Here is a 56339-nt window from a genome sequence, read left to right as displayed (position 1 = left end):
ACGCCTTCACCGAGCCCAGCGAGATGCCGAGCGTCTCCGCGACCTGGGCCTCCGTCATGTCGGCGAAGTAGCGCAGCACCAGCACCTCGCGCTGGCGGCGCTGGAGGTTCTTCATCGCCTTGATGAGGGAGTCGCGCTCCAGCTGGTCGTAGGCGCCCTCCTCCGCGCTCGCCATGTCCGGCATGGGCTTGGAGAGCAGCTTCAGGCCGAGGATGCGGCGGCGCAGCGCGGAACGCGACAGGTTGACCACCGTCTGGCGCAGGTAGGCCAGGGTCTTCTCCGGGTCCCGGACGCGTTTGCGGGCCGAGTGGACGCGGATGAACGCCTCCTGGACGACGTCCTCGCAGGAGGCGGTGTCGTCGAGCAGCAGCGCGGCCAGGCCCAGCAGCGAGCGGTAGTGGGCGCGGTAGGTCTCGGTGAGGTGGTCGACGGTGGTGCCGGCCGCGACGGCGTCGTCGGCGCCGTCACGCTGACCGGGTATGCGGGCGGGCCGCGCTGCGGGCATGCGGGCGATCACCGGCATGCCGCCGCCGGACGCGCCGGGCATGCGGGGTCGGAGAGCCTGGCGGGGCGGCCGGAGGGCCGTGCCGCGCGGCGCTGTGAAGTCGAGTACCTCAGCCACGTCAGTTGGACACGCTTCCCCCCGCAAGGGTTGTACGTGCCGGGCGTCACTTCCGCGGCGGCCGCCGCCGACGGCGGCCCGTCCGCGCCAGGCAGCACCACCGACAGCGCTTTCCGTGCCCTCATGCGACCCGCTCTTCCCCTGTGTCCCATATGAACGGACGTCCCCACGTCCGGTTCCAGACGTCCCCACGTCTGAAAGGCAGCGTCCCCAGGCCCCTGGAAGGGCGACCGCAAAGACGCTCCCCGCCCTCCGCTCGGTTGCGGAGGACGGGGAGGTGAATCCTTGTGCCATCCTCGGCCGCCGTATCTGCGGTGACAAGTGGTCCAGACCGAGAACCCGGCTGCCGCGGCTTACACAGATCCTACAAACGAATCCTCCGTGATCCAGAACTTTTACCGCTCGGCGACGACGAGCTCCGCGATCTGCGCGGTGTTGAGCGCCGCGCCCTTGCGCAGGTTGTCCCCGCACACGAACAGCTCCAGTGCCGTGGGATCGTCCAGGGCCCGTCGTACCCGCCCGACCCAGGTCGGGTCGGTGCCGACGACGTCGGCGGGGGTGGGGAACTCCCCCGCGGCCGGGTTGTCGAACAGGACGACGCCGGGGGCGGTGGCGATGATCTCGCGCGCCCGGTCGACGGTGACCTCGCCCTCGAAACGGGCGTGCACGGTGAGGGAGTGCGTGGTGACGACGGGGACGCGGACACAGGTGACCGCCACGGGGAGCGCGGGCAGGCCCAGGATCTTGCGGGTCTCGTCCCGGACCTTCATCTCCTCGGAGGACCAGCCGTCCTCGCGCAGCGATCCGGCCCACGGCACGACGTTCAGCGCGACCGGCTCCGGGAAGGGGCCGGTCCTGTCCCCCACGGCCCGCCGCAGGTCGCCGGGGTGGGTCCCCAGTTCCGTACCGGCCACCAGGGACATCTGTTCGCGCAGCGTCCGCACGCCGGCGAGGCCGGCACCGCTGACCGCCTGGTAGGAGGAGGCGACCAGTTCGCGCAGGCCGAACTCGGCGTGCAGCGCGCCCAGCGCGACGATCATCGACAGGGTGGTGCAGTTCGGGTTGGCGACGATCCCGCGCGGGCGCCTGCGCACGGCGTGCGGGTTGACCTCGGGCACGACGAGCGGCACGTCCGGGTCCATGCGGAAGGCGCCGGAGTTGTCGACGACCACCGCGCCCCGCGCGGCGGCGACGGGCGCCCACTGCTCGGCGACCTCGTCGGGGACGTCGAACATCGCGACGTCGACCCCGTCGAAGGCCTCCTCGGTGAGCGCCACCACCTCGACCTCTTCGCCGCGCACGGTCAGCTTGCGGCCGGCCGAGCGCGCGGAGGCGACGAGCCGGATCTCGCCCCAGACGTCCGCCCGCTGGGACAGGATCTGGAGCATGACCGTGCCGACGGCCCCGGTCGCTCCCACGACCGCGAGCGTCGGCCGCCCGGAACGTCCGGGTCCCTCGGGTCCGGCCATCAGCGGCCGGTGCCTCCGTAGACCACGGCCTCGTCGCTGTCGGAGTCCAGTCCGAAGGCGGAGTGCACGGCGCGGACGGCCTCGGGCACGTCGTCCTTGCGGGTGACGACCGAGATGCGGATCTCGGAGGTCGAGATCAGCTCGATGTTGACGCCCGCGTCGCTGAGCGCGGTGAAGAAGTCGGCGGTGACGCCCGGGTTGGTCTTCATGCCCGCGCCGACCAGGGAGATCTTGCCGATCTGGTCGTCGTAGCGCAGGGAGTCGAAGCCGATGGCGGCCTTGTTCTTCTCCAGGGCGTCGATGGCCTTGCGGCCCTCGGTCTTCGGCAGGGTGAAGGAGATGTCCGTCAGGCCGGTGGAGGCGGCGGACACGTTCTGCACGACCATGTCGATGTTGATCTCGGCGTCGGCGATCGTGCGGAAGATCGAAGCCGCCTCGCCGGGCTTGTCCGGCACGCCGACGACCGTGACCTTGGCCTCGGAGGTGTCGTGCGCGACACCGGAGATGAGAGCCTGCTCCACCTGCTTGTCCCCTTGCTTCTTCGGCTCGCTGCTGACCCACGTGCCCTGGAGTCCGCTGAAGGACGAGCGGACGTGGATCGGGATGTTGTACCGGCGGGCGTACTCCACACAGCGGTGGAGCAGCACCTTGGAACCGGAGGCCGCCAGTTCGAGCATGTCCTCGAACGAGATCCAGTCGATCTTCCTGGCCCTGGTCACCACGCGCGGGTCGGCGGTGAACACGCCGTCGACGTCCGTGTAGATCTCGCAGACCTCGGCGTCGAGCGCGGCGGCGAGGGCGACGGCGGTGGTGTCGGAACCGCCGCGGCCGAGCGTGGTGATGTCCTTGGTGTCCTGGCTGACGCCCTGGAAGCCGGCGACGATGGCGATGTTGCCCTCGTCCACCGAGGCCTTGATCCGGCCCGGCGTGACATCGATGATGCGGGCTTTGTTGTGGACCGAGTCGGTGATGACACCTGCCTGGCTGCCGGTGAAGCTCTGGGCGTTGTGGCCCAGGTTCTTGATCGCCATGGCCAGCAGGGCCATCGAGATCCGCTCTCCGGCGGTCAGCAGCATGTCGAGCTCGCGCCCGGCAGGAATCGGGGAAACCTGCTCGGCGAGATCGATCAGCTCGTCCGTCGTGTCGCCCATCGCGGAAACCACGGCGACCACCTGGTGGCCGTTCCTCTTGGCTTCCACGATCCGCTTGGCGACGCGCTTGATGCCTTCGGCATCGGCTACGGAGGAGCCTCCGTACTTCTGCACGACAAGGCCCACGTGCGCTCCTCGCTCAGTCCGTCGTTTTCCGCGGTCCGCACACACAGGTGTGCGCCGCGGTCGGTTCAGTCTATCGAGCGTCCGAAAAACCCCTCCGCGATATCGCATCGTGAGACATCCGGCCGCCCGCGCAGGGGGCTCATGCCCATCCCGCCCCGACCCACTCGGAAAAGCGACCCGCGTCACACCGGGGCGTGCGGAGTGGCTCTCAGGTGACCGGGCGCATGCCCAGGGGGGCGGCGATCTCCTGGGCCATGACGCGGCCCGCCTCGAATTCCAGGGTGTCGTCGCCCATGCCCTGGTCGGTGTCGAGGCCGTCGAGTTCGGCGAGGGGCTGGTTCAGGCGGACGTGGGCGACCACCGACTGCAGGGCGCGCAGGGTGGCGGACGCCGTGGAGCCCCAGTTGGAGAAGTAGGAGAACTGCCACCACCACAGGGCCTCCGTGGTGCGGCCGGCCTTGTAGTGGGCCATGCCGTGGCGGAGGTCGGTGATGACGTCGGTGAGGTCGTCGGAGATACGGGCCGGGACGGGCGCCTTGCGGGGCTCGTAGGGGTCGAAGACCTCGGAGTAGACGTCGACCGGGTCGAGCAGGCGGGCCAGGTTCTCGCGGAGCAGGTCCACGTCGGCCTCCGGGCCCAGGTCGGGCTCGTAGCGCTCGTCGGGGACGATGTCCTCGTGGGCGCCCAGGCGGCCGCCCGCCAGCAGCAGCTGGGAGACCTCCAGGAGGAGGAAGGGGACCGCCGAGTCGGGCTCGTCGCCCTTCGCGACCTCCGTGACGGCGACCAGGAAGCTCTCGATCTGGTCCGCGACCTGGACCGCGAAGTCGTCCGGATTCCGGTCGGTCGCGTGCAGCGTGGCGTCAGACATCTAGGAGTCGTCTCCCCTCGAAGGCGCGGCCGAGGGTGACCTCGTCCGCGTATTCCAGGTCGCCGCCCACCGGGAGGCCGCTGGCCAGGCGGGTGACCTTCAGGCCCATGGGCTTGATCATGCGGGCGAGGTACGTCGCCGTGGCCTCGCCCTCGAGGTTCGGGTCCGTGGCCAGGATGAGCTCCGTGACCGTGCCGTCGGCGAGACGGGCCAGGAGTTCCCGGATCCGCAGATCGTCCGGGCCCACCCCGTCGATCGGGCTGATCGCCCCGCCCAGCACGTGGTAGCGGCCCCGGAACTCACGGGTGCGCTCGATGGCCACCACGTCCTTGGGCTCCTCCACCACGCAGATGACCGCCGGGTCGCGGCGGGCGTCGCGGCAGATGCCGCACTGCTCCTCCTGCGCGACGTTCCCGCAGGTCGCGCAGAAGCGGACCTTCGCCTTGACCTCCATCAGCGCGTGCGCGAGGCGCCGTACGTCCGTCGGCTCCGCCTGCAGGATGTGGAAGGCGATCCGCTGCGCGCTCTTGGGACCGACGCCGGGCAGCCGCCCCAGCTCGTCGATGAGGTCCTGGACCACGCCTTCGTACAACGGACTGCCGTCCTTCCTAGGTGGTGCTTCAGTACGTACGGTAGAGGCCCGCGGGCCTTCTTAGTAAGGGCGGGAAGGTCAGAAGGGGAGACCGGGGATCCCTCCGCCGCCCAGTCCCTGGGCGAGCGGGCCGAGCTTCTGCTGCTGGAGGGCCTGGGCGTTCTCGTTGGCCGCCTGGACCGCCGCGACGACCAGGTCCGCGAGGGTCTCGGTGTCCTCCGGGTCCACCGCCTTCGGGTCGATCGTCAGCGCGCGCAGTTCGCCGGAGCCGGTGACGGTGGCCTTCACCAGTCCGCCGCCCGCCTGTCCCTCGACCTCCGTACGCGCGAGTTCCTCCTGCGCCTGGGCAAGGTCCTGCTGCATCTTCTGGGCCTGCTGGAGCAGCTGCTGCATGTTGGGCTGGCCACCACCGGGGATCACGATTCAGCTCCTTGGTCGGTCCGTCGGTCCGTGTATCACGGTTTTGCCGTTCGGCACGAGCCTACGTGGTCGGACCAGCCGTCGCCCCGGCACTCTTTCGAGTGAGTCCCGGACGGGGCCCTATACCGGACGACGGCCTACTTCCGGGGGAAAGGGCGCCCGAACCCCCGGCGCCGCCACCCATTGGGAGGTAGGAAGGGTCGGACGCGCGCGCACTTGGCGTCACAATCCATGCACACAACGTACGCGTCGCCGGGCGGGGGCCGGCAGGGATCAGCAGGGGTCGGCAGGGTCGGTGCAGTAGGGAGATACCGGGTGGGTCAGCCGGAGATGCAGCCCGAGGGTCGGTCTCAGGACCGGCGGGGCGAGGGGACGGCCGGGGAGCGGCCGGGCGATCCGGCCGGACGCGCGTTCCCGCTCGGGGACTGGGGCGACCCGGCGTCCCGGCTGGACGAGCTGTACCGGTGGGTGGAGCGCGGGGCGCTGGACACCGCCGCCTGGTACCTGGAGGACCGCGCCTGGAAGCGGCGGTGCGCGTGGGCGCTGCGGGCGGGTACCGCGGCGGGCGCGCTGGCCGGGGCGGCGCTGCCGCTGCTCGACCTGACCGGCGCGGCCGACGGCTCCGCGTCCTGGGGGTACCTGGCGCTGCTGCTGGCGGTGGCATGTGTAGCCGGGGACCGGTTCTTCGGGATGACGTCCGGCTGGATGCGGGACGTGGCGACGGCACAGGCCCTCCAACGGCGGCTGCAGAGCTTCCAGTTCGACTGGGCCTCGGAGTGCGTCCGCGAGGTGCTGGGTCCCACCGAGGGCACGGCGAGCGAGGCGGCCGAGCGGTGCCTCACGGTGCTCAGGCGGTTCTCGGAGGACGTCACGGAGCTGGTGCGGGTGGAGACGGCCGACTGGATGGTGGAGTTCCGCAGCGGGGGCGCGCCGCTGGGCGTGCAGACGGCGCTGGCGGGCGGCGGACGGCCGGAGGGCCCCCTCCCGCACGGCCGTTTCTCCTCCCCGCCGGGGCCGGCCCGCCCCAACATGCCGCGCCAGCGCCCGCCGGAGCCGCGCTGAGACCGGCCGTCCCACCAGGCCGCGCCGAGACCGGCCGTCCCGTCAGGACCGCGCCGCTTTCGGCGCTCCCGCCGTGGTCGCCACGCGACCGGCCGTCCCGCCGGAGCCGGCCGTCAGCCGGCGCGCCGCGCACACGAGGATCGCCGTCCCCACGGCCACCAGGTTCTCCGCGCTCAGCCACTCCATCGTGCCGCCCCCGCAACCGCCCCGCACGTCCGCCAGGGTGGCCACCGTACGGCCGTGCGGAGGCGGGGCCGGTCCGCGTCCGCGGAAGTTCACCGGCGTTCGCCGAACGTTCAACCAGTGCGGGGGACGCGGGACTTGGTCAGTCGCGGGTGTAGGTGAGCTGTTCGCCGCTGCCGGTGGTGACGCGCTGGAGGGAGCCGTCGGGGAGCAGGGTGATCCGGCTGGCGGCCCCCGGGGAGCAGGCGCCGCCCGGGCCGACCGTCACGGTGGACGGGCCGAGGTCCAGCCGGTCGCCGGAGCCGCCGGTGAGCGGGGCCTCGAAGACGCAGTGGTAGGTGCCGTTCCCGGTGGGCCCGTCGGCGACCAGGGACATCACCGTGTCGCCGGGCTCACCCTGCTGGACGGTGAGCCGGCGGCTGTGCTGCCCACTGGCGTTGTCGATGGTGGCGGACCAGGTGCCGAGGAAGTCCGCCGGGACCGAGCCGTCCGCCGGCGCGGAGGTGGTGGGCCGCCCGGTGCCGGCCGTCCGCCGGTCGTCCGGCGTGTCCGCCTCCTCGGTCCGCGGCGCGCTGCTCGGCGTGGAGGGGGCCGACGGGTCGCCGCCGGCGCGGTCGCCGCCCGTGCCGCCGCTCATCAGCGCGTACACGGTGCCGCCCGCGGCGAGCGCGACGACCAGGGCGATCACCACGAGCAGCGCGGTGGAGCGGTTGTCCCTGCGCGGCTCGGGCGGCGGCGCGTAGGCCGGGATCATCCCGGCCGGGGGCGGGCCGTAGGGCGGGGTGGGGCCGGCGCCGTAGCCGTTGTGCGGGTGGCCGTACGCGGGGGGCTGCGGGTGCGGGTGGGCCTGGCCGTACGCGCCGGCCGGGGCGGGGCCGGGCGGCGGGGTGGTGCCGTTCTGCCCGTCGGGGCCCGCGACGAGGGTGGGGAGGTGGTTCCCGTCCTGCTGTCCCGGCGGCGTGGCCGGGTCGCCGGGAGGTGCCGCGGAGTCGTCGGCGGCGCGGGCGTGTTCGGGGGCGTCACCCGTCCCGGCGGCACCGGGGGGCTCCGCGGACGGGCCCGGGGCCGTCGGCACGGGCTGCCGGGGCGCTTCCGGGTCCTCCGTGTCCAGCAGCCGCACGGCGTGCCGGCCGAGCTGGGCGACGAGGGCGCTGGGCAGCCAGGGGTCGCGGGAGCGGCCGCCGACGACGGTGTCCTCCGCGCCGGTGCGTTCCAGCACCTGGTCGAGGGTGGGCCGTGCGGCCGGGTCCTTGTGCAGGCAGTCGCGGACGAGCACGGCGAGTCCCTCGGGGACCCGTTGCAGGTCGGGTTCCTCCTGGGCGATGCGGAACATCAGGGCGTGCACCCCGCTGTTGGCGGTGCCGAAGGGGAGTTCGCCGGTCGCCGCGTAGGCCAGCACCGAGCCGAGGCAGAACACGTCGCAGGCGGGCGTGATGCGGTCGCCGCGCACCTGCTCGGGCGCCATGAACCCGGGCGAGCCGACGAGCGCGCCGGTGCGGGTCAGCCCGCCGTCGGTGACCGTCTCCAGCGCCCGCGCGATGCCGAAGTCGATGACCCGCGGGCCGTCGATGGTGACGAGCACGTTGGACGGCTTGAGGTCGCGGTGGACCATCCCGGCGGCGTGGATGTCCTTCAGCGCGTGCGCGAGACCGGCGGCGAGGATGCGCACCGACCGCTCGGGCAGCGCGCCGTGGTCGTGCCCGACCACCTGCTGGAGGCTCGGTCCGGCGACGTATCCGGTGGCGACCCAGGGGACGGGTGCCTCGGTGTCCGCGTCCAGCACGGGGGCGGTCCAGTCGCCCCCGACCCGCCGCGCGGCCTGCACCTCCTGGCGGAAGCGCGCCCGGAACTCCTCCTCGCGGGCCAGCTCCGTGCGGACCAGCTTCACGGCGACGGTGCGTCCCCGGTCGGAGCGGGCGAGGTAGACCTGCCCCATTCCGCCGGCGCCGAGCCGGGCCAGCAGCCGGTACGCCCCGATGGTCCGCGGATCCCCGGCCCCGAGCTTGTCCATCGCCGCGCCGCCTTCCCCCGTGCAGTGAGCAACGGATCGAGGATAGTGCGGGGCCGGTGCGCGGTGAGCGGGGCGCTGTCTACGGTTCCGTAACAGGCGGTCCGATCCGGTCGAGCACCTCGGACAGCCGCTCCAGCGCCCGCACCGCCCGGGCGAGGTCCTCCTCGCCGTACTCCTCCTCGTACGCCCGCGCCAGCCGCTCGGCGAAGGCCGCGTGGCCGGGGTCGATGCGGCGGACCGCGGCGCGGCCCTCGTCGGTGGGGGCGAGGAGCTTGGCGCGGCGGTGGGCGGGGTTGGGCCGGTACTCGGCCAGTCCGGCGTCCACCAGCAGGTCCGCGACGCGCTGCACGCTCTGCCGGGTGATGCCCATGGCCCTGGCGATCCCGGAGACGGGAAGCGGCTCGCCGAGGACGGCGCCGAGCACCTGCCAGCGGGCGGCGCTGATCCCGGCGGGCCGGGCCAGTTCCTCCGCGACCGCGAGGAACTGGCCGTTCAGCCGGAAGGTGCCGAGCGCGCCCCGGCTGAGCAGGTCCTGCTGCTGACGGCTCACCGGCTCAGCGCCTCCTCGTACTCGGCGTAGGCGGCCGGGTCGGAGTCGTGGAACAGCCGGTACCAGGCGTCGGTGGTCTTCGCGTCGTAGGCGCCGAGCAGCCGGAAGACCTCGCGGGCGAAGGCGACGGGCTCGGTCGGTCCGGCGGTGACGAGACCCCCGTCGGTGACCGCGTCCGCCTCCGCGTACCGTCCGGCGCCGGCGTAGCCGGTCATGGCGAGGTAGGGGGCGGCGCCGCTGGTGTGCGCGCGGTCGTCGAGCAGCCCCTCGCGGGCCAGCCCGGCGGTGGCCCCGCAGATCGCGGCGACGGGCACCCCGGCGTCGAGGAAGGCGCGGGCGGTGCGGGCGAAGGGGGCGAGGTCGTCACTCTCGTCCCAGCGGGCGGCACCGGGGAGGATCAGCAGCGAGCTGTCCCCGGGGCGCAGCGCGTCGAGCGCGAGGTCGGGCAGCACGCGCAGTCCGCCCATGCTGGTGACCGGTTCCCCGGCCGGGGCGACGGTGCGCACCTCGTAGCCGGCGAGCGCGAGGTGCGCGGTGGTGTGACCGGTCTCCCAGTCGGCGTAGGTGTCGTAGACGGCGAGGTGCACGGGCTTGCGGGTCATGACCGCTCCCTGGGGTGTGGTGTCCGGATCCGCCTTCTGATGACAGTAGCCTGTCATGACGACAGCAGGCTGTCAATTGGATGCGTCGACAACCTGTCGCGGAAAGGCCCCGAGCGCAGACAGGCCGCCGATGTCGCGGCCGCGCCCGCCCCGCTTACCCTCGGCGGCATGACTCCTCAGCCGAACCCCGAGGTCGGGACCGCCGTGAAGGCCGCCGACCGTGCGCATGTGTTCCACTCCTGGTCCGCACAGGAGCTCATCGACCCGCTCGCCGTCGCCGGGGCGCAGGGGTCGTACTTCTGGGACTACGACGGCCGGCGCTACCTCGACTTCGCCAGCGGGCTCGTCTACACCAACATCGGCTACCAGCACCCCGCGGTGGTCGCCGCGATCCAGGAGCAGGCGGCGCGGATGACGACGTTCGCGCCCGCGTTCGCCGTCGAGGCCCGCTCCGAGGCGGCCCGGCTGATCGCCGAGCGGACCCCCGGCGACCTGGACAGGATCTTCTTCACCAACGGCGGCGCCGACGCCGTCGAGCACGCGCTGCGCATGGCGCGGCTGCACACCGGGCGGCCCAAGGTGCTCTCCGCCTACCGCTCGTACCACGGTGGCACCCAGCAGGCCGTGAACGTCACCGGCGACCCGCGCCGCTGGGCCTCCGACACCGGCACCGCCGGGGTGGTGCACTTCTGGGCGCCGTTCCTGTACCGCTCGCGCTTCTACGCCGAGACCGAGGAGCAGGAGTGCGCGCGGGCCCTGGAGCACCTGGAGACGACGATCGCCTTCGAGGGGCCGTCGACCATCGCCGCGATCATCCTGGAGACGATCCCGGGCACGGCCGGGATCATGCCGCCGCCCGCCGGTTACCTCGCCGGCGTCCGCGAACTGTGCGACAGGCACGGCATCCTCCTCGTCCTCGACGAGGTCATGGCCGGCTTCGGGCGCACCGGCACCTGGTTCGCGGCCGGCCTGTACGACGTCGTCCCGGACCTGCTGACCTTCGCCAAGGGCGTGAACTCCGGCTATGTGCCGCTCGGCGGCGTCGCCATCTCCGGGGCGGTGGCGGAGACCTTCGCCAGGCGTCCCTACCCGGGCGGACTGACCTACTCGGGGCACCCGCTGGCCTGTGCCGCCGCCGTCGCGACGATCAACGTGATGGAGGAGGAGGGGATCGTCGGGAACGCGGCGGCCCTCGGCGCGTCCGTCGTCGGACCCGGACTGCGCGCGCTGGCGGAGCGGCACCCCTGCGTGGGCGAGGTCCGTGGCGTGGGCATGTTCTGGGCGCTGGAGCTGGTGCGCGACCGGGAGACCCGGGAGCCGCTGGTCCCGTACAACGCGACCGGCGAGGCGAACGCCCCGATGGCGGCCTTCGCCGCCGCCGCGAAGGAGGCCGGCATCTGGCCCTTCGTGAACATGAACCGCACGCACGTGGTGCCGCCGTGCAACGTGAGCGAGGCGGAGCTGAAGGAGGGGCTGGCGGCGCTGGACGCGGCCCTGACCGTCGCGGACGGCCACGTGGCGTAACGGGGAGGACGGGCCGGACACCCCGGCGCGGGGCGGTCGGGGTCCCGCGCGCGTTCGAACATGCGCGCCCATCCGACAGCGTAAGGTGGCGTGCCCGTGCCCCCTTGGCACGCACGCCACCCGAACGCGACGAGGGAGACGCCCCGACCATGCCCGGCATCACCGGCACCGGCGCCGTGACCCGCAGCACCCTGCGGCAGCAGATCGCCGACGCGCTCCGTGACGAGGTGCTGGCCGGGCGGCTCCAGCCGGGGCAGGCGTTCACCGTCAAGGAGATCGCCGAACAGTACGGGGTGTCCGCGACGCCCGTCCGCGAGGCGCTCGTCGACCTGACGGCGCAGGGCCTGCTCGACGCCGACCAGCACCGCGGTTTCCAGGTGCGTGCGTACTCCGCCGACGACTTCCGCGGCATGGTCGAGGCCCGGGGCCTCGTCGTCGACGGCATGTTCCGGGCGCTGTCCGCCGGCCACCTGGCCCACCTCCGGCCGGACGAGCCCCGGGTGGCCGCCGCCCTCGCCGGGGTGCGCCGGCGCGGCGAGGAGGCCGAGCGGGCCGCCCTCGCCGGTGAGATCACCGTCCTCATCGGCTACGACCTGCGCTTCTGGCGCGAGCTCACCGCCGTGTTCGGCAACCCGTACCTCACCGACTTCCTGCACCGGCTCCGCGCCCAGGGCTGGGTGTACGCGGTGCAGCGTCTGCGAGGGCTGCCCGATCTCCGGGGGCGCCTGTGGTCCCGGCACACCGAGCTGGTCGACGCGCTGGCGCGCCGGGACACCGACGCCGCCCGGGCGATCGTCGGGGCGTACGACGCGCACTCGCTGTCCCTCGTGGAGGGGCTGACGGACGCCGGGGACGGGTAAGGGACCTGCAGCACGGCCTCCCGCACGGGGGGAGCCTCCCGCCCCGGGCCCGGATACCCTTCCCTGACCGGGACGACCACCCGACCATCCCGACGACCGCGCGATGCGAGGAGCCCTCTTTTGGCCTGTGACCTGTGGCTGGTACCGCTCGTCGACGTGTTGTGCCACACGCCCGACAATCCGTTCGCCGAGGAACTCGCGCAGTACAACGCGGTGCTGGCCGAGGCGGGGCTCCCCCCGGTCCCGGTGTACCAGTACATGCCGGGACTGACCGGCGAGGTCGCCCCGGTCGCGGGCTTCGACTACGACGCGCTGCACTTCCTGCGGCGCGTCTACCTGCTCCAGGTGTGCGGTTTCCCGGTCACTCCGGTGGACGAACTCGGCGGTGACTACGAGCAGTTGCTGGAGATGTTCGAGGCGACGGCCCAGCAGTCGCACCTGGTCTGGCACTACGACCACGCAGGCGCCTACGTCCCCGTCGACTTCCCCGGTCCCCTCTCCAGCGACGAACTCCTCGCCGGGGGCGGTCCGCTGGGCTCCTCCCACGCGCTGCTGCGCGAGCTGGAGCTGGTCGCCCCGTCGATCGGCATCGACCCGGCGAACCCCCCGGCGGCTCCCGAACCGCCGCGCGGTCCGACCGAGTTGGAGGAGCCGGCCGTCCCCGCCCCGTACGACCCGAGTCCCTTCGCCCGCGAGCGCCACGTCTGGCTGGGCCTGCACGCGGCGGCCACCCGGAGCCTGGCGCAGGGCTCGATGATCGTGTTCAGCTGAGTCCGGTGAGGCTCACCGCATGGCGGAGAGCCCCTTCTGCAGGTCCTCCGCGTTCATGACGGGGCACATCTCCACCTCGGCGTTCATGTGAGTGAAGAACGGTTCGCCCACCGGGGGGATCTCCGAGCTGTCCTGCATGTGGAGGACCAGCACCATCGTCCGCCGCCCGCCGACCGGGCCGAAGTAGGCCGCCTCGGGCTGGAGCCGGTCGAGGATCCCCTTGATCTCCTCGGGCATCTTCCCGCTGCGGAGCAGTTCGTTCGACTTCTCGGTGTCCAGTGTCGCCTTGAGCATCACGCGCATCGCACTCACCTTCTTCCGGTCGATGCACGTGGCGGTTCCCTCCCAGGCTATGACCGCCCACCGGCGCCCGCACGGGCGCCGGTGGGCGGTGTCCCGGCTACAGGAACGAGTTGATCTCGATCGTCTCGTCGCGGCCCGGGCCCACGCCGATCGCGGAGATCGGGGCGCCGGACATCTCCTCCAGGGCCTTGACGTACGCCTGGGCGTTCTTCGGCAGGTCGGAGAAGGACTTCGCCTTGCTGATGTCCTCGCTCCAGCCGGGGAGCATCTCGTAGACCGGCTTCGCGTGGTGGAAGTCGGTCTGCGAGTACGGCAGCTCCTCGACGCGCCTGCCGTCGATCTCGTAGGCCACGCAGACCGGGATCTGCTCCCAGCCGGTGAGGACGTCGAGCTTGGTGAGGAAGAAGTCGGTGAGGCCGTTGACGCGGGTGGCGTAGCGGGCGATCACCGCGTCGAACCAGCCGCAGCGGCGGTCACGGCCGGTGGTGACACCGCGCTCGCCGCCGATGCGGCGCAGGGCCTCGCCGTCCTCGTCGAACAGCTCGGTGGGGAAGGGTCCCGCACCGACGCGGGTGGTGTACGCCTTCAGGATGCCGATGACCCGGCTGATCTTCGTCGGGCCGACGCCCGCACCCGTGCAGGCGCCGCCCGCGGTCGGGTTGGACGAGGTGACGAAGGGGTACGTGCCGTGGTCGATGTCGAGGAGCGTGCCCTGGCCGCCCTCGAAGAGGACCACCTTGTCCTGCTCCAGCGCCTCGTTCAGCACCAGCACGGTGTCGGCGACGTACGGGGCGAGCTTGTCGGCGTAGCCCAGCAGTTCCCCGACCACCTGCTCCACGGCGATCGCGCGCCGGTTGTAGAGCTTGGTGAGCATCTGGTTCTTGGCGTCGAGGGCCGCTTCGACCTTCTGGGTGAGGATCGACTCGTCGTAGAGGTCCTGGACGCGGATGCCGACACGGTTGATCTTGTCGGCGTAGGTGGGGCCGATGCCCCGGCCGGTGGTGCCGATCTTGCGCTTGCCGAGGAAGCGCTCGGTCACCTTGTCCACCGTCACGTTGTACGGCGTGATGATGTGAGCGTTTCCGCTGATCAGGAGCTTCGACGTGTCGACGCCTCGCTCGTTCAGACCGCTCAGCTCGGAGAGCAGGACCGACGGGTCGACGACGACGCCGTTGCCGATGACCGGCGTGCAGCCGGGGGACAGGATTCCGGAAGGGAGCAGGTGGAGGGCGTACTTCTGGTCGCCCACGACTACCGTGTGGCCGGCGTTGTTGCCGCCTTGGTAGCGCACCACATAGTCGACGGAGCCACCGAGCAGGTCCGTCGCCTTTCCCTTGCCTTCGTCACCCCACTGAGCACCGAGCAGCACAAGTGCGGGCACGCGCGTACACCCCTTCCGGGCGGGGCATGTCCAAGGTCAAGGGCGCGCACGGAGGATCACCGCCGTGTGCACCGCGCGACCACCGTTGGCCGCCGACCGTCGGACCGGATGCCCCGGAATAGACGAAGCCCCAGGCGCAACAGCGCAAGGGGCTCTTGCACAAAGATGCTACCCGAGGAAGCGAGGCATGGCCGAGGTGGCGACTTCCAGGACCTTTTCCGCGACGTCCGATCAGCTCCTGGTAGTCGTCGATCCGGTCGCCCGGCGGGCGGACGGCGAGTCCGTCCGGATCGCGAAGGACGTGATCGGCGCGGGTGCGGCGGGCACGAAGGTGTGCCTGCCGGACGGCCCGGAGGAGTTCGCGCGGGCGCTGGCCCGGCGCGGGTCGCGCCGGCCGGTGGTGGTCGGTGACGACCGGGCCCTGGTGCGGGCGGTGGAGCTGCTGCACCGGCAGCGGGAGCTGGCCGCGTGCGCGCTGTCGCTGGTGCCGGTGGGGGGTGCCGTCGCCCTCGCCCGGTCGCTGGGGGTGCCCACGGGGGCGGTGGCGGCGGCGCGGGCCGTGCTGGAGGGGGCGGAGCGGCGGATGGACCTGCTGGTGGACGACAGCGACGGGGTGGTGCTCGGCACGCTGCGGATCCCTCCGCTGGGGGGCGCGACGTCGGTGCGGGAGGCGGGGGCCGGGATGAGCGGCCCGTGGCGGCGCACCTGCCGGTCGCTGGTGCGGACGCTGGTTCCGGCGGCGCGGCCGCCCGGCACCGTCTCCGCGCTCGAGGCGGGACCGGCGCGGCTGCGGGTGGAGGTCGACGGGGAGACGCTGGTCGACCTGGGGCAGCCGGTGGAGGGCGTCACGGTCGTGCCGGGCGCCTCGGGGAGGGCCCGGGTCGAGGTGCGTCCGGCGTCGGTGGGCGCGGAGGCGTCCCCGCTGTCGGTCGAGGGCGGCACCGTGACGGTGTCGGGCGCGCACTTCCGCTACCGCGCGGACGCGGTGGTCTCGGGACCGGTGCGGACACGGACGTGGGTGGTCCGGGAGGGGGCCTGGGGGCTCGTCCTGCCGGCGAGATAGGGGCCCGGCGCGGTATCAGGGGGCCTGGAAGCCGGATGTGTCCAGTGTGCAGTCGAACGGGGCGGGGATCGACAGCTTCTCGCCGAACGGCCTCGTTTCCCGAGCCTCGTAACCCTTGGCGGAGGGCGTCGAGAGGACGGTGGCCTGTTCTTCCTGCATGTCCAGGAGCAAGTAGACGGGGACCCCGGCCCTTCCGTACGTTCGGACCTTGTCGGTCAGGTCGTCGTCACGGGTGGAGGTCGAAGTCAGTTCGGCGACGAAGGACAAGGCCTCGCCGTTCAGATGGTTACTGATGGTCTCGAAAGCATGTTCATGTGCGGCATGGATGTCCGGTCCGTAGGCGCGTTCGTCCCCTGGGAAGACGTACAGGAAGGGACCGCAACCAATGGTGTGTCCGGCAGGAAGATGCGGTTCGATCTGCTCGCACACCAAGCGCATAACTCGGTGGTAGTACCCCTTCGACCACGGCGACACGACGATGTTCCCCCTGATGATCTCGGCCTTGTAGCCGTCGGGCACGTCCAGCCCGTCGAGGGTCCTCAGCAGACTCTCGAAGCTGTCGGGCTCGGTGCCGTTGATCGTCGGTCGCTCAGCCATGACTGTCATGATGCGCCCTCCCCGTAATGCGGACCAGCCACCACTCAGAGTATCCGATCAGTTACAGCTTCACCCTCGCTTCCCGCACCCCTCACCTCCGCCCGAACCGCTCCTCCCGCTCCGCCCGCCAGCGGGCCATCAGGGCCCGGAACTCCTTCTCCATGAACTCGAAGAAGGCCAGTGTCTCCGCCAACCGGCGCCCCGCCGGGCTGTCCGCGCCCAGACTGGTGACGCCTTCCCGGAGGGCGTCCTCCCAGCGCCGGATGACTGCCTCGCGGTTGGTGAGGGCCTCGTACCACTGGTCGCCGTGGACCCGGTACCGCTCCCTGCGGGAGCCGGGCTCGCGCTCACGGGAGACCATGTGCTGCTGCGCCAGATAGCGCACCGCGCCGGAGACCGCGGCCGGGGAGATCCGGAGCCGTTCGCCCAGTTCGGCCGAGGTCAGCACGCCCGTGTCGGAGGCGAGCAGGGCGCCGAAGACGCGGGCCGGCATCCGCGGCAGCCCGGCCTCCACCAGCTGCGCCGCGAAGTGCTCCACGAACCGCGAGACCGCCTCCGGGTCCCGGGCCGTCCCGCTCGGTTCCGCCATGATCCGACCATCTCCCCTGCTCAGGCGCCACGGATCAGTCTAATCGGCGTTTATACGGTTCCTTAACTTCACAAATTTGTGAACCAAGCGTACGTTCCGAGGCATGACGAAGGCCATCACCGTGTCCGGACTGCACAAGTCGTTCGGCCGGACCCGCGCACTGGACGGTCTCGACCTGCACGTCGAGTCCGGCGAGGTCCACGGCTTCCTCGGGCCGAACGGCTCCGGCAAGTCCACCACCATCCGCGTCCTGCTCGGCCTGCTGCGCGCGGACTCGGGCGCCGTCCAGGTGCTCGGCCGCGACCCGTGGGCGGACGCCGTGGAACTGCACCGCCGCCTCGCCTACGTCCCCGGCGACGTCGAGCTGTGGCCCGGCCTGACCGGCGGCGAGGCCATCGACCTGCTGGCGCGGCTGCGCGGCGGCCTGGACGGGAGGCGGCGCGCCGAGCTCATCGAGCGCTTCGACCTCGATCCGACCAAGAAGGGCCGCGCCTACTCCAAGGGCAACCGGCAGAAGGTCGCCATCGTCGCCGCCCTCGCCTCCGACGCCGAACTGCTGGTCCTCGACGAGCCGACCGCGGGCCTCGACCCGCTCATGGAGGTCGTGTTCCAGGACGTCATCGGCGAGGCCAAGGCCGCCGGCAAGACGGTTCTGCTCTCCAGTCACATCCTGGCCCAGGTGGAGAAGCTCGCCGACCGGGTGAGCATCATCCGGCTGGGGCGCTGCGTCCAGTCCGGCAGCCTCGGCGAACTGCGCCACCTGACCCGCACCACCATCGAGGTGGAGACCGAACGGCCCGTGACGGGTCTCGCCGTCCTGCCGGGTGTCCACGACCTGCGGACCGTCGACGAGGCCACCGGCCGGGTCCGCTTCGCCGTGGACGGCGGCCGGGTCGACGGCGCGGTCCGCAAGCTCACCGAGTTCGGCATCCGCAGCCTGATCAGCCATCCGCCGACGCTGGAGGAACTGATGCTGCGCCACTACGGCGACGAGCTGGCCGCCAACGGGCACGGCACCGCACCGGACACGGAAGGGGAGCCGGGATGACCTCCGCGACCACCGCCCCCGGCACCCGGGCGCCCGCCGCATCCGTCGCGGGCGGCAACGCGCTGGCCGGGACCCGGACGCTGATCCGCTTCGCCCTGCGCCGCGACCGGGTCCGGCTCCCGGTGTGGATCGGGGCGCTGCTCCTCTCCACGCTCGCCACGGCGAACAGCTTCCGGACGCTCTACAGCGACCCGCAGGACCGGGCGAACGCCGTCGCGGGCGCGGACAGCCCGGCCGGCCTGGCCCTGTCCGGCCCCCGCCACTACCTGACCGACGACGGCTTCGGCTCCATCCTGAGCCACCAGATGATCGGCTTCACGGCCGTCCTCGTCGGCCTGATGAGTGTGCTGGCCGTCACCCGGCACACCCGCGCGGAGGAGGAGACGGGCCGCGCCGAGCTGGTGCGCTCGACCGTCGTCGGCCGCCACGCGCACCTCGCGGCCGCCCTGTCCGTCGCCGTCCTGGCCGATCTCGTCCTCGCCCTGCTGCTGGCGTTCGGCCTGGCCGGCCTGGGCCTGGAGGGCATGGACCTGGCCGGCTCGCTGGTCTACGGCTTCGCCCACGCCGCCGCCGGCCTCGTCTTCGCGGCCGTCGCCGCGGTCACCGTCCAGTTCACCGCGCACACGCGCGGGGCGTCCGGCACGGCGCTGGCGGTCATCGGCGCCGCCTACGTACTGCGCGCCGCCGGTGACAGCGGCGAGAACGGCGCCCTGTCCTGGCTGTCGCCCATCGGCTGGGTCCAGCGCAGCTACCCCTACGTCGACAACCGCTGGTGGCCGCTGCTGCTGTGCCTGGTCGTCGCGGTGGCGTGCGCGGCGGCGGGGTTCGTGCTGTCCACCCGGCGGGACGTGGGCGCGGGCCTGCGCCCGCAGAAGCCGGGCAGCCCCACCGCCTCCGCCGCGCTCACCACACCGGTCGGCTTCGCCCTGCGCCTGCACCGCGGCATGCTGACCGGCTTCGGCACCGGTCTGTTCCTGATGGGCGCGATGTACGGGTCGATCCTCGGGGACGCCGAGGACATGCTGGCCGGCATCGACGAGATCGAGGAGGCACTGGAGCGCATCGGCGGGTCCGGCGTCGTCGAGTCCTTCGCCTCGATGGTCATGGTCGTCCTGACGGTCGTGGCGGCGGTGTACGTCGTCATGGCGGCCCTGCGGCCCCGCGCCGAGGAGACGGCGGGCCGCGCCGAGCCGCTCCTCGCCACCGGTCTCTCGCGCTCCCGCTGGGCCGGCGGCCACCTGGCCGTGGCGCTGGGCGGCGGCACGGTCGTGCTGCTGCTGGCCGGGCTCGGCTTCGGGATCGCCGGGGCGGCCTCCACCGGTGACGCCGGGCTGCTGCCGGACCTCGTGGGCGCGGCCCTCGCGTACGCGCCCGCGCTGTGGGTCACCGTCGGAGTGGCCGTGGTCCTCTTCGGCTGGTTCCCGCGGGCGGTCCAGGCGGCCTGGGCCGTGCCGGTGTACGCCTTCGTGGTCGGCTACCTCGGCCAGATCCTCCGGTTCCCCGGCTGGATGAACAACCTCTCCCCGTTCGGCCACGTCCCCCGGCTGCCCGCCGCGGACCTGGACTGGACCCCGCTGCTCCTGCTGACCCTCGTCGCGGCCGGCCTGGTGGGGCTGGGCCTCGCGGGCTTCCGCCGGCGAGACCTGGACCTGAAGTGACCGCGCCCGGGCGGTCCCGCAGGGGCTCGCCCGGTCACCGGCTCAGACCTCGACCGCCAGCCCCTCCAGCCCCCTGATCACGAAGTTCGGCTTCCGCGTCGGCTCCGCCGCGAGCCGCAGCGTCGGGGCCTTCTCCAGCAGGGCCCGCATGGAGGCGGCGAGTTCGATCCGGGCCAGGGGTGCGCCGATGCAGTAGTGGATGCCGGCGCTGAAGGAGATGTGGGGGTTGTCGGTGCGGGTCAGGTCGAGGCGGGCGGGGTCGGCGAAGACCGCCGGGTCGTGGTTGGCGGAGCCGAAGAGCATGGCGATCTCCGCGCCCCGCGGGATCACCTGCCCGTCGATCTCGATCTCGTCCAGGACCCAGCGTTCGAAGAGCTGGAGCGGGGTGTCGTAGCGCATCAGCTCCTCCACGGCGGAGGGGACGAGGGAGTGGTCCGCGCGCAGGGCGGCCAGCTGGCCGGGGTGGCGGAACAGCGCCCACCAGCCGTTGACCGTGGAGTTCACCGTCGCCTCGTGGCCCGCGTTGAGCAGCAGCACGCAGGTGGAGATCATCTCCTGCTCGGTGAGCCGGTCGTCCTCGTCGTGGGCGGCGATCAGCCCCGAGATCAGGTCGTCGCCCGGGTTCTTGCGGCGCTCGGCGATCAGCTCGCGGAGGTAGTCCGAGAACTCCACCGACGCCCGGACGGCCCGGCGGGCCGTCTCCTGCGACGGGTTCAGCTCGTACATCCCGCAGATCTCCGCCGACCAGGGGCGCAGCGGGGCCCGGTCGGACTCCGGGATGCCCAGCATCTCGGCGATCACGGCGACCGGCAGGGGTTCGGCGACGTCCGTGAGCAGGTCGCCGCCGCCCGCGTCGACCAGCCGGGAGACCAGGTCCCCGGCGAGGCCGGTGACGTAGGGCTTCAGCCGCTCCACCGTGCGCGGGGTGAAGGCCTTCGACACCAGGCGCCGGATCCGGGTGTGGTCCGGCGGTTCCAGGTCGAGCATGCCGTGGTCGTTGAGGGTGTGGAACGGCTCCTGCTCGGGCGGCGGGGCCGTCCGGCCGAACTCCTCGTGGGTGAAGCGGTGCTGGTACGTCCGTCCCAGGCGCCGGTCGCGCAGCAGGGCCGAGACGTCCGCGTGGTGCGCGACCAGCCACTGGTTCGTCGGCTCGAAGTACCGCACCCGGCCCAGCCCTCGCAGCTCGGCGTAGGCGGGGTACGGGTCGGCGACGAACGCCGGGTCCCACGGGTCGAAGGCGAGGTCGTCAAGGGCTGCCATGACCGGACGGTAGCCCGGCACCCGGCCCGCTGACCAGGGTCATCCCGGGGTGACCAGCCGCGCCTCGTAGGCGAACACCGCCGCCTGCGTGCGGTCCCGCAGGCCCAGCTTCACCAGGACGCGGCTCACGTGCGTCTTGATCGTCGACTCGGCGACCACCAGCCGCTCGGCGATCTCCGCGTTGGACAGACCCTGCGCGATCAGCACCAGGACCTCCGTCTCCCGCTCGGTCAGCTCGCCGTAGGCGGCCTGCGCGGACGGCATCAGCCTCGGCGCCTCGGACAGCTTGGAGAACTCGGTGATCAGCCGTCTGGTCACCGTGGGGGCGAGCAGCGCCTCGCCGGACGCGACGACGCGCACCCCGTCGGCGAGCTGACGGGCGGAGGCGTCCTTGAGGAGGAAGCCGGAGGCGCCGGCGCGCAGGGCCTGGTAGACGTACTCGTCGAGGTCGAAGGTGGTCAGCACGAGCACCTTCGCCGCGCCGTCGGCGGCGACGATCTCCCGGGTCGCCTCGATGCCGTTCAGCTCGGGCATGCGGATGTCCATCAGGACGACGTCGGGGGCGAGTTCGCGGACCCGCTCGACGGCCTGCCGGCCGTTGACCGCCTCGCCGACGACCTCGATGTCCGGCATCGCGTTGAGCAGGACCGAGAAGCCCTCGCGCACCATCATCTGGTCGTCGGCGATCAGCACCCGGATGGTCATGCGTCCCCCTCGGTCACCGTGGCGACCGGCAGGAACACGGCGACCTCGTAGCCGCCGTCGTCCGCCGGTCCGGCCGTCATCTCGCCGTTCAGCATGGCGACCCGCTCGCGCATGCCGGTGATGCCGTGCCCGGCCCCGGGCGAGGGTTTGACCAGGCTCGGCTCGGGCGCCGGACCGTTGACGACGCGGACGCCGAGGCCGCCGAGGACGTACCCGATCTCGACGCGGGCGCTCGCGCCGGGCGCGTGGCGCAGGCTGTTGCTCAGCGCCTCCTGCACGATCCGGTACGCCGACAGCTCCACGCCCTGCGGCAGCTCCCGCACCGCGCCGGTCACCACCTTCTCCACCTCCAGTCCGGCACCCCGCACATTGACGAGCAGGGCGTCCAGGTCGGCGAGGGTGGGCTGCGGGGCGTCGGGGGCCTCGTAGTCCTCGGCGCGCACCACGCCGAGGATGCGGCGCAGTTCGGTGAGGGCGGCGACCGCGTTCTCCCGGATCGTGGCGAAGGCGCGCTCCAGCTCCGGCGGCGGGTTCTCCACCCGGTACGGCGCGGCCTCGGCCTGGATGGCGACCACCGACATGTGGTGGGCCACCACGTCGTGCAGCTCGCGGGCGATGGTGGTGCGCTCCTCCAGCCGGGTCCGCCGGGAGCGTTCGTGCGCGGTGACCGTCTGCTGGGCGGTCACCTCCTGCTGGGCGATGTGCCGGACGTGCCAGAGGGATACCACGAGCAGGGCGAACGCGGACGTCACCATCATCGGCCCGCTGTTGGTGTAGTAGTACGAGCCGCCCAGGACGACGTCCGAGACGAAGGCGTACGCGGTCGTCAGCAGCCACATGCCGGCGGCGGTGCGGGGCCGGGTGCGCAGGGCCACGACGACCAGCACGCCCAGGTGGCAGACGAAGGCGCCGGGCATCCACGGCCAGTCACCGGCGCCGTTGTTGATCAGCGCGACGACCGGTGTGACCGCGAGGGACAGCCAGAACGCGCCGACCGGCCGGACCAGTGTGCAGAGCACCGGGAGCGCGCACAACAGGCCGATCAGGAGGGCCGACACGTCCCCGCCGGGCAGTCCGCTGGACAGCGTGCCGGCTGCGAGGGCGAGCAGCGCGAGCACCCCGACCAGCGCGTGCGGGAGGTACGCGGCGGCCGACCGCGGCCTGCCGGGCAGCCGGCGGACGAACGGACCGTCCGTGCGGCGGGGCGGCAGCGGGCGGTAGGCGAAGGGGTCGCGGAACAGGTCCTGGCGCAGACCCCGCAGGGATTTCCGGGCCAGCTGGTACTCCGGGCTGCGGGTCCCGGCCCCCTCCCGGTCGCCGCGCGGGGCGTCCCAGGGCTGCTGCTGGTGCGTCGTCTCGGTCACGCTCACACGGTAGGCCGACCGGGTGGTGGCGGTCGTCCCCGCTGAGACGGGTATCGGGGCGTCCGTCTCAGGTACTACGCAGGCCACGCGGGGGATACCCCGGGTAGGCGCGGGAGCGTGCCGGGCCTCGTCAGGCCGGGGCGAGACGTCCGTGCGCGGGAGCGCCGGGGAGTGCCCGGGGAGCGCCCGGGGAGTGCCCGGGGGGCGTGGTCTCAGTAGCCGGAGGGGCGGACCAGTCCCGACTCGTACGCGAACACCGCCGCCTGCGTGCGGTCCCGCAGGCCGAGTTTCACCAGCATGCGGCCGACGTGCGTCTTCACCGTCTGCTCGGCCACCACCAGCCGTACGGCGATCTCCGCGTTCGACAGGCCCTGCGCGATCAGCGCGAGCACCTCCGTCTCGCGTTCGGTCAGCTCGCCGACGCGCTGCCGGGGCGGGGTGGCCCGGGGCCGGGAGTCCAGCCGGGAGAACTCGGCGATCAGGCGGCGGGTGACCCCCGGGGCGAGCAGGGCGTCCCCGGCCGCCACCACCCTTACCGCCTCGGCGAGTTGCTCGGCGGAGGCGTCCTTCAGCAGGAAGCCGGAAGCACCCGCGCGCAGCGCCTCGTACACGTACTCGTCGAGGTCGAAGGTGGTCAGGACGAGGACCCTGACGTCCGGGGTGGCGGCGGTGATCCGGGCGGTGGCCCCGATCCCGTCGAGTTCGGGCATGCGGATGTCCATCAGGACCACGTCCGGCGCGAGTTCGGCGACCCGCGCGACCGCGTCGAGCCCGTCCACCGCCTGGCCGACCACCTCGATGTCGGGCTGCGTGTCGAGCAGCACGGTGAAGCCCTGCCGGACCATCTGCTGGTCGTCGGCGATGAGTACCCGGATCATGCGGTGCCGTCCTGTGGAGGGGTGTCGGAAGCGTGCGGGGCGGCGGCCGGGAGGTGGGCCTCGACCCGGTAGCCCCGGCCGGACCAGGGGCCGGCCGTCAGCGTGCCGCCCAGCATGACGGCCCGCTCCCGCATACCGAGCAGCCCGTGGCCGGCCCCGGCGGACGGCGGCGCCTCCCGGGTGGGGCCGGTGTTGACGACCTCGACCCGCAGCCCTCGCGGATCGTAGGCCAGGACGACGTGCGCGGTCGCGCCGGGCGAGTGCCGCAGGACGTTGCTCAGGGCCTCCTGCACGATCCGGTACGCGGACAGTTCCACGCCGGGCGGCAGCCGACGCCGCCGGCCGGTGATCTCGGTGGTGACGGTCAGCCCGGCGGCACGGGTGTTCTCCACCAGCGACCCGAGACGGCCGAGGGTGGGCTGCGGGGCGTGCCGGGAGGCACCGGCGGCGTCGGCGTGCCCACCGGGGGCCGGGTGCTCGGAACGCAGGACGTCCAGCACACGGCGCAGTTCGGTGAGGGCCTCGACCGCGTTCTGCCGTATGCCGGCGAGGTTCTCCTTCAGCTCGTCGGACGGGTTCTCCACCAGGTGCGGGGCGACCTGGGCCTGGATGGAGATCACCGACATGTGGTGGGCCACCACGTCGTGCAGCTCCCGCGCGATGCGGCCGCGCTCCTCCAGGAGGGTCCGCCGGGCGCGTTCCTCGGCGGTGAGCGTCGTCTGCTCCACGAGTTCGGCGCGGGCCTCACGGCGTCCGCGCAGGGCGCTGCCGAGCAGGACGGCGACGCCGAAGAGCAGGACGGCGGTCTGGCCGGTGGGGGCGTAGTACCAGGCACCCCAGAGGCCCTGGAGGACATAGGTGAGCAGGGCCGTCACGGCCAGCGCCGCCACCGACACCCGAGTGGGTACGCGCAGGGCGAGCAGCAGCACGACGAGCAGGTGAGCCGCTGTCCCCCAGGTGGTCCAGGGCCACGAGAACCCGTCGATCTGGCCGGCCATCAGCATGCGGCGCAGCAGGACGGCCCCCGTCAGCGAGGCGGCGAGTGACAGCCACAGCGCCGGAACCGGGCGGCGCAGCGCGAGGACGGCGGCGCCGCTCTGCCCGGCCGCCACCAGCATGGATCCGGTCTCGGGGAGCCTGCCGTCGCCCATGAGCTGGTCCAGGTCGCCGACGAAGATGCCGACCGCGGCCAGCCACACGAGCCCGTGCGGCATCCAGCGCAGCCACACGGACGGGGGCAACGGGTCCGCACGCACCGTCCAGAGGTCCTCGCGCAGCGAGCGCAGCCACCGCAGTCCGGACTTCTCCCCCTCGTACGCCCGGGCCGGTTCAGACATGACGTGCTCCCTTCGATGCGGGCCGGTGGGCGCGGACCACCCGGGACCGTCCGTGCCGCCGTCCTCCCCCGCCCCGCTCCCAGGACCGGAACGCACCCACGCAGACGGCGAGGGCGAGGAGGAAGACGGGCAGCCACACCAGCCGGGCGGCGACCCAGCCGGGGCCGTCGGGGACGGTGTGCAGTCCCGGCAGACGGCCGGCGGTCAGGGCGGTGGCGGTGGTGGCCATGAGGGCGGTCTGGTGCCAGAGGAAGAGGGTCATCGCACTGAGGTTGACCAGCGCCACCGCCGCCCATGCGACGGGTCCGCGCATCGCCTCGCGCAGCCGCTCCCGCAGCAGCAGCGCGAGCCCGCACTGGGCGAGGCCGAAGGTGACGGCGGCCAGCGTCGGCGGGTCCAGGTTGGAGACCCCGGCACCCGGAACGCCGACCATGGACGCCGGGTAGCCGGCCCAGGCGACCAGCGCGGCCGTGGCGGCCGTGCCGGAGAGCAGGAGGATCCAGCCGGACCTGCGGTGTTCCAGCTGACCGCGCGTCCACGCCGCGCCCAGGGTGTACGGCACGAGCCAGCCTGCCGCCAGGTTGAGCAGGCCGAGCGAGTCGGGGGCGCCCAGGCCGAAACGCAGCAGGTCGACGTGGAGGACGACGGCGAGCGGCCACAGCGGGTGCAGGCGGGCCACCAGCGGGGTCGCCGCGGTGAGGGCGGCGAAGACCAGCAGGAACCACAGCGGCGACAGGGCGAGCTTCGCCAGCGTGCGGACGGTCGCGTACTCGGCGCCGGAGAGCAGCAGCACGGCCGTGACGGCCGTCCACAGGGTGAGGACGGCGGCGACCGGCGTGAACAGCCGGGCCAGCCGGTCGCGCAGCCAGCGCCGGTACGGGACGCCGAGGGCGCGGGCCGAGGCGTACCCGCGGGTGGCGACATGGCCGCCGACCAGGAAGAACACGGCGAGGGTCTGGAACGTCCAGGAGACCGGGGCCAGCCACGGCATGTGCTGGAGCGGGCTGGCGGTGTGCAGGGTGCGGCCGTCGGCGACGAGTGCGGTGACGAGCCAGTGGCCGAGCACGACACCGAGGACGGCGAGGGCGCGCAGGGCGTCCACGGCGCGGTCGCGGTGCTGCGGGGTGGCCGCGTCGACGCGTTCGGCGGCGCCGCGCAGCGCGGTGGCGAGACGGCTCACGAGGTCACCGCCCGGGTGTCGCCGAGGACGATCCGGGTGAGGTTGGCCAGGGAGACGGAGCCGGGCGCGAAGTAGTCGCCGTGGCCGCCGTCCCCGGCCTCGAAGACCCGGGCGCCGAACGCCGGGGAGACGGGGTCGGTGCCGAAGCCGACGGTGGTGCCGAGGAGTCCGACGCTGAGGTGCGGCACGTTCCCGACCCAGTCCTCCCCGCCCCGGGCGGCCCAGACGCGGGCCCTGGTGCGCAGGCCGGCGGCGGTGCCGGCGCCGGTGCCGGGGCTGCCGAGGAGGGCGATGTCGGCGACGTCGAGACCGGGGGCCGCCTCGGCGCAGACGACGGAGCCGTAGGAGTGGCAGAGCAGTGAGACCCGGGCCCGCCGCCCGGTCGCCTCGCGCACGGCGTCGACCAGCCGGCGCAGTCGCGGGGCCGCCTCCTCCGCCCGCCCGGTGGTGGCGACGGCGGTGCTGAAGGTGCCGGGCGTCTCGTAGCCGAGCCAGGCCACGACCGCGCCCCGCCCGCCGAGCCGTTCGTGCAGGGCGAGGGCGGCGGCGCGGAAGCGGCCGTAGGTGTCGAGTCCGGTGTCGGAGCCCGGGACGAGCACGGCGACGCGTCCGGCCCGCGCGAGGTCTCCGAACACCTCGGTGACCTGGCCGTCCCCGCGTCCGTCGAAGTACAGCAACTGACCCGCACCGAGCGCCCGGTCGACCGCGGCCCGCTTCCGGTCGCCGTACGCGCCGGCCATGCGGGCGGCTTCGCGGGCGTTGTCCCGGTGGGCGGCGTAGACCGCGTCGAGCCCCGCCGCGGCGGGCACCGCCGGCCGCGGCGCGGGCACCCGCGCCGGCCCGGCCCCGGCGAGCGGCAGGACCACAGCCCCGGCCACCACCAACCCCAACAGACCCCGCCCCCACCGCACGACCCCGCTCCCCCGCCGCCCTCCGCGGCCGACCGCACCCCCGCCGCCGCGACCAGCCGCGCCGCCGCTCCCGCGGGCAGGCGTACCCTCCCCGGTGCCCTGAGGGCCCGGGCGGTGCCCCTTGCCCCCCGCTGCTCCCGCCCCACGCCGACGCCCCATGGCCCCACCCCTCCCCGTCCACCGGCCCGCCCATCAGGCCCGGCACACAGGGAAGTTACGGATCACCGCAGGTAACCCGCGTCCCGCCGGGGGACTCACTCACGGGGTAGCTCTCAGGTACTACGGGTACGACACCAGTCCCCGCCCCGCCCCGCACAGCGGCACTCACCAGCCCAGCTGGGCGATCTCCTCCGCCACCACCGCACACGCGTCCGCCCCCGGATCGATCAGCGGGAAGTGCCCGACGTCCTCCAGCAACGTCACCCCCACCACCTCCCCCGCCTTCGCCGCCGCCTCCGCGTACGACTCGGCGACCGCCTGCGGCACGTCCACGTCGGTGCGCCCCTGCACCAGGGTCGTGGCGATCCCGGTCGGCAGCAGCAGCGCCGGATCCGCGTACGGCCGCCGCTCGGCGAAGTGATCGTCACCGCCCAGGAGTTGCCGCACGGCACCCCCGCACACGCCCAGCTTGTCCGCGACCTCGAAGTCCGCGATCGGCGCGAGGGCGACGACCCCGCGCAGCGACGCCGGTCCCTCGGTCCGCCATGCGCAGTCGCGCGGCAGCACGTGCCGGGCGGCGGCCCACAGCGCCAGGTGCCCGCCCGCGGAGTGACCGGTGAGCACGATCCGCCGCGGATCGGCCTGCGGCAGGTGCTCCCGGATCAGCCCGGGCAGCGCGTCCATCGCGGCGGCCACGTCGTCGAACGTGTCGGGCCACCGCCCGGCGACGGTGTCGCCGCCGGCCGCGTCCCCGCGCCGGTACTCGACGCTCGCCACGGCGAAGCCGCGCCCGGCCAGGAACGCCGCGAACGGGCTGATCTGGCGCCGGTCGTACGGCGCCCGCCAGGCGCCTCCGTGCAGGACGACCACCACGGGCGCGGGCCCCGGCCCGCCCGGCCCGCGCGGCAGGTAGAAGTCGATCAGCTGGTCCGGGTCGTCGCCGTAGGCCGCCGTGGCGTCGGGATCCACGGGCGGACGGGAGAGAGCCGACTCCTCCTCGGCGGCGGTCCGGGCGGCTGCGGCGTCGTCCGTCATGCTCAACCTCTCAGCGGTACAACGTAGGTGACGGACCGGCGGGGACACGGCGGCCGTTTGGCGGGGACGGTATCAGCCCGCCCATGCCCCCCGACATGCGGATGTCACGCACGGTCAGCGGGCCCGGGAGCCGGCACCCCCGTACGGGTCCGGCCCCGGCCCGCCCCGGGCCGCTTCCGCCGCCAGTTCCTCCGCCAGCACCCGGGCCGCCCGCTCCACGTCCGCGAAGCCGACGTACAGCGGGGTGAACCCGAAGCGGAGCACGTCCGGATGACGGAAGTCGCCGACCACGCCCCGCGCGATCAGCCGCCGCATCACCTCGCCGGCGTCCGGGCAGCGCAGCGCGACCTGGCTGCCCCGCTCCGCGTGCGCGCGCGGGGTCACGCACTCCACCCGGTCCCCGGGCACGTACGCCTCGACGCACTCCAGGAAGAAGTCCGTCAGCGCGAGCGACTTGGCGCGCACCGTGTCGACGCAGACGCCGTCCCAGACCTCCAGTGCCGCCTCCAGGGCGAGCATGGAGAGGATGTCCGGGGTGCCGACCCGTCCGCGTACCGCGCCCGCCGCCGGCTCGTACTCCTCGCGCATGCCGAAGGGCTCCGCGTGGGAGTTCCAGCCGGGCAGCGGCGAGTCGAAGCGGTCCTGCAGGTCCTCGCGCACGTACAGGAACGCCGGTGAACCGGGCCCGCCGTTCAGGTACTTGTAGGTGCAGCCGACCGCCAGGTCCACGCCGTGCTCGTCCAGTCCGACCGGCAGCGCCCCCGCGCTGTGGCACAGGTCCCAGACCACCCGCGCCCCCGCCGCGTGCACCGCGGCCGTCAGCGACGGCAGGTCGTGCAGCCGGCCGGTGCGGTAGTCGACGTGGTTGAGCAGCACGGCGGCCGTACGGTCCCCGAGCGCGGCCGGGACCTCGGACGGCGGCACCGGGCGCAGCGTGCACCCGGTCATCCGGGCCGCCGACCCGGCGATGTAGCCGTCCGTGGGGAACGTGGTCGCGTCGACCACGATCTCGTCCCGCCCGGTGTCGGCCGACCGCGCCAGCCGCACCGCGCCCACCAGCGCCTTGAACACGTTGACGCTGGTCGAGTCGCCGACGACGACCTGTCCGGGCGCCGCGCCGACCAGCGGCGCGATCCGGTCGCCGATCCGCTCCGGCGCCGTCCACCAGCCGCCCTCCGTCCAGGACCGGATGCGCAGCTCGCCCCACTGCCGGCGCACCACGTCCTCGACCCGTCCGGGGACGGACACCGGCAGCGCGCCCAGCGAGTTCCCGTCGAGGTACACCACGTCGTCCAGGACGAACTCGTCGCGCTTGGACGCCAGTGCGTCCGCCCCGTCGAGTTTCTCCGCCTTCAGTTCCAGCTCAGACATAGGACCGCGCCGTCCACAGCTCGGGGAACACGCTCTTCTGCGCCCGCTTCTCCAGCCAGGCCACCCCGGCGGAGCCGCCGGTGCCGGTCTTCGCGCCCATCGCGCGGCGGGTGGCGACCAGGTGGTCGTTGCGCCAGCGCCACACCAGCTCGGCGACGTCGGTGAGCGCCTCACCGAGACGCGCCACCTCGTCGCGCTCGTCACCCGAGTAGACGGCCGTCCAGACCGCCTCCACCTCCGCCGACGGCTCGTACCGCCGTGTCACGTCGCGCCGCAGCACGTCCTCGGGGATCGCGTGCCCGCGCCGCGCGAGGAAGCGCAGCACCTCGTCGTACAGGCTCGGCTCGTGCAGCGCCTTCTCCAGCTCGGCGTGCACGCGCGGCGCGCCCCGGTGCGGGACCAGCATGGAGGCGGACTTGTCGCCGAGCAGGAACTCCAGGCGCCGGTACATCGCGGACTGGAATCCGGACCCCTCGCCGAGGGCGCCGCGGTAGGAGTTGAACTGCGCCGGGGTGAGTCCGCTCAGCGGCGTCCAGGACGCGTTCAGCGCCTCCAGCTCCCGCACGGACCGCTTCAGCGCGTCGACGGCGGTCGGTACGTCGTCCTCGCGCAGCGCCTTCGCCGCGGTCTCCCACTCGTGGACGATGACGGTGAACCACAGTTCCATCACCTGGGTGGTGACCAGGAAGACCATCTCTCCGGGGTCGTCGGAGAGGGTGTGCTGGAGGTGGGTGAGGACGTCGGCCTTGACGTAGTCCTCGTAGGGGGTCGTCCCCTGGAAGTCGAGATGCGGGGTCTCGGGCTCGTGAGCCTCGTGGGACATCGCTGTCTCCTGTACGTGTACTCCGGGTAGCGGTCCGCCCCTGCCGTTACCGGCACGGGGGCCCCGGTCCCCACGGTGCATCCTCCGCAATGGTGGCCCGGAACCGCAAGGCCCGCCCGTCGGCGGGCGGGCCCGCGGCGACGGGCCCGCGGCGGCGGGCCCCGGGCGGCGGGCCCCGGGCGGCGGGTCGGAGGCGGCGGGCCTGGGCGGCAGGTCCGAGGCGGCGGGCCCCGGGCGGCGGGTCGGGGCGGCAGGTCCGAGGCGGCGGGCCCTGGGCGGCGGGCCCTGGGCGGCCGCCGCTCAGCCCGGGACCCGGGCCGTCCGCGGGGCGGCGCCCGGTGCGGCGGGCGGGGGCGCGGCGGGCCGGGTGAAGCGCAGCGCCACCAGGGCGGTCACCACCGTGCCCACCGCCGCCGCGAGCCTCGCCGTGCGCAGCCCGGCCACCGTGCCCACCGCCGCCGCGAGCCTCGCCGTGCGCAGCCCGGCCACCGAAGCCGCCGGACCCGCGACGGCGACCAGCACGGCCGGTCCGACCGCCCCGCCGAGCCGCTGGGTGGTCGAGGTCGGCCCGGCGGCCACGCCCTGCTCGTGCGCCGCCACCGAGGTGCCCGCGACGCCGATTCCCGCTGCCCGTGTGGGGCCTGGTCGCCGCCCGCCTCGGCACCCCCGACCCGCGGCACCTGTACGACCTGCCGGCGCCGCACGCCGACCGGTTCGTCGTGGCCGGCATGGGCACCGCGGCCTGGGGTCCGGTCCACCTCGTCCTGGCCGCCCTGGCCGCCCTGGCGGGCCGTCCGGGCCACCCGGACCTCGCCGCCGGGCAGACCGCGGCGGCCCGCGCGCTCCACCCGCGGCCCGCCCCGGCGCCCGCCGGCGAAGTGGCAGACTGACCCCCATGACCACGCACCAGAACCTCCTCGGCGGACCGGAACCGACCCACCTCCCCGAGAACGAGAAGGCCTACGCGCTGCTCGCCGACGAGTCCGCCACGCCGGCGCAGGTGGCGGCGGACTACCCGACGTTCTCCCTGGCGTGGGCGATGCTCGCCGACGACGCCTACCAGGCGGACCGGGTGGTCGAGTCGTACGCGTACGCGCGCACCGGCTACCACCGCGGGCTGGACGCGCTGCGGCGGGCCGGCTGGAAGGGCCACGGCCCGGTCCCGTGGAGCCACCGCGGCAACCGCGGCTTCCTGCGCTGCCTCGCCGCCCTGGCGCGGGCGGCCGGCACGATCGGCGAGTCGGACGAGGCCGAGCGGTGCTGGACCTTCCTCAAGGACAGCAGCGAAGAGGCGTACACCGCGCTCAAGCAGTAGCCGGCCGGCGGCTCGGAGGGGTGTCCGGCACGTGTCCGGCACCCCTTCAGGACCCCTCCCCGCCCGGCCCCCGCCCGGCCTCCAGCGGCGGCACCGCCACGCTGCCGTGGGTGCGGCACTCCGGCCGGCGGCAGTCGGGGGTGGGCCGGCGCACGGTCGCGAAGGCCAGGGCGGAGCCCGCCACCAGGACGACCGCGCACAGCACCATCGCCCGGTCGAACGCGTCGTCGAAGGCGCCGGGCAGCCGGTACGCCTCCGGGCCCATCCCGGCCAGCAGCGGCAGCGCCGCCACCGCGACCAGGCCGGCCGCGCGGGCGGCGGCGTTGTTGATGCCGCTGGCCAGGCCCGCCCGCGCGGTCTCCACGGAGGCGAGGACCGTCGCCGTCAGCGGCGCCACCAGGGTCACCATGCCGAGGCCGAGCACCAGCAGCGCGGGCAGCACCTCCGTGACGTAGGCGGCGTCCGGCCCGACCCGCAGCATCAGCAGCATTCCCGCCGCGCACATCAGCGGCCCCGCGGTGAGGGGGACGCGCGGGCCGATCCGGTCGGCGAGCTCGCCCGAGCGGGCGGAGAGCAGCAGCATCAGCGCTGTCGTGGGCAGCAGGGCCGTACCCGCGGCCAGCGCGGACCAGCCGACGACGACCTGGAGCTGGAGCACGGCGAGGAAGAAGAAGCCGCCGAACGCCGCGTACACGCACAGCGTGACGACGTTGACCGCCGTGAACTGGCGGGAGGCGAAGATGTCGAGCGGCATCATCGGGTGCGGGCGCCGTTTCTCGACGAGGACGAAGGCGACCGCGGCGGCCAGGCCGGCGACGGCGGACAGGGCGACCAGCGGCGACCCCGCCCCTGCCTCGATCAGCGCGTACGTCACCAGCGCGAGGGCGACCGCCCCGAGCGCGGCGCCGAGCACGTCGAAGCGTCCCTCGGTCCTGCCGCCCGACGACTCCGGCACGTGCCGCACCGCGACGGGCGCGCACAGCAGGGCCAGGGGCACGTTGATGAGGAACACCCACCGCCAGCCGGGCCCGTCCACCAGCCAGCCGCCGACGAACGGCCCGACCGCGGCCCCGATCCCGCCGAAGCCGGACCACAGGCCGACCGCGCGGCCCCGGTCGTCGGGGTGGAAGGAGGCCTGGATGAGGGCGAGCGAGCCGGGCGTGAGCAGCGCCCCGCCGACGCCCTGGAGGGCGCGGGCGGCGACGAGCGTGCCGGCGTCCGGCGCGATCCCGCACAGCAGCGAGGCCGCGGCGAACCACAGCACCCCGACGACGAACACCTTGCGCCGGCCGAACCGGTCGCCGAGCGCCCCGCCGAGCAGGATCAGCCCGGCCAGCGTGACCATGTAGGCGTTGACGGTCCACTGCAGTGCGGCGAGGTCGGCGCCGAGGTCGCGGCCGATGCGCGGGAGGGCCACGCCGACCACGGTCGAGTCGAGCAGGGCCATGCTGGAGCCGAGGACCGTGGTGAGGAGGATCCACCTGCCCTGCGGTGATGACAGCCGGACGTCGGGCATGCGGCCGAGCATACGGAAGGGCCCGGCACCGCGAGCGGTACCGGGCCCTTGCGCGGCGCGGGCGGGTTACTTGATGCGGGTGCCCGTCGAACGCAGGTTCTGGCAGGCCTCCAGGACGCGGGCCGCCATCGAAGCCTCGGCGAGCTTGCCCCAGGTGCGCGGGTCGTAGGTCTTCTTGTCGCCGACCTCGCCGTCGACCTTCAGGACGCCGTCGTAGTTGCGGAACATGTGGTCGGCGACCGGCCGGGTGAACGCGTACTGGGTGTCGGTGTCGATGTTCATCTTCACGACGCCGTTCTCCAGCGCGGTGAGGATCTCCTCCGGGGTGGAGCCGGAGCCGCCGTGGAAGACGAAGTCGAACGGCTGGGCGCCGGCCGGCTTGCCGTACTTGGCGGCGACGCCCTCGTTGAGCTCCTTCAGCAGCTCGGGACGGAGGACGACGTTGCCCGGCTTGTACACGCCGTGCACGTTGCCGAAGGACGCGGCGAGCAGGTAGCGGCCCTTGTCGCCGAGGCCGAGGGCCTCCGCCGTGCGGACCGCGTCGTCGACCGTGGTGTAGAGGGAGTCGTTGATCTCGTGGGAGACGCCGTCCTCCTCGCCGCCGGTCGGGGTGATCTCGACCTCGAGGATGATCTTCGCGGCGCGGGCGCGCTCCAGGAGCTCCTGGGCGATGGACAGGTTGTCCGCCAGGGTCTCCGCGGAGCCGTCCCACATGTGGGACTGGAACAGCGGGTTGCGGCCGGCCTTGACGCGCTCCTCGGACACCGCGAGCAGCGGACGCACGTACCCGTCCAGCTTGTCCTTCGGGCAGTGGTCGGTGTGCAGGGCGATGTTGACGTCGTACTTCTCGGCGACGATGTGCGCGAACTCGGCCAGGGCGACCGCGCCGGTCACCATGTCCTTGCTGTGTTGGCCGCCGAGGAACTCGGCGCCGCCGGTCGAGATCTGGACGATGCCGTCGCTCTCCGCCTCGGCGAAGCCGCGCAGTGCCGCGTGCAGGGTCTGCGACGACGTGACGTTGATGGCCGGGTAGGCGAACTTCTCCGCCTTCGCCCGGTCCAGCATCTCGTTGTAGACCTCGGGAGTTGCGATGGGCATCTGTCCGCTCCTTAAGCGTGCGGTGTGGCGTGCTGCGTACGGTCGGCCCTGACCTGGAACCTTGGAAGCGACGTCATTGTCGGCCTCATCTTCCCAGACTTGTCCGGCTGGTCGACGGTGCAGGTCAAGTCGTTATGTCGGGCGATGTCCGGCCAGGGCCCGGCGGTGGCGCGCGGGGTGCCCCCGCGGTCTCAGTCGAGGCCCAGCTCGTCCTTGGAGTAGGCGAAGAGGTACGGCACCCCGGCGCCCTCCCGGATCTTCTCGGCGGCACCGGTCGCCCGGTCCACGATGGTCGCGACGGCCACGACCTCCGCGCCGGCCTCGCGCACCGCCTCGACGGCGGTCAGCGGCGAGCCGCCGGTGGTGGAGGTGTCCTCGACGACGATCACCCGGCGGCCCCTGATGTCCGGGCCTTCGACGCGCCGCTGCAGTCCGTGCGCCTTGGCGGCCTTGCGGACCACGAACGCGTCCAGCCTCCGGCCCCGCGCGGCGGCGGCGTGCAGCATCGCGGCCGCGACCGGGTCGGCGCCCATGGTCAGCCCGCCCACCGCGTCGAACTCCAGCTCCGCCGTCAGGTCCAGCAGCACCTGGCCGACCAGCGGGGCGGCCTCCCCGTCGAGGGTGACGCGACGCAGGTCGACGTAGTAGTCGGCCTCCAGACCGGAGGAGAGCGTCACCTTGCCGTGCACCACGGCCTTGTCCTTGATCTGCTGCAGCAGCGCGCCGCGCGTGTCCGTCATGCCTGCCAGCTTAGAGGCGGGTCCAGGTCCACGTGGTCGAGGCCTCCAGCGGCTCCAGCGGGGTGACCAGGCGCGGGTGGGTGTTCAGCCCGTCGGGCGGCCCGGTCTGCGGCTCCACGCACACGGCCTCGCGCTGCTCGTCGTACACCACGACCCACTCCTCGCGGCTGGTCACCCTCAGCTCCAGCAGCTCCGGCCAGGTGAGGGTGACGTCGACCCCGCCGGGCATCCCGAAGCAGTCGTCCCACGGCCCCGCCTGCGGGTCGGTGCGCCGCCCGGTCGGCAGGTGGTCCTCCCCGCGCTCCTCCTGCCAGGCGGGCGCGAAGCCGATGCTCACGTCCGCGCCGCCGAGGTCGCGGTTGAACCACGGGTGCCAGCCGATCTGCGCCGGGAAGGACGACTCGTACGTCTCCACGCTCATCGTCAGCGTCAGCGCGTCCTCGCCGAGCACGACCTGCTGGGTGACCCGGCCCGGGTACGGCCACGGGTCGGTGAGGTCGTAGGTGAGGACGGCCTCGTCGGTGCTCTTGCGGGCGACGCTCCAGGCGGCGTCGCGGGCGGTGCCGTGGATGGCGTGCGGCGGGGCGTTGAGCGGCATCTGCCGCACGGTGGCGCCGTCCTGGAAGCGTCCCTCACGGATTCGTCCGCACCAGGGCACCATCGGGAAGCACCCGTACCGCTCCCCCTGCCGCAGCAGCTCGACGCCCCCGACCCGCAGCCCACCGACCCGCCCGCCGTTGCCCGGCAGCACGTCCACTTCCGCGTCGCCCGCGGTCAGCGTGATGTGTTCGTTACTCACACCGACGACCCTACTGGGACGATCAAGACCCCGTACCCACGACCGTCTTCCCGGCCCCGGCCCCGGCCCCGGCACCCGACCGTGACGGGACGGCCGGACACCACCATCGCCGACGGCCGCAGGGAGCCTCCCCCCGCCGCGGCGGCGCCGGAGGTCTCCGGCCCGCCGGAGCCCCGGCCGCGCGTGGGCGGGCAGCACCCGCACCCCGCTCGCCCCGCTCGCCGGCAGCCGTCGGCACGGGTCACCGGCCCCACGCGGCACGGTGCGCGGTGAGGCGCCGACGGGCCGGGACGGTGGAGGTGCTGGTTCCGAGATCCCTGAGGCGCCCCGGCGGGGGTCAGTGGCGTCTGCGGAGGGCGCGGATCGCGACCACCGCCGAGGCGACGGCCAGGGCTGCCGCCGGTGCGGCCCAGCGCAGCGTCGCCGGGGACGAGACCGTCTGCGGAGCGGGGACGGGGGCGTACCGGCCACGGGGCGGGGCGTGGTCCACCTCCTCGGCGCTGCGTCCGATCATCGTCCGCCGGGCGTGGGCGGCCTCCGCGACGGTGTCCTCGTCGTCCTCGTCGCCCTCGCTGTCCTCGCCGTCCTCGTCGCGGTCCGGGCCGTCCAGCCCGCCCCGGGCGTCCTCGACGGGAGCCGGCGGAGCGTCCGCGTCCGGTGCGGGGGCGGGCGGCGGGGCGTCCTCGGCGTCCGGGGTGGTCTCGAAGTCGGTGGTGGCGCCGGGCTCGAAGTCGCCCGTGGAGAGCAGTTCGGGGGACTCCGGTCCCCCGGCGGGGCCGGACGGACCCGGCTCGGCTTCCGCCCCGGGTGTCTCCGCCGCCACCCGTCCCAGGTTCTCCCCGAAGCGGTCCAGCAGGCGGGTCACCGCCGCCGCCACCGCCTCCGGGGGCAGTTCCGTGACGCGGCCGCCGGCCGTCGCCGTACCGGAGACGATGAGGGTGGTGCCGCCGTCCGCGGGCCGCAGCCGCAGCCGCAGTGCCGGCTTCACCGAACCGCTGCCCCGGGCCTCCGACGCCTCGCCCTCGACGGCGTAGGAACCGTCGTCCCGCGCGGACACCCGCAGGGCGCCCCGGTAGGTGACGGAGTGGCTGCCGACGCGGACCTTCAGGCGGCCGGCGACCGGGTCCGCACCGGCGTCGTGCTGGAGCCCGGGCACCGCCCGGGCGACCCGCGCGGGGTCGTCCAGCACCTCCCTGAGCCGCTCCTCCTCGACCGGAACGAACACCTCGTGCTCCATGAGTGCGGAGCCTACCCAGACGACGCCGGGCTGCACCCCCGTCTGCGGGAAGTGGCGGCGCGTCGGCGCGGAACGCGGTAAGGGACTCAGTCGCTGTAGCGCGGGTGGAGCAGGGTGGACGGCGTCAGGCCCCGCACCCGGGTGCGCTCGGCGGCGCCCGCGTCCGCCGCGAGGGAGGCGTCGGTGAGCGTGCGGACGTGCGGCCCGGTCGGGTCCAGGCGCGGCTCGGGAGGCCGGTGACGGGCGGCCAGCACGAACCCCCAGTCGCGGTGGGCGTGCGCGGTGCGCACCGGGCTGCGGTCGGGCCCGGCGGCGAAACCGGCCTGCCGGCCGCGCACGCGGTACGCGGCGGTGCGGAACCCCGCCGCGCGGAGCGTGGCGTCCACCGTCCAGAAGTCGCGGGGCCGGTGCGCCACCGCGCCCCCGTGCACCACGAACCGCCCGTCGGGTGCCAGCGTCCGCCGGGCCAGCCCGTAGAACTCCTGCGAGTACAGCTTCGTACTCGCGGTGATCCCGGGATGCGGAAGGTCCGAGACGATCACGTCGTACGCCGCCGGGGGCGCCCCCCGCAGCCAGTCGAAGGCGTCGGCGGTGGTCACGCGCACCCGCGGATCGTCGAGGGCGTGCCCGTTCAGCGCGGACAGCGCCGGGTCGTGGCGGGCCAGCCGCACCACGCCCGCGTCGAGTTCGACGACGTCGACGCGGCGCACCCCGCGGTGCCGCAGCACCTCGCGCACGGCCAGCCCGTCACCGCCGCCGAGGACGAGGACCCGGACGTGCGGCCCGTGCATCGCGGGGTGCGCCAGCGCCTCGTGGTACCGCAGTTCGTCCCGGCCGCTGACCCGCAGCCGCCCGTCGAGGAACAGGTTCAGCGGCCGTCCGTCCCGCCCGCCGGTGAGCAGCACCTCCTGCACGTCCGTGTGCAGGGCCACCCGCACGTCCGGCCCGTACATGGCGCGCCGGGCGGCCCGCTCGAAGTCGTCCACGAGGACGGCGGCCGAGCCGAGGACCGCGAGCACGCACACGTTGGCCACCACCAGCAGCCGGCGCGCGCGGGGCGTGAGGTCCTGCCGGAACAGTCCGAGGACCAGTGCCCCGCCGACGACCGCGTTGACCGCGCCCGTGATCAGTGCGCCCGTCAACTGCCCCAGCAGCGGCAGGAGAAGGAACGGGAAGGCGAGCCCGCCCGCCAGCGCGCCGACGTAGTCCGCGGCCGACAGGTCGGCCACCGCGCCGCCCGCGTCCTGCCGCCGGATCCGCTGGATCAGCTCCATCAGCAGCGGCACCTCGGCCCCGATGAGCAGCCCGGTGGCGAGGGAGAAGGCGACCAGCAGGGTCCGCGGGCCGCTCGCCCACACGCCGCCCCAGTCGCCCGTCCAGGCGAACACCGCGTACAGGGCCATCGCACTGCACCCGCCGACCAGCGCCAGGGCCGCCTCGACGGCGCCGAAACCGGCCGCCGCGTGCCGCCGCAGCCGCTTCGCGGCCAGCGAGCCGATGCCCATCGCGAAGACCATCACGGACAGCACCACGGACGTCTGCGCGACGGAGTCACCCATCAAGTAGGCGGCCAGCGCCACCAGTTCGAGCTCGTACACCAGGCCGCAGGCCGCGCAGACGAACACGCCCGCGAGGACCAGGAAACGCCCGGTGTCCTGTCGCACGGGCAGCCGCAGCGCACTGCCCGCGCCCCCCTGGGGCCCGTCCCAGGACTGCGCGGAGCCGGGCGGTGCGGGGGCCTGCGACTCGATCACCCCAGCGACGTTACGTCACAGCACCATCGCACAACGTCACCCACACGCGTGATGTTTGTTTACGCCCGCCCCACGCCGGAACGCGCCGGCACCCGCACCCCCACCCGGGTCCGCGTGGCCACCAACTGCCCGTCCTGCGGATACGCGTGCCACGTCCGCCAGTGGACCTGACCCTCGCACCGCTGGGCCAGCATCGCCGTGAACGCGTGCGGACTCCCCGGGAACACCCCGGCCAGACCCTGCGGATGATCGGACACCAGGGCGAGCAACTCCTGCGCCCGGCCCGCGAACGACCCCGGCGACAGCACCTCCACCCGCGCGGCGAACTCGTACTCCCAGTCCCCCACCCGCTTGGCCACGCCCAGCGGAAGGGGCGTACTGCTGCCCGGAATGCACGCCACCGTCTCCGACCACAGGCCCCGGTCCTCCTCCACCACCACCTGGTGGGACGCGCCGAGCAGCCGCAACTGCAGCTTCACACCCGTCAGTTCCAGGTCGAGCGTGGCCAGCGCGGGAAGCGTCTCGCGCCCCAGGGCCCAGGCGAGATCGGCCGCGCGCGTGTCGGAATAGGCGGTCTTCAGGGTCGTGAGCATGGATCGGCTCCGCAAGCGCACATGGAGAGGAGGAGATGTGGGTCCGCGCGCCCCGGGTCGCACCGGGGAACTCGGCCCGTCAGCCCGGTCGCCCGGCCGGAAGAAGGGTCCGCGGGGGGCCCGAGGGCTGCACTGGTGATTTATAGGGAATCATGAACTGTGGTGCCACCACAGCGTTTTTACCCAACTTCGTGGGCTTTCCATCCCCTCGGGGGCTCCCCAGCTCACCTGTTCAACCCCTGAGTGCGCCCCCGGGTGACGGCGTACGCCACCGCGCGTACCGGCCACACGCCCCTCCCGTGACCGGACCCCCGCCACCACCCCGACGACAACGGCGGGGCCCGCCCAGGTGCGGACCCCGCCTTCGCGGATGCGCCTTCCCCCGACAGGGAGGCGAGCTGCCCCGTGTCAGCCCCCTCCACCGCCGCATCCGCCGCCCCCGCACGACGACCCGCCTCCGCAGGACGAGCCACCGCCGGAGGACGATCCGCACCCCACGCCCCCACCGCTTCCGCCGCTGCCCCCGCCGGCCCACCAGCCGCCGTCGGAGCTCCCCGCGCGACGCCTCCCGGACACCCCGGCGGGCCGGCGCACCGGACGGAACACCGCCCCCCGGGCCGCCCTGCGCCGCCCGTAGGCGCCGACACCGACGAACAACAGGATGAGCACGACCAGACTGATACCGAAGGCCATGGCGCCACCCTCCTCCCGAATCCCCCGTGATCCCCCGAAGCAGCCCCCCGTGGGCGCCCCGCTCACGTGTGTGACCGGGAGATGCCCTCCGCCCACGCGGCCCAAAGCAGAGTTGAGGAACTCCAGAGGTTCGGCGCAGGATGGCCGCCATGACCTCCAGCGCGCGCCCCCTCCTCAACCGCCGGCTCGCCGAGTTCGGGACCACGGTCTTCGCCGAGATGTCCGCCCTGGCCCTGCGGACCGGAGCCATCAACCTGGGCCAGGGCTTCCCCGACACCGACGGCCCCGAGGAGGTCAGGGAGGCCGCCGTACGGGCCCTGCGCGACGGCCGCGGCAACCAGTACCCGCCGGGCCCCGGCGTCCCCGAGCTGCGCACCGCCGTCGCCGCCCACCAGCAGCGCCGCTACGGCCTGTCCCACGACCCCGACACCGAGGTCCTGGTCACCGCGGGCGCCACCGAGGCCATCGCCGCCGCCCTGCTCGCCCTCGTGGAACCCGGCGACGAGGTGATCGCCCTCGAGCCGTACTACGACTCCTACGCGGCCTGCATCGCCATGGCCGGCGGCACCCGTGTCCCCGTCACGCTCCGCCCCCGCGAGGGCCGCTTCCGCCTCGACCTCGACGAGCTGCGCGACGCCGTCACCGACCGCACCCGCCTGCTGCTGATCAACACCCCGCACAACCCGACCGGCACCGTCCTCACCCGCGAGGAGCTGGCGTCGATCGCCGAGCTGGCCGTGGAACGGGACCTCCTGGTCGTCACCGACGAGGTGTACGAGCACCTGGTCTTCGACGACGCCGAGCACGTCCCGCTGGCGACCTTCCCCGGCATGCGGGACCGCACGGTCACCATCTCCAGCGCCGGCAAGACCTACTCGTTCACCGGCTGGAAGGTCGGCTGGATCACCGCCGCCCCGCCCCTGGTCACGGCCGTCCGCTCGGCCAAGCAGTACCTGACCTACGTCTCCGCCGGCCCCTTCCAGTACGCCGTCGCCGAGGCCCTCGCCCTGCCCGAGTCCTACTTCACCGACCTCCGCACGGACATGCGCGCCAAGCGCGACGTCCTCGCGTCCGGCCTGGAGGAAGCCGGCCTCACCGTCTACCGCCCCTCCGGCACCTACTTCATCACCGCCGACATCCGCCCCCTCGGCGAGACCGACGGCATCGCCTTCTGCCGCGCCCTCCCCGAACGCGCCGGCGTCGTCGCCATCCCCACGGCCGTCTTCTACGACCACCAGGACATGGGCGCCCCCTTCGTCCGCTTCGCCTTCTGCAAGAAACGCCCGGTCCTGGAGGAAGCAGCCCGCCGCCTGAAGAACGCCCGCTAGGCCGGTGACCCACCCGGTGACGGCCCCGGTGGCGCGGGACGAGTTCACCCGTCGGCCCGCGCGCGACCCCGGTCGCCTTCTAGGGTCGTCCGTATGATGATCGACACCGGGACCGCCGGCTCGCTCTTCGCATCCCTCCAGGCGGACGCCCTCACCAGCCCGGACCAGCTGCGCGAGCGCTATCCACAGCCGAACCCGCACGCGCTCCGCAAGGAGAGGGACCGCCTGACCGAGGAGACCCGCGCGCTGATCGGCTGCTCCTCACTGGTGTTCATCGGCAGCGCGGACGCCGGGGGCCGGGCGGACGTGACGCCGCGCGGCGGCCCGCCCGGGTTCGTCACCGTGCTGGACGAGCGGACCCTGGTGATCCCCGACGCCACCGGCAACAAGCGGCTCGACACCCTGCACAACGTGCTGGAGACCGGACGCGTCGGACTGCTCTTCCTCGTCCCCGGCCGCCCGACCACGCTGCGCGTCAACGGCCGCGCCTGTGTCTCGGCCCGCCCGGAGCTGCTCACCCGGCTCACTCCAGTCGGCAAACCCCCGGTCACCGCGATCGTCGTGCACGTCGAGCAGGCGTATCCGCACTGCCCGAAGTCACTGATGCGCGCCGGCGCCTGGAAACCGGAACAGTGGCTCCCCGCCGACGCCCAGCCGACCAGCGCCGAGGTGACACTGGCCCAGCTCGACCTGCCCGGCCTCACCGTCGAGCAGATCGAAGAAGCCGAACGGGAATCACTCCGCTCACGCTACGAGTGACCCCGGGACACGTCCCCGTACCGACCTCGGTGTGCGGGCCGGCGCTCCGGCCGAGACGGGTGAGCCCGGCCACCGCTGTGCTCAGCCGAGGGGCGCATCGCTCGACCAGAACGACGACCGCACATCCGGCGCCGGCAGTTCCTGTCGCGCGTAGTCGGGTCCGTTCGGCTTGCTGGTCGGCTGGGCGACCTCGGACTTGTCCACGCACGGAGTGGTCACACTCAGATGGGCCTGACCGTTGGGCGCGATCAGGACCTCGAGCTGGAAACCGTCCTGGGTCCTGAAGTGAGCCACGAGCCCGTTCGGACTGGTGGTGACGAGCTTGTAACCCTTGCTCGTCCAGTGACGCTCCAGTACGCCGAGGAAACTCCCCCGCCGTTCCGCGGAGATGATGGTCATGACGGCACGATCGCGGTCCACTTAGCAGTCACCGGGCATGGAGTACCTGTGGGTCCACTGAACCGGGGGCTTGATCGCTGCGAATGTCTCGTCCAGGATGTCGTCCGCCCGGTCGGCCGCCTCTTGCAGGTTCATGGTGGATCGACTCTCCTTGTTCGACGACGTGGAACCCGTGGTCCCGCAGCCGGCGAGAACCATCGCCAGCACTGCGGTCACTGCGACCCTTTTCCTCATCGCGGCGTCTCCCTGCTGACGTAATCCGGATATCCCGCGACAATGGCGGCGATATTCTGCGCCGAAACCCTGTCCTTGCCGGCCCCGGGCGTGAGGTGATCGCTCCCGCCGCACGCTGACGGCGGTATGCGAACGTGCGACCGCGACAGCGCGGTGATCGACACGTACGGTAACGCTCCGCCTCAGGTGTCACACGGGTGTCAGGCACCACGACGTCGCAGCAGCCGCACCCAGAGGGCGGCGCCGGGCCCTGCGAACACCCGGCCGGGGTAGAACGAAGAGCCTGGTGCGGGCAGCGTTTTTGCTGCCCGCACCAGGCTCTCCTAGGCGAGCGGCGCGTATGTCGCGCCGTACCCGCCGAAGCGTCGTCGTCCGGGACGGTCTACTCGTCGTCGCCGGGCCTGTCGGCCTCGTTGATCTCCTGCTCCAGGCCGAGCTGCTCGACGAGCCACTTGTCGAACTCGATCGCGGCCCGCACCCAGCTGACCGTCGAGGAGACGAAGTGCTCCAGGCTGACGCCCATGCCGATCAGCATCTGGGCCTCACCGATGAGACGGACCGTGCCGTCGTCGTGGGTGTGGGTGTACACCTTGGGCCACAGGGTGCGACGGTTCCAGTCGTCGACGGACTCCAGCAGCTGGGGCTTCTCGTCGATCTGGTGCGGCCGGTCGTAGAACGTCCGGACGGAGAAGATCTGCTGGTCGCCCTCCCCGCGGAACATGAAGTAGGTGCGGAACTGCTCCCACGGCGCCGCGAGGTCACCCTCGTCGTCGACGACGTACTTGAGCTCCATCTGGTCGAGGAGCTGCTTCACGAGGTCCTGATCCGGGACGACGGGGCCCGCCGGTCCTTGGGGCTGCGGCTCGGGCTGCTGGCCCCCGAAATTCGGAATCGAGGACGGGTCGATGGTCACCGTGAATTTCCCTTCGTACGGATCCCGCCATCCTCCCCCATGCGGGGAGGGGGGTGGCAAGCCCCGACGGGCCTGTCAGCCGTGGGCTGACTCGATCCGGTCAATGCCGGAGTACCCGGTGAGGGACGGGCCCAACGTCCGGCGGGGGACGTTGGGCCCGAAAAGCGGAATTCGCGGCTCAGAGGGACTTCTCCGTCGCCGGGCCCACCAGGAGGCCGTCCTGGAAGCGGTCGACGCGGACCGTGTCGCCGTCCTTGATCTCGCCGGAGAGGATCTCCTTGGCGAGGCGGTCGCCGATGGCGGTCTGGACGAGGCGGCGCAGCGGGCGGGCGCCGTAGGCGGGGTCGAGGCCCTCCTCGGCGAGCCAGGCCAGTGCCTCGGATGTGACGTCCAGGGTGAGGCGGCGTTCGGCGAGGCGGCGGGCGAGGGACTCCAGCTGGAGCTTCGCGATGCGTTCCAGTTCGGGCTTGGTGAGGGCGGAGAAGACGACCAGGTCGTCGAGGCGGTTGAGGAACTCGGGCTTGAAGGAGGACCGGACCACCTCCAGGACCTGTTCCTTCTTCTCCGTCTCGGTGGTCAGGGGGTCGACCAGGTACTGGCTGCCGAGGTTGGAGGTGAGGACGAGGATGGTGTTGCGGAAGTCGACGGTGCGACCCTGGCCGTCGGTGAGGCGGCCGTCGTCGAGGACCTGGAGGAGGATGTCGAAGACCTCGGGGTGGGCCTTCTCGACCTCGTCGAGGAGGACGACGCTGTAGGGGCGGCGGCGGACGGCCTCGGTGAGCTGGCCGCCCTCCTCGTAGCCGACGTAGCCGGGGGGCGCGCCGACGAGGCGGGCGACGGAGTGCTTCTCGCTGTACTCCGACATGTCGATGCGGACCATGGCCCGTTCGTCGTCGAAGAGGAAGTCGGCGAGGGCCTTCGCCAGCTCGGTCTTGCCGACGCCGGTGGGGCCGAGGAAGAGGAAGGATCCGGTGGGGCGGTCGGGGTCGGCGATGCCGGCGCGGGAGCGGCGTACGGCGTCGGAGACGGCGCGCACGGCCTCGGTCTGGCCGATGAGGCGCTTGCCGAGTTCGTCCTCCATGCGGAGGAGTTTCTGGGTCTCGCCCTCCATGAGGCGGCCGGCGGGGATGCCGGTCCAGGAGGCGACGACGTCGGCGATGTCGTCGGCGCCGACCTCCTCCTTGACCATGGTGTCCCTGGAGACCTCCTCCTCGGCCTCGGAGGCGGCCTCCAGGTCGCGTTCGACGCCGGGGATCTCGCCGTAGAGGAGTTTGGAGGCGGTGTCGAAGTCGCCGTCGCGCTGGGCGCGTTCGGCCTGGCCGCGGAGTTCGTCGAGCTTTTCCTTGAGTTCGCCGACGCGGTTGAGGGACTGCTTCTCCTTCTCCCAGCGGGCGGTGAGGCCGCGCAGTTCCTCCTCCTTGTCGGCGAGGTCGCGGCGCAGGCGTTCCAGGCGTTCGAGGGAGGCGGCGTCGGTCTCCTTGCCGATGGCGAGTTCCTCCATGCGCAGCCGGTCGACGGCGCGCTGGAGTTCGTCGATCTCGACGGGTGAGGAGTCGATCTCCATGCGGAGGCGGGAGGCGGCTTCGTCGACGAGGTCGATGGCCTTGTCGGGGAGGAAGCGGGAGGTGATGTAGCGGTCGGAGAGGGTGGCGGCGGCGACGAGGGCGCTGTCGGCGATCTGGACCTTGTGGTGGGCCTCGTAGCGGCCCTTGAGTCCGCGGAGGATGGCGATGGAGTCCTCGACGGAGGGTTCGGCGACGAGGACCTGCTGGAAGCGGCGTTCCAGGGCGGGGTCCTTCTCGATGCGTTCGCGGTATTCGTCGAGGGTGGTGGCGCCGACCATGCGGAGTTCGCCGCGGGCGAGCATGGGCTTGAGCATGTTGCCGGCGTCCATGGCGGAGTCGCCGCCGGCTCCGGCGCCGACGACGGTGTGGAGTTCGTCGATGAAGGTGACGACCTGGCCGTCGGATTCCTTGATCTCGGCGAGGACGGTCTTGAGGCGTTCCTCGAATTCGCCGCGGTACTTGGCGCCGGCGACCATGGCGCCGAGGTCGAGGGCGACGAGTCGCTTGTCCTTGAGGGATTCGGGGACGTCGCCCTTGACGATGCGCTGGGCGAGGCCTTCGACGACGGCGGTCTTGCCGACGCCGGGTTCGCCGATGAGGACGGGGTTGTTCTTGGTGCGGCGGGACAGCACCTGCACGACGCGGCGGATCTCCTGGTCCCGTCCGATGACGGGGTCCAGCCTGCCTTCGCGGGCGGCGGCGGTGAGGTCGGTGCCGAACTTCTCCAGGGCCTTGTACTGGCCCTCGGGGTCGGCGGTGGTCACCCTGCGGGCTCCCCTCGTGTTCTGGAAGGCGTCCTGGAGCTTCCTGGCGGTGGCGCCTTGCTTGGAGAGCACGTCCGCGGCGGCTCCGCCCTTGGCGGCGATGCCGATGAGGAGGTGCTCGGTGGACAGGTACTCGTCGCCGAGGTCGCGGGCGCGGGACTGGGCGTCGGCGATGACGGCGAGGAGTTCCCGGTTGGGCTGAGGCGGTGCCACGGTGGAGCCGGTGACGCTCGGCAGTCCGGCGAGGACGCGTTCGGTGGCGGAGCGTACGGCGGCCTGGTCGGCGTCGACCGCGGCGAGCAGGTCCGTGATGTTCTCGTTCTCCTGGCCGGTGAGGAGGGCGAGCAGCAGGTGGGCGGGGGTGAGGTCGGGGTGTCCCTCGGTCACGGCCCGGTTCCCGGCGGCGTTGATCGCGTCCCGGCTCCGGTTGGTCAGCTCGGCGTCCACGTGTCCGTTCTCCTTCTTGGCCCTTCGGTGACCCTCAGCTGTCTTCGTGGCTGACTCGTACAGCGTACACAAACTTGAGTCTATTCCACTCAAGGTGGTGTCCGGGGTGGGTCCGGGCTAAGTTCCCGGGTCATGGCCCTCACGTATTCGGTGGATCCGGGCGATCCGGACGCGTCGTACCTCAGCTTCTGGCGCGAAAGGCACCTGTGCACGCTCACCACCCTCCGTCCGGACGGCACCCCGCACCTGGTACCCGTCGGGGTGACATACGACCCCGGGGCGCGACTTGCTCGGGTCATCACCAGCGGGTCGAGCGCGAAGGCGCGCCACGTGGCGGCGGCGGGGGAGGGTGGCGCGCACGTCGCGGTCTGCCAGGTGGACGGCAGGCGGTGGGCGACGCTGGAGGGGCTCGCGGTGGTCCGCACGGAGCCGGAGCGCGTGGAGGAGGCGGTGCGCCGGTACGCGGAGCGCTACGGGCGGACGCCGTCGCCGAATCCGGCCCGGGTGGCCGTCGAGATCTCGCTCACGCGGGCGATGGGGCACGTGTGAGACGGGTGGGGCGGCGGGTGCCGCCGGGCGATCGTTTCCGGCCGTCGGGCAATCGTCCGATACCCGGAAATGTCCCGTAGAACTGCAGCGGCGTCACCGTGTTCAGGTCACGGTGACGCCGCTGCGGGGGGAAGCACCTGCGCGATCTTTTACGACGGGGGAATCGCGTCAGGCACTGCGGGGGGTGGCCGAGATGGTCCGCGTGGCAGGGGAGTCGGACTCCACCTGCCGGTGGTCTCGCTGGTCCAGGTTCACAAAGATCATTCCGTACCGGATGGCACAGCGCACGGGCTTCGGCGCGCCCCTGGGCCGTCGCAGGCACCGGTACGCCCGTACGTCTCCGTCCTCGTCGCGGGTGACCACCACCGGCTCGCCGAACACGGTCACCATCAACGAGTCACCGCTGTGGGGGATTGCGGTGACCAGGTCGATGAAGTGCCAGCCGGATCGGTAGGCGGTCGCCATCTCGCGGCGGAAGGAACGGTCGTCGGGTGGTGTGGTCATGGCTCAGCCCCACGAACTGTCGTTCGCGAGCTGGGGCACCACCGGACCCCAGCTGCTGTCCGGGGGCACGGACTTGGACACCGCCACCGGACCCCAGCTGCTGTCAGCCCGTACGTCGCCCTTCGTGCCGGCCAGGCCACTCAGCACCCCGAAGGCCATAACGGCAGAGAAGGCGGCGACAAGTACCGAGCGAAGCTCTCTCTTACGCATAGTCGGCTTCGTCCTCACTCGAAAGTCACCCTTCCCCCGTCAAGTACGACGATGGCTCATTCGGGCACGTCATGGCCACACAATCGGTGCATCATGTTCCTGCATGTTCAGGACCCTGGGGGGTGGAGATTTGACAACGAATCGGACTAATGAGACGCATCCCCATGCGGTGACCGAACTGTGTGAGGCCGGCGGCCGTCTCTATGCCGACGCACTGCGGGCGGGCCGCATCCCGCGCGCCGACGCGGATCCCGCTCCCTGCCTGATGGAACTGGCCCTGCTGCACCCCGATCCCGACGACCCCACCTGGCTGCGGCCGGTGGCCCCGGCGGTGGCCCTGGCGCAGCGGCTCAACCCCCTGGAACGGGAGATCACCGAACGCCGGCGGATGTCCATCGAGCTCGCCGACGCCTTCGAGCCGTTCATGACGCTCAGCGCCCAGACCACGATGAGCACCCACTCGATGACGGTGCTGGAGGGCTTCGACCGGATCAACGCCGCCCTGGACCTGGCCACCTCCCAGTGCCGGTCCGAGATGCTCTCCGTCCAGCCGGGCGGCCGCCGCCTGGAGCACACGCTGGCCCAGGGGCTGGAGCGCGACCACGAGATGACCGAGCGGGGGGTGCGCATCAGGACCCTGTACCAGCACACCGCCCGCCACAGCCCGGAGACCCTGGCCTACGTGGCCAGGTTCGACACCGCCAAGGTGGAGTACCGCACCATCGACGAACTGGTGGAGCGGCTCATCATCTGCGACGAGACCGTCGCCTTCATCCCCATCCGCGACGACCGGCAGGTCGCCCTGGAGCTGCGCCACCCCGGCCTCATCCGCTACCTGATCAAGGTCTTCGAGTTCATGTGGACCCGCGCGGTGTCGCTGAACGCCGGCGCCCCCTACGAACCGGCCTCGGACGGCCTGACGGACATCCAGCACTCCATCGCCAAGCTGCTCGTGGAGGGCCACGTCGACGAGGCCATCGCCCGCCGCCTCGGCATGAACGTCCGCACGTGCCGCGCCCACATAGCCAAACTGGCCTCCGCCCTCGGCAGCGGCAGCCGCGCCCAACTGGGGTACCTGATCGCACAGTCGGGAATCCTGGAACAGGAACAGTGAAGGCGAGGAGGTGCCATCCGGCGTGACCGCGACCGCGCACGAGCACGAGCACGACGCGGAGGACCTGTGCGAGGCGGGCGCCGAGCTGTACGCCCGGGTGCTGCGTGAGGGTCCGCTGCCCGCCGAGGAGGCCCACGGGGTCCCCTGCCTGATCGACGCCGGGCTGCTCCAGCCCTCCCTCGACGATCCCGGGCGCCTGGTGCCCGTTCCCCCGGCGGTCGCGCTGCACCGGCTGCTGCGGCTCTCCGGCGAACGCATCGCGGCGGAGCGCCGGCGTGAGGAAAGGCTGGCGGCGGCCTTCCAGCCGCTGATGCGGGCCGGCGCGCTGCCCGCGGAGGAGACGCTCACCCCGTCGCTCCGCGTCCTCAGCGGCACGGAACGGATCAACCGGGCCATCACCGAGGCCCTGGCGGAGGGGAAGGAGGAACTCCTCTGCATGCAGCCGCACAGCAACTACCACAGCTCCGCGGGCGCCCGGGCGGCCCAGGCCGACGCGATGGTGCGCGACCAGAAGTTCCTCGACCGCGGCGGCCGGATCCGCGTCCTCTACCCGCACACGCAGCGCCACATCCCGCTGGTCGTCGCCCGCTGGGAGCGCCTGGAGGGTGACGCCGAGGCACGCAGCCTGGACGAGATCGCCGGCCGTCTCATCGTCATCGACGGGGCCGTCGCCTTCATACCCGGTGAGGGGAGCGCGGAGCGCAGCGTCGCACTGGAGATCCGCCAGCCGACCATCATCACGTACCTGGTGAAGGTCTTCGACCGCTTCTGGCGGCTGGCCACCCCCATGCACCCCAGAGCCGTCCAGCCGCCCTCCCTGGGCGGCGTCACGGCCCGTCAGCGGGCGGTGGCCCGCTTCCTCGTCGAGGGCCACACCGACGCCGTCATAGCGGACCGCCTCGGCATGAACATCCGCACCGCCCGCGTCCACATCGCCAAGCTCGCCGCGACCCTGGGCAGCGGCAGCCGCGCCCAGCTCGGGTACCTCATCGGCCGCTCGGGGATCCTCGACCGGGCAGAGTGACCGCCGCCCCCCGGAAGCCGTCCAGGCCCGTCTGCGCGATCCGCACCCCCAGCTGCGTACGGCTCGCCGCGCCCAGCGTCTCCGACAGGCGGGCGATGTGGGCCCGGCAGGTGCGCACGCTGATGCCCAGGCGTTCGGCGATCACCGCGTCCTGGTGGCCCTCCGCCAGCAGCGCGGCGATGGACTGCTCCCGGTGCGAGATGCCCTCGATGCCGGTGTCGGGCAGCGGGGCGGTCAGCGGGATGGCGAGCCGCCACAGCCGCTCGAAGACCGTGCCCAGGTACTCCACCAGTGCCGGGTGGCGCAGCTCCAGCGCCATGGTGCGCTCGGCGTTGGCGGGGATGAAGGCGACCGTGCGGTCGAAGAGGATCAGCCGCTCGATCACCTCGTCCAGGGTGCGCGCCTGCACCGCGTCGCCCATCAGCTCCAGGTAGGACAGCAGCCCGTGCCCGTGCCGGGCGACGTGCGTGTACAGGTCCCGCATGCGGACGCCCCGGCCGCGCAGCGCCGTCGCCCGGTGCAGGCCCTCCGAGAGTTCCGCCTCCCGGCGGATGCCGCCCGGCTGGACGGTGAGCACCTCGGTGGTGCACGCCTGGGTCGCCTCGTCCATGGCGGCCTGGATGCGGGCGAGCCCGTCCAGCACCCGGATCGCCGGGCCCTCCGCCGCGACCGGCGAGGGGGGCACCTGGCGGCCCAGTCCCGCGTACCACTCGAAGGCCTCCACGGCCGAGCCGACCCGGCGCTGGCTGGCGCTCACCTCGTCGTACATGCCGCGCAGCAGCCGGGTCATGACCTCCTGCGGGGCGGTCGGCACCAGCCAGTCCATGTCGTCGGGGTCCGGGTGCAGCAGGGCCAGTTCCAGCAGACAGGGCACCCGTTCCGCTTCCCGGCGGGGCAGCCGTCCGCGCCGTACGGCCCGGGAATACACGCGATCCCCGGCCTCGCACAGCCGGTCGGCACCGTGTGGATGCCCGTCCGTCCCGTGCCCGGCCATCGCCCGTCCCACCCCCGGTCCCAGCCCCTCGGTCGTGTCGGTCCGCCTCGCGGCGCTCGCCCTTCCGCAGCGCAACTATGCGCGGACCGCCCCGGCCGCGCAACGTCGGCCACCGGGCCGCACGGGGCGGGCCGCCGCCCCACGACGAAGGCCACCCGCCGGTCGGGAGACCGGCGGGTGGCCGAAAAGCGGGGGGTGTGGGACTACTTCAGCTTGAGCGCCGCGCAGGCCGCCTTGTAGTCCGCCGTGCAGATGTCGGACACCTCGTAGATGCCGTCGGCGACGACGGTGGCCTCGATGTTGTCCCTGGTCAGGGCGACCACGGGGACGAGCTGCGCCGGGATGTCCTTGTCGGTGGGGCTGTCCACCCGGTCGCGGGTCAGCGCGTCGAACTGGATGTCCCGGCCCTGCACCTTCGCCACGGCCATCTCCGCGGCGCTCTCGGCCTCTTCCGGGTAGGACTTGTAGACGCTCATGTACTGGTCACCGGCGAGGATCCGCTGCACCGCGGAGAGGTCGGCGTCCTGGCCGGTGATCGGGGGCAGCTCGGTCACCCCGGCGGCGCGCAGCGCCTTGACGATGCCGCCCGCCATGCCGTCGTTGGCGGAGTAGACCGCCTCGATGTTCTCCGCGCCGATGGCCTCGATCGCCTCGGCCATGTTGGCCTGGGCGTTCTCCGGCTCCCAGTCCTTGGTGTCGTAGGACTTGGCGATGGTCACCTTGCCCTTGAGCTCGGACAGCGCACCCGCCTTGAACTGCTTGGCGTTGGGGTCGGTCGACGAGCCGTTCATCATCACGATCTTGTCGGTGATGCTGATGTCGTCACCGAGCGACTCCAGCAGGGACCGGCCCTGCACCTCGCCGACGAGGGCGTTGTCGAAGGAGATGTACGCGTCGATCGGGCCCTCGGCCAGCCGGTCGTAGGCGATGACCGGGATGCCGGCGTCCTTGGCCTTCTGCACGCTGCTCGCGATGTCCTGCGAGTCGACCGCGTCCAGCACGATGACGTCGACCTGGTCGTCGATCATCTGCTGCATCTGGCTCGCCTGCTTGTCGGCCTTCGACTCCGCGTTGGCGTACTCGACCTTGCCCTTGCTGTTGGTGAGGGACTCCACCTTCGACTTGAAGATGGGGTAGTCGAACTGCTCGTAGCGGGCGTTCGCCTTCTCCGGCAGGAGCAGGCCGACGGTGACGTCGTCCCCCTTGGCCGGGCTCGCGTCGTCGCTGCTGCCCGTCGCGTCGAGCATGCCGCAGCCGGCGAGCATGACGGACATCGAGGTGACGGCCACGGATATGGCGATACGACGCATGCGAGGGCTCACTTCAGGTGCGTTTTGGACGTGGGCACAGCTTTGTGGCCCATGTGACTGAAAAGCCAACGCTTCAGCCCCCGCCGGAGTCAAGGTCAACCACTTAACGAGATGGACACGACACAGTGCGCTGAACTCGTGGAAGACCTGCGGACACCCGGCAGGGATCATCGGGACACGCAGCCATACCATAATCACAAATGTGTTCGCGCATAAGGCAAGGGGTCCGCGGGTTCATGAACCCGCGGACCCCTTGCCCCACTTGACCTGCGACGTCAGTCGGACTGCTGCCGCTTGGGCCGCCACACCACCAGCGCGCTGGTCTGCTGCACCTCCTGGTACGGCACCAGATCACGGCGGTAGGAGGCGTGCACCGCGGCCTCGCGCTGCCGCATCGCCGCCGCCGCGCCGTCGAGCGCGTCCTCCATCTCGGCCACCCGGGCCTGGAGGGCCGCGACCTGGTTCTCCAGCTCGATGATGCGCTTGATTCCGGCCAGGTTGATGCCCTCGGTCTGCGACAACTGCTGCACCTGACGGAGCAGTTCGATGTCGCGCGCCGAGTAGCGCCGGCCCCGGCCCGCCGTACGGTCCGGCGACACGAGGCCCAGCCGGTCGTACTGGCGCAGCGTCTGCGGGTGCAGGCCGGAGAGCTGGGCCGCCACCGAAATGACGTAGACCGGGGTGTCCTGGGTCAGTTCATACGGATTGCGTCGACGGCCGTCCATCTGAAATCAAGCTCCCTTCGCGGCCTGGAACAGCTCCGCCCGCGGATCCTCGTCCGCGGTCGCCTCGCGATACGCCTCGAGCGCGTCACGAGCCTTCCCCGACAGGTCCTTGGGAACACTCACCTCGACGGTGACCAGCAGATCCCCGCGGGTGCCGTCCTTGCGGACCGCGCCCTTGCCCCGCGCCCGCATGGTGCGGCCGTTGGGCGTGCCCGGCGGCAGCTTCAGCGTGACGGGCGGGCCGCCGAGCGTGGGCACCCGCACCTCCCCGCCGAGGGCCGCCTCCGGATACGTCACCGGGACGGTGACGGTGAGGTTGTCGTCCTTGCGGCCGAACACCGGGTGCACGCCGACGTGCACGACGACGTACAGGTCGCCCGCCGGTCCGCCGCGCTCGCCCGGGGCCCCCTTGCCGCGCAGTCTGATCCGCTGGCCGTCGCTGACCCCCGCGGGGATGCGCACCTGCATCGTCCGCGAGGACTTGGCCCGGCCGCTGCCCTTGCAGATGTCGCAGGGCTCCTCCGCGATCAGCCCGCGGCCCTTGCAGTCGGGGCACGGGTCGGTGAGCGAGAAGCCGCCGCCGGAGCCCCGCGCCACCTGCCCGGTGCCGACGCAGGTCGGGCACACGCGCGGTGTGCCGTTCTTGTCGCCGGTGCCCGAGCAGGCCTTGCAGGCCGCCTGCGACGACATCCGCAGCGGGACCGTCGCACCCTCGATCGCCTCGGTGAAGCTCAGCGTCACCTCGGACTCGATGTCCTGGCCGCGGCGCGGCTGGGTACGCGTGGTGCCCGTGCCGCCGCGGTTGAACAGGCCCCCGAAGACGTCACCCAGGCCGCCGCCGAAGCCGCCGCCCGCCTGGCCGCCGGCACCCTGACCCCCGAAGAGGTCACCCAGGTCGAAGTTGAAGGAGCCGCCGCCCGCGGCGCCCGGGCCCGGACGGAATCCGCCGTTGCCGAAGAGCGCGCGCGCCTCGTCGTACTCCTTGCGCTTCTTGGGGTCGCCGAGGACGTCGTTCGCCTCGGAGATCTCCTTGAACCGCTCCTCCGCCTTGGTGTTGCCCTTGTTGGCGTCCGGGTGGAACTCGCGGGCGAGTTTCCGGTACGCCTTCTTGATCTCGGCCTCGGTGGCGTCCTTGGGGACGCCGAGGACCTTGTAGAAGTCCTTCTCGATGAAGTCCTTGGTGCTCATCCCCGACGTCCCTCCTTCCCTGCGTCAGCTTCCGCGTCAGCCCTCCTCGGGGCCACCGCTCTCCTTGTTCTCCGGACCGTCCTGCGCCTCGGTGCTCTCCTCGGCCGGCTTGACGGTCTGCGCGCCCGGCTGGGGCTCGGCGACCGCCACCCGCGCGGGGCGGATGGTGCGCTCGCCGATGCGATACCCCGGCTGGAGAATCGCCACGCAGGTCGTCTCCGTGACGTCCGGCGCGTAGCTGTGCATCAGCGCCTCGTGGATCGTCGGGTCGAAGGGCTCGCCCTCCTTGCCGAACTGCTGGAGGCCCAGCTTGGCCACCGTGGACTCCAGCGATTCCGCGACCGACTTGAAGCCGCCGACCAGCTCGCCGTGCTCGCGGGCGCGGCCGATGTCGTCGAGGACGGGCAGCAGCTCGGTCAGGAGGTTCGCCACGGCGACCTCCTTGACCGCGACGCGGTCCCGCTCGACCCGGCGGCGGTAGTTCTGGAACTCGGCCTGGAGGCGCTGGAGGTCCGCCGTGCGCTCGCCGAGCGCCGAGCGGGCCTGGTCCAGTTGCGCCACCAGGGCGGCGCTCTCACCCGTGTCCCCGGCCGGGGCCGCCTCCTCCTCGGAGGGTGCGGCGGCGGCCTTCGGCTCGGCTTCCTCGGAGGGGACGTCGGGCTGCTGCGACTGCTCGTCGAAGCCCGGGGTCTCCTCGGTCACGCCGCACCGTCCTTGCGGTCCTCGTCGACGATCTCGGCATCGACGACGTCGTCGTCCGCCTTCGCCTCACCGGCACCGGCGGACGCGCCACCGGCGGCCTGGGCGCCCTGGGCGTCGGCGTACATCGCCTGGCCCAGCTTCTGGGAGACGGCGGCGACCTTCTCCGTGGCGGTGCGGATCTCGGCGGTGTCCTCGCCCTTGAGCTTCTCCTTCAGCTCGGCGACGGCCTCCTCGACCTCGGTCTTGACCTCGCCGGGAACCTTGTCGGCGTTGTCGCTGAGGAACTTCTCCGTCTGGTAGACGAGCTGCTCGCCCTGGTTGCGGGACTCGGCGGCCTCGCGGCGGGCGTGGTCCTCCTCCGCGTACTTCTCGGCCTCCTGGCGCATCCGGTCGACCTCGTCCTTCGGCAGCGAGGAGCCGCCGGTGACGGTCATCTTCTGCTCCTTGCCGGTGCCGAGGTCCTTCGCCGTGACGTGCATGATGCCGTTGGCGTCGATGTCGAAGGACACCTCGATCTGCGGGACGCCACGCGGCGCCGGCGGCAGACCGGTCAGCTCGAACATCCCGAGCTTCTTGTTGTACGCGGCGATCTCGCGCTCGCCCTGGTAGACCTGGATCTGCACGGACGGCTGGTTGTCCTCGGCCGTGGTGAAGATCTCCGAGCGCTTGGTCGGGATCGTGGTGTTGCGCTCGATCAGCTTGGTCATGATGCCGCCCTTGGTCTCGATGCCGAGGGACAGCGGGGTGACGTCGAGCAGCAGGACGTCCTTGACCTCGCCCTTGAGCACACCGGCCTGGAGGGCGGCGCCGATGGAGACGACCTCGTCCGGGTTCACACCCTTGTTGGCCTCCTTGCCGCCGGTCAGCTCCTTGACGAGCTCGGCGACGGCGGGCATGCGGGTGGAGCCGCCGACGAGGACGACGTGGTCGATCTCGGACAGCTGGATGCCGGCGTCCTTGACCACGTTGTGGAACGGCGTCTTGCAGCGCTCGAGCAGGTCCGCGGTCAGCTGCTGGAACTGGGCGCGGGTCAGCTTCTCGTCGAGGTGCAGGGGGCCCTCGGCGGAGGCGGTGATGTAGGGGAGGTTGATCGTGGTCTCGGTGGACGAGGACAGCTCGATCTTCGCTTTCTCGGCGGCCTCGCGCAGGCGCTGGAGCGCCATCTTGTCCTTGGCCAGGTCCACGCCGTGCCCGGACTGGAACTGCTTGACCAGGTAGTCGACGACGCGCTGGTCCCAGTCGTCACCACCGAGGTTGTTGTCACCGTTGGTGGCCTTCACCTCGACGACACCGTCGCCGATCTCCAGCAGCGAGACGTCGAACGTACCGCCACCGAGGTCGAAGACCAGGATGACCTGCTCGTCCTTGTCCAGGCCGTACGCCAGGGCGGCG

General features: G+C 72.7%; 57 protein-coding genes (2 of these 57 only partly in view). 14 read left to right on the top strand and 43 right to left on the bottom strand.

All coding sequences use genetic code 11. From position 1 onward, the window contains the following. The 6 genes from IE118_RS10540 to IE118_RS10515 all read right to left on the bottom strand — a co-directional run. Positions 1–547, bottom strand: the 5' portion of a protein-coding gene (locus IE118_RS10540) for a SigE family RNA polymerase sigma factor (protein WP_228968596.1). The gene continues 53 nt to the left of window position 1, outside the view; only the first 547 of its 600 coding nucleotides appear in the window; it begins with the start codon at positions 545–547; its stop codon lies beyond the left edge, outside the window. A 470-nt stretch (positions 548–1017) separates the two neighbouring features. After that, complete coding sequence (locus IE118_RS10535; protein ID WP_189557497.1) at positions 1018–2091, bottom strand: aspartate-semialdehyde dehydrogenase; 1074 nt, start codon at positions 2089–2091, stop codon at positions 1018–1020. Then, complete coding sequence (locus IE118_RS10530) at positions 2091–3368, bottom strand: aspartate kinase (RefSeq protein ID WP_189557496.1); 1278 nt, start codon at positions 3366–3368, stop codon at positions 2091–2093. The genes IE118_RS10535 and IE118_RS10530 overlap by 1 nt, the downstream gene beginning before the upstream one ends. A 208-nt stretch (positions 3369–3576) precedes the next feature. Next, positions 3577–4236 (bottom strand): DUF5063 domain-containing protein, encoded by a 660-nt coding sequence (locus tag IE118_RS10525; protein ID WP_189557495.1) that lies wholly within the window; start codon positions 4234–4236, stop codon positions 3577–3579. Next, positions 4229–4828: a recombination mediator RecR gene (gene recR, locus IE118_RS10520; RefSeq protein WP_145868131.1), complete on the bottom strand. Its 600-nt coding sequence runs from the start codon at positions 4826–4828 to the stop codon at positions 4229–4231. Before recR ends, IE118_RS10525 begins: the two co-directional genes overlap by 8 nt. Positions 4829–4906: 78 nt before the next feature. Further along, entirely contained in the window at positions 4907–5248 is a 342-nt protein-coding gene (locus IE118_RS10515) for a YbaB/EbfC family nucleoid-associated protein (RefSeq protein ID WP_189557494.1), read from the bottom strand. 315 nt (positions 5249–5563) lie between these two features. Between IE118_RS10515 and IE118_RS10510 the strand changes: the two genes are divergently transcribed. After that, positions 5564–6310, top strand: coding sequence for an SLATT domain-containing protein (locus IE118_RS10510; RefSeq protein ID WP_189557493.1), 747 nt, complete (start codon positions 5564–5566; stop codon positions 6308–6310). A 42-nt stretch (positions 6311–6352) separates the two neighbouring features. On the opposite strand, the gene IE118_RS10505 is transcribed toward IE118_RS10510, so the two are convergent. From IE118_RS10505 to IE118_RS10490, 4 genes are all read right to left on the bottom strand, one after another. After that, positions 6353–6541, bottom strand: a complete 189-nt coding sequence (locus IE118_RS10505) for a hypothetical protein (RefSeq protein ID WP_189557492.1) — start codon at positions 6539–6541, stop codon at positions 6353–6355. 94 nt (positions 6542–6635) lie between these two features. Then, entirely contained in the window at positions 6636–8504 is a 1869-nt protein-coding gene (locus tag IE118_RS10500; RefSeq protein WP_189557491.1) for a serine/threonine-protein kinase, read from the bottom strand. Positions 8505–8583: 79 nt separating this feature from the next. Continuing rightward, positions 8584–9054, bottom strand: coding sequence for a MarR family winged helix-turn-helix transcriptional regulator (locus tag IE118_RS10495; protein ID WP_189557490.1), 471 nt, complete (start codon positions 9052–9054; stop codon positions 8584–8586). Then, positions 9051–9656, bottom strand: a complete 606-nt coding sequence (locus IE118_RS10490; RefSeq protein ID WP_189557489.1) for a DJ-1/PfpI family protein — start codon at positions 9654–9656, stop codon at positions 9051–9053. The genes IE118_RS10495 and IE118_RS10490 overlap by 4 nt, the downstream gene beginning before the upstream one ends. Positions 9657–9824: 168 nt before the next feature. Between IE118_RS10490 and IE118_RS10485 the strand changes: the two genes are divergently transcribed. The 3 genes from IE118_RS10485 (at position 9825) to IE118_RS10475 (ending at position 12811) form a co-directional block, all read left to right on the top strand. Next, on the top strand, positions 9825–11180 hold the full coding sequence (locus IE118_RS10485) for an aspartate aminotransferase family protein (protein WP_189557488.1): 1356 nt from the start codon (positions 9825–9827) through the stop codon (positions 11178–11180). Between the two features lie 149 nt (positions 11181–11329). Beyond that, positions 11330–12040, top strand: a complete 711-nt coding sequence (locus IE118_RS10480; protein ID WP_189557487.1) for a GntR family transcriptional regulator — start codon at positions 11330–11332, stop codon at positions 12038–12040. Positions 12041–12160: 120 nt separating this feature from the next. Continuing rightward, positions 12161–12811, top strand: a complete 651-nt coding sequence (locus tag IE118_RS10475) for a putative DNA-mimic protein (protein ID WP_189557486.1) — start codon at positions 12161–12163, stop codon at positions 12809–12811. Between the two features lie 12 nt (positions 12812–12823). On the opposite strand, the gene IE118_RS10470 is transcribed toward IE118_RS10475, so the two are convergent. Both IE118_RS10470 and IE118_RS10465 read right to left on the bottom strand, forming a co-directional pair. Beyond that, complete coding sequence (locus IE118_RS10470) at positions 12824–13114, bottom strand: hypothetical protein (RefSeq protein WP_189557485.1); 291 nt, start codon at positions 13112–13114, stop codon at positions 12824–12826. Between the two features lie 97 nt (positions 13115–13211). After that, the gene (locus tag IE118_RS10465; protein ID WP_189557484.1) at positions 13212–14495 is read right to left on the bottom strand and encodes an adenylosuccinate synthase; all 1284 of its coding nucleotides are present in this window, start codon (positions 14493–14495) and stop codon (positions 13212–13214) included. Positions 14496–14682: 187 nt separating this feature from the next. Here IE118_RS10465 and IE118_RS10460 point away from each other — a divergent pair, with 187 nt between their 5' ends. Further along, positions 14683–15558, top strand: a complete 876-nt coding sequence (locus tag IE118_RS10460; protein WP_189557483.1) for a diacylglycerol kinase family protein — start codon at positions 14683–14685, stop codon at positions 15556–15558. 15 nt (positions 15559–15573) lie between these two features. Here IE118_RS10460 and IE118_RS10455 read toward each other — a convergent pair whose 3' ends face one another. Together IE118_RS10455 and IE118_RS10450 are read right to left on the bottom strand one after the other, a co-directional pair. Beyond that, a complete protein-coding gene (locus IE118_RS10455) occupies positions 15574–16164 on the bottom strand; it encodes a Uma2 family endonuclease (protein ID WP_189557482.1) in 591 nt (196 codons plus the stop codon). A gap of 82 nt (positions 16165–16246) precedes the next feature. Beyond that, positions 16247–16744, bottom strand: a complete 498-nt coding sequence (locus tag IE118_RS10450; RefSeq protein ID WP_189557481.1) for a GbsR/MarR family transcriptional regulator — start codon at positions 16742–16744, stop codon at positions 16247–16249. Positions 16745–16847: 103 nt separating this feature from the next. Between IE118_RS10450 and IE118_RS10445 the strand changes: the two genes are divergently transcribed. Together IE118_RS10445 and IE118_RS10440 are read left to right on the top strand one after the other, a co-directional pair. After that, complete coding sequence (locus IE118_RS10445; RefSeq protein ID WP_189557480.1) at positions 16848–17792, top strand: ABC transporter ATP-binding protein; 945 nt, start codon at positions 16848–16850, stop codon at positions 17790–17792. After that, entirely contained in the window at positions 17789–19450 is a 1662-nt protein-coding gene (locus IE118_RS10440; RefSeq protein ID WP_189557479.1) for an ABC transporter permease, read from the top strand. The genes IE118_RS10445 and IE118_RS10440 overlap by 4 nt, the downstream gene beginning before the upstream one ends. A 42-nt stretch (positions 19451–19492) precedes the next feature. Here the strand turns inward: IE118_RS10440 and IE118_RS10435 are convergent, their stop codons facing one another. The 11 genes from IE118_RS10435 to IE118_RS10385 form a co-directional block, all read right to left on the bottom strand. Continuing rightward, positions 19493–20710: a cytochrome P450 gene (locus IE118_RS10435; protein ID WP_189557478.1), complete on the bottom strand. Its 1218-nt coding sequence runs from the start codon at positions 20708–20710 to the stop codon at positions 19493–19495. Positions 20711–20749: 39 nt separating this feature from the next. Then, the gene (locus IE118_RS10430) at positions 20750–21415 is read right to left on the bottom strand and encodes a response regulator (RefSeq protein WP_189557477.1); all 666 of its coding nucleotides are present in this window, start codon (positions 21413–21415) and stop codon (positions 20750–20752) included. Beyond that, on the bottom strand, positions 21412–22866 hold the full coding sequence (locus tag IE118_RS10425) for a sensor histidine kinase (protein ID WP_189557476.1): 1455 nt from the start codon (positions 22864–22866) through the stop codon (positions 21412–21414). The genes IE118_RS10430 and IE118_RS10425 overlap by 4 nt, the downstream gene beginning before the upstream one ends. Positions 22867–22991: 125 nt before the next feature. Then, positions 22992–23657: a response regulator gene (locus IE118_RS10420; protein WP_189557475.1), complete on the bottom strand. Its 666-nt coding sequence runs from the start codon at positions 23655–23657 to the stop codon at positions 22992–22994. After that, positions 23654–24994, bottom strand: a complete 1341-nt coding sequence (locus IE118_RS10415) for a sensor histidine kinase (RefSeq protein WP_189557474.1) — start codon at positions 24992–24994, stop codon at positions 23654–23656. Before IE118_RS10415 ends, IE118_RS10420 begins: the two co-directional genes overlap by 4 nt. Further along, the gene (locus IE118_RS10410) at positions 24987–26174 is read right to left on the bottom strand and encodes an acyltransferase family protein (RefSeq protein WP_189557473.1); all 1188 of its coding nucleotides are present in this window, start codon (positions 26172–26174) and stop codon (positions 24987–24989) included. The genes IE118_RS10415 and IE118_RS10410 overlap by 8 nt, the downstream gene beginning before the upstream one ends. After that, a complete protein-coding gene (locus tag IE118_RS10405; protein ID WP_373298416.1) occupies positions 26171–27052 on the bottom strand; it encodes an alpha/beta hydrolase in 882 nt (293 codons plus the stop codon). The genes IE118_RS10410 and IE118_RS10405 overlap by 4 nt, the downstream gene beginning before the upstream one ends. 357 nt (positions 27053–27409) lie before the next feature. Beyond that, the gene (locus IE118_RS10400; protein ID WP_189557471.1) at positions 27410–28279 is read right to left on the bottom strand and encodes an alpha/beta hydrolase; all 870 of its coding nucleotides are present in this window, start codon (positions 28277–28279) and stop codon (positions 27410–27412) included. A 114-nt stretch (positions 28280–28393) separates the two neighbouring features. Next, positions 28394–29650: a kynureninase gene (gene kynU, locus IE118_RS10395; protein WP_229846748.1), complete on the bottom strand. Its 1257-nt coding sequence runs from the start codon at positions 29648–29650 to the stop codon at positions 28394–28396. Next, a complete protein-coding gene (locus IE118_RS10390) occupies positions 29643–30473 on the bottom strand; it encodes a tryptophan 2,3-dioxygenase family protein (protein ID WP_189557470.1) in 831 nt (276 codons plus the stop codon). The genes kynU and IE118_RS10390 overlap by 8 nt, the downstream gene beginning before the upstream one ends. 300 nt (positions 30474–30773) lie before the next feature. After that, a complete protein-coding gene (locus tag IE118_RS10385; RefSeq protein WP_189557469.1) occupies positions 30774–31052 on the bottom strand; it encodes a hypothetical protein in 279 nt (92 codons plus the stop codon). A 53-nt stretch (positions 31053–31105) separates the two neighbouring features. Between IE118_RS10385 and IE118_RS10380 the strand changes: the two genes are divergently transcribed. After that, entirely contained in the window at positions 31106–31363 is a 258-nt protein-coding gene (locus IE118_RS10380; protein WP_189557468.1) for a hypothetical protein, read from the top strand. A gap of 5 nt (positions 31364–31368) precedes the next feature. Further along, complete coding sequence (locus IE118_RS10375) at positions 31369–31788, top strand: DUF3151 domain-containing protein (protein ID WP_189557467.1); 420 nt, start codon at positions 31369–31371, stop codon at positions 31786–31788. Positions 31789–31834: 46 nt separating this feature from the next. Here IE118_RS10375 and IE118_RS10370 read toward each other — a convergent pair whose 3' ends face one another. The 7 genes from IE118_RS10370 to IE118_RS10340 form a co-directional block, all read right to left on the bottom strand. Further along, positions 31835–33304, bottom strand: coding sequence for an MFS transporter (locus IE118_RS10370; protein WP_189557466.1), 1470 nt, complete (start codon positions 33302–33304; stop codon positions 31835–31837). Between the two features lie 66 nt (positions 33305–33370). Beyond that, the gene (fbaA, locus tag IE118_RS10365; protein WP_189557465.1) at positions 33371–34402 is read right to left on the bottom strand and encodes a class II fructose-bisphosphate aldolase; all 1032 of its coding nucleotides are present in this window, start codon (positions 34400–34402) and stop codon (positions 33371–33373) included. A 191-nt stretch (positions 34403–34593) separates the two neighbouring features. Then, on the bottom strand, positions 34594–35142 hold the full coding sequence (pyrE, locus tag IE118_RS10360; protein ID WP_189557464.1) for an orotate phosphoribosyltransferase: 549 nt from the start codon (positions 35140–35142) through the stop codon (positions 34594–34596). A 10-nt stretch (positions 35143–35152) separates the two neighbouring features. Beyond that, positions 35153–35941, bottom strand: a complete 789-nt coding sequence (locus IE118_RS10355) for an aldose epimerase family protein (protein ID WP_189557463.1) — start codon at positions 35939–35941, stop codon at positions 35153–35155. A gap of 337 nt (positions 35942–36278) precedes the next feature. Continuing rightward, a complete protein-coding gene (locus IE118_RS10350) occupies positions 36279–37178 on the bottom strand; it encodes an SRPBCC domain-containing protein (RefSeq protein ID WP_189557462.1) in 900 nt (299 codons plus the stop codon). Between the two features lie 86 nt (positions 37179–37264). Beyond that, a complete protein-coding gene (locus IE118_RS10345) occupies positions 37265–38932 on the bottom strand; it encodes a polyamine aminopropyltransferase (RefSeq protein WP_189557461.1) in 1668 nt (555 codons plus the stop codon). A gap of 59 nt (positions 38933–38991) precedes the next feature. Beyond that, positions 38992–39525 (bottom strand): DUF2617 family protein, encoded by a 534-nt coding sequence (locus IE118_RS10340; RefSeq protein WP_189557460.1) that lies wholly within the window; start codon positions 39523–39525, stop codon positions 38992–38994. Between the two features lie 833 nt (positions 39526–40358). On the opposite strand from IE118_RS10340, the gene IE118_RS10335 reads away from it, so the two are divergent. Both IE118_RS10335 and IE118_RS10330 read left to right on the top strand, forming a co-directional pair. Beyond that, complete coding sequence (locus IE118_RS10335; RefSeq protein WP_189557459.1) at positions 40359–41546, top strand: pyridoxal phosphate-dependent aminotransferase; 1188 nt, start codon at positions 40359–40361, stop codon at positions 41544–41546. Between the two features lie 93 nt (positions 41547–41639). Next, on the top strand, positions 41640–42305 hold the full coding sequence (locus IE118_RS10330; RefSeq protein ID WP_189557458.1) for an MSMEG_1061 family FMN-dependent PPOX-type flavoprotein: 666 nt from the start codon (positions 41640–41642) through the stop codon (positions 42303–42305). An 81-nt stretch (positions 42306–42386) separates the two neighbouring features. On the opposite strand, the gene IE118_RS10325 is transcribed toward IE118_RS10330, so the two are convergent. From IE118_RS10325 to clpB, 3 genes are all read right to left on the bottom strand, one after another. Further along, positions 42387–42704, bottom strand: coding sequence for a hypothetical protein (locus IE118_RS10325; protein ID WP_229846747.1), 318 nt, complete (start codon positions 42702–42704; stop codon positions 42387–42389). A gap of 616 nt (positions 42705–43320) precedes the next feature. Further along, positions 43321–43851 (bottom strand): YbjN domain-containing protein, encoded by a 531-nt coding sequence (locus IE118_RS10320; RefSeq protein ID WP_189557457.1) that lies wholly within the window; start codon positions 43849–43851, stop codon positions 43321–43323. Positions 43852–44029: 178 nt separating this feature from the next. Further along, positions 44030–46627: an ATP-dependent chaperone ClpB gene (clpB, locus tag IE118_RS10315; protein ID WP_189557456.1), complete on the bottom strand. Its 2598-nt coding sequence runs from the start codon at positions 46625–46627 to the stop codon at positions 44030–44032. Between the two features lie 132 nt (positions 46628–46759). On the opposite strand from clpB, the gene IE118_RS10310 reads away from it, so the two are divergent. Next, a complete protein-coding gene (locus IE118_RS10310; RefSeq protein ID WP_189557455.1) occupies positions 46760–47176 on the top strand; it encodes a pyridoxamine 5'-phosphate oxidase family protein in 417 nt (138 codons plus the stop codon). 168 nt (positions 47177–47344) lie between these two features. On the opposite strand, the gene IE118_RS10305 is transcribed toward IE118_RS10310, so the two are convergent. Continuing rightward, a complete protein-coding gene (locus tag IE118_RS10305) occupies positions 47345–47680 on the bottom strand; it encodes a Rieske (2Fe-2S) protein (protein WP_189557454.1) in 336 nt (111 codons plus the stop codon). Positions 47681–47683: 3 nt separating this feature from the next. Then, on the bottom strand, positions 47684–47839 hold the full coding sequence (locus tag IE118_RS10300) for a hypothetical protein (protein ID WP_229846746.1): 156 nt from the start codon (positions 47837–47839) through the stop codon (positions 47684–47686). A gap of 154 nt (positions 47840–47993) precedes the next feature. Here IE118_RS10300 and IE118_RS10295 point away from each other — a divergent pair, with 154 nt between their 5' ends. Together IE118_RS10295 and IE118_RS10290 are read left to right on the top strand one after the other, a co-directional pair. After that, positions 47994–49004, top strand: coding sequence for a helix-turn-helix domain-containing protein (locus IE118_RS10295; protein WP_229846745.1), 1011 nt, complete (start codon positions 47994–47996; stop codon positions 49002–49004). Positions 49005–49026: 22 nt separating this feature from the next. Beyond that, positions 49027–50028: a LuxR C-terminal-related transcriptional regulator gene (locus tag IE118_RS10290; RefSeq protein ID WP_189557451.1), complete on the top strand. Its 1002-nt coding sequence runs from the start codon at positions 49027–49029 to the stop codon at positions 50026–50028. On the opposite strand, the gene IE118_RS10285 is transcribed toward IE118_RS10290, so the two are convergent. The 6 genes from IE118_RS10285 to dnaK form a co-directional block, all read right to left on the bottom strand. Further along, the gene (locus IE118_RS10285; RefSeq protein WP_189557450.1) at positions 49991–51022 is read right to left on the bottom strand and encodes a helix-turn-helix transcriptional regulator; all 1032 of its coding nucleotides are present in this window, start codon (positions 51020–51022) and stop codon (positions 49991–49993) included. The two genes, IE118_RS10290 and IE118_RS10285, sit on opposite strands and share 38 nt — an antisense overlap. A gap of 203 nt (positions 51023–51225) precedes the next feature. Next, a complete protein-coding gene (locus IE118_RS10280) occupies positions 51226–52332 on the bottom strand; it encodes a sugar ABC transporter substrate-binding protein (protein WP_189557449.1) in 1107 nt (368 codons plus the stop codon). Positions 52333–52607: 275 nt separating this feature from the next. After that, a complete protein-coding gene (locus IE118_RS10275; protein ID WP_189557448.1) occupies positions 52608–53057 on the bottom strand; it encodes a heat shock protein transcriptional repressor HspR in 450 nt (149 codons plus the stop codon). 6 nt (positions 53058–53063) lie between these two features. Next, positions 53064–54245, bottom strand: a complete 1182-nt coding sequence (dnaJ, locus tag IE118_RS10270; protein ID WP_189557447.1) for a molecular chaperone DnaJ — start codon at positions 54243–54245, stop codon at positions 53064–53066. Positions 54246–54281: 36 nt separating this feature from the next. Next, positions 54282–54947: a nucleotide exchange factor GrpE gene (gene grpE / locus IE118_RS10265; RefSeq protein WP_189557446.1), complete on the bottom strand. Its 666-nt coding sequence runs from the start codon at positions 54945–54947 to the stop codon at positions 54282–54284. After that, a protein-coding gene (gene dnaK, locus IE118_RS10260) for a molecular chaperone DnaK (protein ID WP_189557445.1) crosses the window boundary here: on the bottom strand, positions 54944–56339 show its 3' portion. The gene runs 449 nt beyond the window's last position; only the last 1396 of its 1845 coding nucleotides appear in the window; its start codon lies off the right edge, out of view; its stop codon occupies positions 54944–54946. The genes grpE and dnaK overlap by 4 nt, the downstream gene beginning before the upstream one ends.

Source organism: Streptomyces pilosus, from assembly GCF_014649835.1.
Classification (GTDB): Bacteria; Actinomycetota; Actinomycetes; order Streptomycetales; family Streptomycetaceae; genus Streptomyces; species Streptomyces pilosus.
This window is presented reverse-complemented; position numbering and strand designations above follow the sequence as displayed.

Excerpts from the sequence above, each read along its gene's own strand:
- IE118_RS10535 (WP_189557497.1), bottom strand. The coding sequence starts at position 2,091 with ATGGCCGGACCCGAGGGACCCGGACGTTCCGGGCGGCCGACGCTCGCG.
- IE118_RS10525 (WP_189557495.1), bottom strand. The coding sequence starts at position 4,236 with ATGTCTGACGCCACGCTGCACGCGACCGACCGGAATCCGGACGACTTC.
- IE118_RS10500 (WP_189557491.1), bottom strand. The coding sequence starts at position 8,504 with ATGGACAAGCTCGGGGCCGGGGATCCGCGGACCATCGGGGCGTACCGG.
- IE118_RS10490 (WP_189557489.1), bottom strand. The coding sequence starts at position 9,656 with ATGACCCGCAAGCCCGTGCACCTCGCCGTCTACGACACCTACGCCGAC.
- IE118_RS10485 (WP_189557488.1), top strand. The coding sequence starts at position 9,825 with ATGACTCCTCAGCCGAACCCCGAGGTCGGGACCGCCGTGAAGGCCGCC.
- IE118_RS10480 (WP_189557487.1), top strand. The coding sequence starts at position 11,330 with ATGCCCGGCATCACCGGCACCGGCGCCGTGACCCGCAGCACCCTGCGG.
- IE118_RS10470 (WP_189557485.1), bottom strand. The coding sequence starts at position 13,114 with ATGCGCGTGATGCTCAAGGCGACACTGGACACCGAGAAGTCGAACGAA.
- IE118_RS10460 (WP_189557483.1), top strand. The coding sequence starts at position 14,683 with ATGGCCGAGGTGGCGACTTCCAGGACCTTTTCCGCGACGTCCGATCAG.
- IE118_RS10455 (WP_189557482.1), bottom strand. The coding sequence starts at position 16,164 with ATGACAGTCATGGCTGAGCGACCGACGATCAACGGCACCGAGCCCGAC.
- IE118_RS10450 (WP_189557481.1), bottom strand. The coding sequence starts at position 16,744 with ATGGCGGAACCGAGCGGGACGGCCCGGGACCCGGAGGCGGTCTCGCGG.
- IE118_RS10445 (WP_189557480.1), top strand. The coding sequence starts at position 16,848 with ATGACGAAGGCCATCACCGTGTCCGGACTGCACAAGTCGTTCGGCCGG.
- IE118_RS10440 (WP_189557479.1), top strand. The coding sequence starts at position 17,789 with ATGACCTCCGCGACCACCGCCCCCGGCACCCGGGCGCCCGCCGCATCC.
- IE118_RS10435 (WP_189557478.1), bottom strand. The coding sequence starts at position 20,710 with ATGGCAGCCCTTGACGACCTCGCCTTCGACCCGTGGGACCCGGCGTTC.
- IE118_RS10430 (WP_189557477.1), bottom strand. The coding sequence starts at position 21,415 with ATGACCATCCGGGTGCTGATCGCCGACGACCAGATGATGGTGCGCGAG.
- IE118_RS10420 (WP_189557475.1), bottom strand. The coding sequence starts at position 23,657 with ATGATCCGGGTACTCATCGCCGACGACCAGCAGATGGTCCGGCAGGGC.
- IE118_RS10415 (WP_189557474.1), bottom strand. The coding sequence starts at position 24,994 with ATGTCTGAACCGGCCCGGGCGTACGAGGGGGAGAAGTCCGGACTGCGG.
- IE118_RS10400 (WP_189557471.1), bottom strand. The coding sequence starts at position 28,279 with ATGACGGACGACGCCGCAGCCGCCCGGACCGCCGCCGAGGAGGAGTCG.
- kynU (WP_229846748.1), bottom strand. The coding sequence starts at position 29,650 with ATGTCTGAGCTGGAACTGAAGGCGGAGAAACTCGACGGGGCGGACGCA.
- IE118_RS10390 (WP_189557470.1), bottom strand. The coding sequence starts at position 30,473 with ATGTCCCACGAGGCTCACGAGCCCGAGACCCCGCATCTCGACTTCCAG.
- IE118_RS10375 (WP_189557467.1), top strand. The coding sequence starts at position 31,369 with ATGACCACGCACCAGAACCTCCTCGGCGGACCGGAACCGACCCACCTC.
- IE118_RS10370 (WP_189557466.1), bottom strand. The coding sequence starts at position 33,304 with ATGCCCGACGTCCGGCTGTCATCACCGCAGGGCAGGTGGATCCTCCTC.
- fbaA (WP_189557465.1), bottom strand. The coding sequence starts at position 34,402 with ATGCCCATCGCAACTCCCGAGGTCTACAACGAGATGCTGGACCGGGCG.
- pyrE (WP_189557464.1), bottom strand. The coding sequence starts at position 35,142 with ATGACGGACACGCGCGGCGCGCTGCTGCAGCAGATCAAGGACAAGGCC.
- IE118_RS10350 (WP_189557462.1), bottom strand. The coding sequence starts at position 37,178 with ATGGAGCACGAGGTGTTCGTTCCGGTCGAGGAGGAGCGGCTCAGGGAG.
- IE118_RS10340 (WP_189557460.1), bottom strand. The coding sequence starts at position 39,525 with ATGCTCACGACCCTGAAGACCGCCTATTCCGACACGCGCGCGGCCGAT.
- IE118_RS10335 (WP_189557459.1), top strand. The coding sequence starts at position 40,359 with ATGGCCGCCATGACCTCCAGCGCGCGCCCCCTCCTCAACCGCCGGCTC.
- IE118_RS10330 (WP_189557458.1), top strand. The coding sequence starts at position 41,640 with ATGATGATCGACACCGGGACCGCCGGCTCGCTCTTCGCATCCCTCCAG.
- IE118_RS10325 (WP_229846747.1), bottom strand. The coding sequence starts at position 42,704 with ATGACCATCATCTCCGCGGAACGGCGGGGGAGTTTCCTCGGCGTACTG.
- IE118_RS10310 (WP_189557455.1), top strand. The coding sequence starts at position 46,760 with ATGGCCCTCACGTATTCGGTGGATCCGGGCGATCCGGACGCGTCGTAC.
- IE118_RS10305 (WP_189557454.1), bottom strand. The coding sequence starts at position 47,680 with ATGACCACACCACCCGACGACCGTTCCTTCCGCCGCGAGATGGCGACC.
- IE118_RS10300 (WP_229846746.1), bottom strand. The coding sequence starts at position 47,839 with ATGGCCTTCGGGGTGCTGAGTGGCCTGGCCGGCACGAAGGGCGACGTA.
- IE118_RS10295 (WP_229846745.1), top strand. The coding sequence starts at position 47,994 with ATGTTCAGGACCCTGGGGGGTGGAGATTTGACAACGAATCGGACTAAT.
- IE118_RS10285 (WP_189557450.1), bottom strand. The coding sequence starts at position 51,022 with ATGGCCGGGCACGGGACGGACGGGCATCCACACGGTGCCGACCGGCTG.
- IE118_RS10280 (WP_189557449.1), bottom strand. The coding sequence starts at position 52,332 with ATGCGTCGTATCGCCATATCCGTGGCCGTCACCTCGATGTCCGTCATG.
- IE118_RS10275 (WP_189557448.1), bottom strand. The coding sequence starts at position 53,057 with ATGGACGGCCGTCGACGCAATCCGTATGAACTGACCCAGGACACCCCG.
- dnaJ (WP_189557447.1), bottom strand. The coding sequence starts at position 54,245 with ATGAGCACCAAGGACTTCATCGAGAAGGACTTCTACAAGGTCCTCGGC.